Consider the following 54,678-nt stretch of genomic DNA (forward strand, 5'->3'; position numbering starts at 1 on the left):
ATTGTTATTAATAGCCAAATCCGCGGCCATAACAGCTGCATCCAATAATGACAAGAAGAATAAACAGGACAACTAATAAAGCAAAACCAGAACCAGCTCCACCATAACTAGACATACAAACACCTCTTTTCGTGGTATTTAACTAAAGGAAAAAACTTTAAATATACATGGGTTAAGGTATTATATGTAGACATAGCTCATAGCGATTGGATTTTAGTCTAAAATAGGCTACTTTGTTTAACGATAGCTAGATACCATCATTTCACATAGTAAAAACCCTTCCTTGTTAAAATGAAGGGGCTTTTTTGGCTATCAGCACCAAGGACGAGGTCTAGGAGGACAGCTTGGAGCACAAAAATGTTGATGCGTTTCCTGACATACAACGGATTCTGTATGCGGGAATGAGTGCATATATTTATAATTTTTTTGATAAACATCTGTGGTATGACTCGGATGCACCATTGGCACAAACACATCTTGACCAGTAAAAGATGTATTTTGTTTAACTGGGTCATACTGAGCAGGCATGGTTTGAGGAGACAATTGACCACATGGTTTAGTTTGAGGGTAACCACAGTTACCTTGCTGAGGATACATAGCCCCTTGATAACCACCGTAATTAGAGTGCTGATAAGGATAATTGTTTCTCATATTAAAAACCTTCTCCTTTCTGTTAGTAGACTCCTGTTACTGTAGGTGAAACAACCATAGAATGTTTGGACAAATACCTAAAAAAGACCCTAATTATTTAGGGTCTTCTTTACTAAGAGAAAAAGAAATGTGTATTCTTAGTAACGTAGCTATGAGACTAAGCAGTAGAAGTTTTTTCATGTCCGTTATTCCTGAAGATTAACATCCATCGCTGCGTTATCAATATTATTTAAAATGGTTTTGTTTTTATCGTCTAGTTCATTGCGTAAAAGTGAATTACGCGTCGCTTCGTATAAATCGTAGCTTCTTTCATCCACTGGAGAATTATGATCTTCACATATCATTTTTTCTGATTTTTTGGATTGATCTTCCATATCAGTCACCTCCTCTGTATATTATGTGAGTTGATTAGGAAAAACATAAGAACTTCATCTGACTACTGTTGAGTAAGGTTTAATCAACGGTTAGCTGTTTCTGTATATTGTGTTTACATATAACCTAATATTAGGTGGATACAACCGTTTCTTGAGCGTGCTTTTGGATGATTTCTGGAACTTCCAGCAGTGAATGAACGGTTATCAATTTACCTTTTGGCGCAATATCAATTTTAACTTGATTGTAGCTCCACTCCAGTTCAGAAGGCACGTGAATCGCATGTATTCCAGCTTCTACTGCCGGTCTTATATCGGTTTTTAATGAATTGCCAATCATCCAAGTCTTTTTGGGGTCGTACTTAATTTGGTTTAGTATTTCTTTTAACGCAGGTGTATCTTTATGTTCAGAAATGAATACTCTTTTTTCAAAGTATTTAGCTAGCTCTAGCTGCACAATTTTTCTCCCTTGATTTTCCTCGTCTCCACCTGTGTGTAAGTAGAGGTTATGACCTTGTTTTTTAAGTTCATCTAATACTTCATACATATTTGGCAGAGGCTCTATCGGCACTTCAAATACACTTTGACCAATTTTTTTGACTCTTTCGACTCTATCTTCATGGATATCTTGATGGTTTTGTTCACTAAAAAATAAATAAGTAGCTGCTAATGATTCTGGAAAGCGGGAAGAATGAAGGCCGTACTTTTCGATGCTTTTTAAATCTATCTCTAACTGCTTTTGTTTTATTTCTTCCTTAGTCAGATTCTCAAACCATTCCTGCAATTGAGCCACAAAAGCATTTATGGTATCTCTAAAATATTTATTACAGTGAACAAGCGTATCGTCTAAATTAAAAAATAAGGTTTGCTTCTGCATTTCTTTAAATCCTTTCTACAATGGATGTACAGACAGTATATATGAAAAAAACACTAACCACTTTTATTACCTACCCACACCTAAAACCAAGGTGAATTTTCCAATACCTCAGGCACAAGCAATTGATTACTACATTGAAATGAGAATATTTAGTGGAAAGATCCTTCTAGCATATAAACTAGAAAGATCTTTTATAAGATACAACGCTGCAGAATATTCCTGCTAATAAATATAACGTTCAAAATGTTCTCTATTCATATTTGTTTTGAACGTAGAGGTACTCAGTCCTGAACGATTTATTAGCGGTTGGCTGCCTTCGTTTTCTTTAGGTATATTCATTTCAACACCTTGTATAGTGAAAGGATCATACATATACGTTGTTCGTTCAGCTTCTGTATGCGACATTAACTTCACCTCTATTAACAGCCTTCATTTTTTTAAATCATGCTAACTCGTTTACAGCAGGTTCTCTAATAAAAATATCTGCGTTTCATAGGTCTTTTCGCTAAAAAAGATCCGCCGTTTTCTACTTTTTTTATTAAGTTGTAATTTCTTGTGGCTCTTCGCCTTCAAGGTCAGTAAAGAAATTTTCTAAGGTTTCCCTCGGGTCAAGAGCACGCCCATCTTCTTCGACAATACGGTTAAGCGTAGGATCATTATTGCTATCTTTATTTTTATAGTTGTTATAATCAACTCTTTCTGCAATTCCTGAATTATCAACGCCTTTAAAGTCTTTCTTTGGCATAAAAACACCTCCTAGCCCTATTGTTTGAAAATTTGAAGATAAAATAAGTGGAAGGTTAAGTTATATTTTTATTTCCCGAGAATTAAATAGATACTTGTTGCTAAGAGACATGCACAACATGCTTAATTGTTTTATGAAATGGGGAAACTAAAACGTCAAAATTTAATTTACTGAGGAGGAATATAAGTGGAAGGAAATCCAAGCACAAGACAGTTTCAGGATGATTTAAAGCAGTATCAAATGCCAGAGTCAGTAAAGCAACAAAAATCCAGCACTTATCGAGTCGGATATGAATCAAACACTGGAATTGAAAAAGTACAGAATCAGCAGGAAGAATGAGAAAATAAATAAGCTTGATCACTTTATACTTTTACATGACGAGAAGGGCATCCGATGGATCAACAAAAAATGTTAGCAAATGAATTAAGTAACATGCTTACAGAAAATAAGCTGCCGATTACCATTGAAGAAGATATCCATGAAATTTGCAGAGGTTTACAATCAGGTGAAATCAGCGTGAATGATTTGAAGGAAAAAGATCCTTTTGTTGTACATGCAGTTCAAGAAGCAATGGATAGAATAACTAAACATAGCTCTTAAAATAGCTATAAAAAGCAATCATTTTTATTAAGCCAAAGGCTAACTCTTTAAAGAGTTAGTCTTTTGTCATTCAACTGGTATGAACATGAAAAAAGAATGACAAACGAGTTATCATTCTCTCTCCTACACATGGCAAGCGTTTAGTTTTTAGTCACAAGGAAATGAAACATCTAATCCCACTTTTTACAGTGTCGATTGTTTCTAAAAACTAGTATGTCTTCCTGATAAGAAAATACACATCCATCATTTACCATGAGTACATTTCTTCCACAATAGGAAGCTTAAGAAAAACAAGGAGGTGACACAACATGGCAAACAACAAAAGCAGCAACAACAACGAATTATTAGTATACGGTGCTGAACAAGCAATCGATCAAATGAAATATGAAATCGCTAGCGAATTTGGTGTAAACCTCGGTGCTGATACAACTGCACGTGCAAATGGATCAGTAGGTGGCGAAATCACAAAACGTCTTGTGCAATTAGCTGAGCAACAACTTGGCGGCGGACGTTTCTAAGACAACTTTATAATTGATGGCTGAAGGAAGAATGGATCTCCATTCTTCCTTTTTGTACGAATAAAAAAAGAAGGAGAGATTATATGCAGCAAAATCAACCAGCTAAAGAAAATACGGGTTTTACTGAAAAACCAGCAGCTTCTGCAACAAATGCACAAAAAGTAAAACAAGAAATTCAAAGAGATGTAAATGAAGGACAAGGTGCAATGACTTCTCGAGAAGCAGGCGCAATGCGCGATTAAAAAAACACTTTAAGCAGTTTTAATCACGCACTCTTTGTACAAGAACCTATAAAAGTACCTCGATTAACCGAGGTACTTTTTTAAGTCTACTCTATTTTGACACGGGATCTGCTTTGACTTCGGGTGTTTTTCATTAGATACATGCTCTTGAAAAACAAAGGCAAACAGTGTAATTTTCAATATATAAAAGTCGAGCCTGTCTTATCCAACTGAAAAATAATTAGTTTGTATTTTGTCCCCCGCCATTCAGCCCTTCTTTTATGTACGCGTTAACCTGACTATTTGAAAGCAATCCAATATGTCCAATGCCATAAAGTTGAATATTTCTTGCTCCTTGCAGCCTAGAGAGACTATTAGCAACAATTTGATCATTTATGCTGTAGATCGATGTATAAAGAATTTTTTGATTGAGATCTGTACCTGGGAGTGCTGTCGAAGACACTAAACCATTCGCTCCTCCTAACGTCACGACATTTTCAATCTTATTCCCTCCTCCTAGATATTTAATATAGTACAGCGTGTTTGCTCCACCCATACTATGAGCAACAATATCTACCTTCTCAGCTCCCGTTTCTTTCAACACTTGATCAATGTATCGAGCAAGCTGAGGTCCATTATTCAAATTGTTGCCTGTCTTATCTATAAAATCAATAGCATAAAGATCATCGCGATCCCACCCTTGAGCAATTAAATAGTTTTTGATAGCAATAAAGTTATAAGACGCACCGCTGATTCCATGAACAAGAACAACCGGATTGTGATTCGATTCAGCTTTAACATTCGAAGGCTGAATTCCTAATGCAGATACAACCAGGGACAAAGCAAAAATTAATGCGACAAACGTTTTCTTCATTTCTTTTCTCCTCCTCAAAATATGTAAGTAACAGCATCTATAGATTATATATAAAAATCTTAATACGGTAAACTTATACTTATAAGGTATTTAAAGTTATATTTATTTGTTATATATGAGTATTTTTATGACAAAAATCATCACCTAAGCTTTTCTGTAAAAAATAAGGAGGCGGAGAAAGTTGCATTGGATTTATTTATGTTTAGCTATTCTTTTTGAAGTTGCTGGAACTACGACCATGAAGTTATCAGACGGCTTTACTAAAGTTATACCAAGTGTATTGCTTATACTTTTTTATATTTGTAGTTTGTGCTTTTTGACATTAACGTTAAAAAGTTTAGAAGTTTCAATTGCTTACGCTATTTGGTCAGGTATGGGGATTATAATTATTACGCTAATTGGATTTATGTACTTCAATGAAAGTGTAAGTCTGCTAAAGATCGTTGCTATAGCTCTCATCATTATCGGTGTAGTGACATTAAATATGACCGGGGAAAAAGAAGCTAATGCTGGTAAATCCACTTTGGAAGAACACATTAAATAAAAAGATGAAATATTTAAAACCTTTTTCTCAGGACTACAAGCTATTGCGTATTGGGCATTTATTAAAGATTTCGATTTAACATGGTGGGCTTTTAATTTGTATTTGATGATTTACCCCCTATTCTTTATAAAACTATTTATAAAAGATAACAATAATCAAAAAAAGCACTTTTCCACGTAATAAAGATATTCATGTATATATAAAAAGAACAGATCCCCTTAAGGGAATCTGTTCTTCAAGTTAATCTAATTGCATAAGTTGTTGTAATTTTTCTCTTGTACGTTGCTTGTCTACTATCTTTATCCAATTCCTATTAGCCTTTAAAAATCAGTGGGGAAACGCCCTTGCTTAAGTTCCATTTATTTAAGGTACTCAATTCAATTTCTTGATCTGCAAAGAAACAAATCCCTGTTGCATTGTCTCCAGGATAGATTCTGCTCGTCATCACTTTCTCACCTTCATTAATAAAAACTTCAATGGACGATTTATCAACAAACAGATGAAGATGTAAGTGATTAGTATTTAATCCAACAGGCGCTTTTCTGATTCCCCCATCGCCTTCACCTGATTTATCACGATTAAAAATAAACAAGCTTTCCAGCCTATCATAAGTTAAAAGAGTTTCTTGTTGAGTGTCAGGATCTGTTCTCAATTTTATTCCGAACTGTGAAGCAGCTTTTGCATTAATTTTCACTTCAAGTTCGTAACAATCACCTGAAATACCTGCAAGTTCTTGTTCTCCGTTAACTGTAATATTTTCATACTGCACGTGATGTTGACGAAGCTGTTTAAGCTCCTGAATTGGTTTACTAATTATATTCCCTTGGTTAGTAGAAAGCTCCCGCGGAATAGTCATTGCTCCCGCCCAATTATGTTTTTGTTCAGGCATGCTGCTTTCCCACATAGCCATCCACGCTACCATAATGCGTCTGCCATGTTCATCTTCTGTTGTTTGAGGAGCATAAAAATCAAATCCGTAGTCCAAAAGCTGAAAGTCTTCATGTTGAAGCAACCCTGTTTTATAGTCTAAATTTCCTTTTACATATCCAGCTTGATGCAAGTTATGATAGAGATTCCCTTCTGGTTTTACCCCTTGAGGTGACATAAGAAGCACGTCTTGTCCTTCGAGACTAAAAAGATCCGGACACTCCCACATAAAACCAAGATTCCCTTGGCTTTTTGCCATCACATTTATAAACTCCCACTTCATCAGATCTCTTGAACGATACAAAAGAACTTGGCCCTCATGATCCTTTGTACGTGATCCAAGAACGCAATAATAATAGTCGTCTTTCTTCCATACTTTTGGGTCTCTAAAATGATGAGGATGAATATCCCCTTCAGGCACTGAATTAATCACTGGGTTTTGAGGCACTTTATTAAAATGAACGCCGTCTTCGCTTACAGCAAGACATTGAACCTGTCTTAAGTCCGTATCATAGTTATCTCCTGTCCACACATTCCCTGTGTACATTGCATAAAGCTTTCCGTCTTTTTCAACTGCACTTCCTGAAAAACATCCATCTTGATCGTATTCTTCACTTGGAGCAAGAGCGATAGGAAGGTGTTCCCAGTAAGTAAGATCTTTACTTTTTATATGCCCCCAATACATTGGCCCCCACTTGGGAGAGTAAGGATGATGTTGATAAAACAAATGATACTCTCCTTTGTAAAAGCTGAATCCGTTTGGGTCATTCATCCAGTACGCTGGTGTAGATACATGATATTGCAGTCGCCAATGATTCTGATCAACAGACTCCTGCTCGTTTAACACAGATTCCATTGCCTTTGAGATTTTTTCTTGATGTTGATTTCTTAATGTTTTCAAAAAATACCCTCCTGCCTTTCTACACGTAAATAAGTTAATTGTGATAAAAAGAGATTAAAATGATGAATCGATTTCACAAACAATGGACTCATAAGGTCGTAATTTTATCTGATTTAGCTGCAGCTCTAAATGGTCATAGTTCGATAAAATAACCTTTTTCATATTAAAATCTAAGTTTAGAGTTAACTCTTTATTATCAAAGTTAGCAATCACCGCTATTTTTTTATCGTTAAACTCTCTCGTGTAGGCCATTATTTGCAGGCTATCTTTAAACATGTCTTCGTATTTACCAAAAGCAATAACATCTGAATATGGACTGCTTTTTCTTAAACTAATTAACTTTTTATAGAAATAAAATAAAGAATTACGATCCTTTAAAGCATTCTCGACGTTAATAGAAGAGTAGTTAGGATTTATCTCTAGCCAGGGTGTGCCTTGGCTAAACCCTGCATATTCAGAATGATTCCAGTGCATAGGTGTTCGAGAATTATCACGACTGCGTCTCCAAATCGCTGCTAATGCTTCCTCTTTTGAAAATCCTTCTTTTAGCGCAGAGTGATATTGATCAATTGAAGCTAAGTCATTGTAATGCTCGATTGATGGATACTCTACATTTGTCATTCCAATTTCTTGCCCTTGATAGATAAATGGCGTCCCTTTTAATAAAAAATAGACGGTAGCTAACATTTTAGCTGAAATAGGCCCTATATCTTCTGGTTTAATAAATTTGTTTAAAGAACGAGGCTGGTCATGGTTTTCTAAATAAAGCGCTCCCCACCCTGTGTTGTTATAGAACGTTTGACTATCAGAAATGGCTTTTTTGAAATCAAGTAGATTCCAATTATACGGTTCATACCATTTCCCTTCTTTTCCTACGTCTAAATCGACATGATCAAATTCAAAAAGCATACTAAAATGCCCGTCTTCTCCCGCATAAATAGGCAGTTCTTTGTGTGATACCCCAGGTGCTTCTGCCACAGTTAAGATATTATGTGAAGTAAAAGCTTCTTTACTTAGTTCACTTAAAAATTCATGAATGCCTTCTTGATTCGTTTCAATTACATTCATTCCATCATGCGAATCAGCAAAGTCCTGTCGTTTTTTTATAAACGTAATGGCGTCTACTCTAAAGCCGCTAATTCCTTTATCTAACCACCATGTGACCATTTTATAAACGGCATTTCGGAGATCACGGTTTTCCCAATTAAGATCAGGCTGTTTTTTAGAAAATGCATGAAGATAATACTGTCCAGTTTGCTCATCATACTCCCAGCACGAACCGCCAAAAATAGATTTCCAATTGTTAGGAGGAGTCCCGTCTTCTTTTCCATTTCTCCAAATATACCAATCTCTTTTAGGATGATTTACATCACTTTTTGATTCTAGGAACCATTCATGCTCATCCGAAGTATGGTTAACGACTAAGTCCATGATAATCTTTATCTCTCTTTTTTTAGCTTCATGGATTAGTAGATCCATATCTTCCATAGAGCCAAATTCTTCTGCAATGGCTTTATAATCAGAGATGTCATATCCGTTATCATCCATTGGTGATTGATAAACTGGACTTAGCCAAATAACGTCGATACCTAACTCTTTTAAGTAATCTAATTTTTGAATAACTCCTTTTAAGTCACCAATTCCGTCACCATTCGAATCATAAAAACTTTTCGGATAAATTTGATATACAACTGCTTCTTTCCACCACTGTCCCTTCGTTATTGTAGCGCTTTTTTCATTCTTTCTTTCACTTAGTTGAACCATTTCTTATCAGCTCCTATATATTTATATTAAAATTATGTACTTATTTTTCGTTTTATATGGTATCGATACCATATAAAATTTTAAAAAATATACTCTTAAAAATCTTATCTAACCTTTATTCTTTAAGATGAATTCATTGTATTACATCATGGGAACGGTTTCAATAACTTTTCTGAAAATTTTTCAAAAAAGGTGAGAACGAATAACTTCCGCTCTCACCTTCATTTGCGATTTCCTATTACGTTGAGCTTCGAACCACCAGCTCGATTGGGAGTTCAAACGTTTCCACCTTTACTTCAGAATCATTCAACATATCAATAAGAGTTTCCATTGCTTTGATCCCCATCTGATCAATAGGTTGTCGTATAGTTGTTAACTTCGGATCTAACATTTGTGCAAGAGGTTGATCATCAAAGCCAATAATCGCCAAATCATTAGGTATTTTTAGACCACACTCTTTGGCTTCAATCATCATTCCCCCGGCAATCTCATCACTTCCTGTAAATATAGCCGTAGGGCGATCCTCCATTGACAGGATTTTTTTAACTACTTGTTTTCCATCTTCAATGCTGTGTTGATTAACAAAAATCCATTTTGGATCCGGCTGAATTCCTGCCTCTTGAAGTGCTTTTTGATAACCTTGGTTACGGTCCTTGTCCTTACCTTCCTCAGCGAACAATCCACCTGTACAGTACCCGATTTTCCGGTGTCCCTTTTCAAGTAAATGCTTTACGCCTATATATGCACCCTTGTATTGATCTAATCGAACAATCGGAACACTTGCGTTGTTTACATATTCATTGCATAACAAAATAGGACCAGATTCAGTAAACGGTTCTATGACGCTCCACTCGTTTTCAATAGAGGTCATAATAATTCCGTCAACTTGCTTTGTTTTTAGTAAATTTAAAAAGGCCAATTCTTTCTCTTTATCTTCATTACTTTGAAAGATTAATACGTGATAGCCGTTTTTATAAGCAACTTGTTCAATTGAATCGACTAAATAAGAGAAAAATGGATTTACGATTCTTGGTACAATGACACCAATTGTAGTCGTTACCTGTCCTCTTAACCTTCTTGCTGAAGGGTTTGGGGTATAGTTAAGCTCTTTCATTGCTTTTAGCACCAGATTTTTTTTCTCTTCTGAAACATATGAATGATTGTTTATAACACGGGAAACGGTTGTTTTTGATAACCCCGATAATTTTGCTACGTCATATATGGTAGGCATTTGTTTATCACTCCATCACTAACTGAAATCAGTTTCATACTTATTTTACGTTAAAAAAGAGACAAAATGCAATGAATGAATTCGTTTGCATCTCTATATCATCCGTTCAATAAGAATACCCGCAAAATCGCTGTGACTCTTTAAAACAGGACATTTTTATATAGATTAATAAACCAGCACATTTAAAAGTGTTTATCTCATAAGCGAGAAACCAGTACCACAGTAAAAAAACGCACTACACTTAAAATATCCTTTATTTAAAGGGTATTTTTGTTAATTATTTTCTTATTGACATATGAAATCGGTACCATATATAATACAATCAAATAGAAAACGCTTTCTAAATAAAAGTTAGATACATAAACAGCAAAGGGGATTTAAATATGCAAAACAATAAACTTTACTGGAAGCTAAGCAGTTTCTTTTTCTTGTTCTTCTTATCTATTGCCTCTATTTTCACTTTTTTTGCTATCTGGTTGGGTCAAAGCCTTAACCTTTCCGGAGCACAAACAGGTATTGTTTTTTCTGTAAACGCTGTCTTCACTATGCTTTTCCAACCGCTTTATGGATATATCTCCGATAAATTGGGGTTACGAAAGAATTTATTATACTTCATTTCAATTTTAGTTATTTTATCTGGACCATTTCTAATTTTTATCTATCAACCTCTTTTAAACTGGAATTTTTGGATAGGAGCCCTGACAGGCGGGTCTTATCTTGCCATCACTTTTTTAGCTGGTATCTCAGCTATCGAGTCATATATTGAAAAAGTTGGCAGAAAGTATGAGTTTGAATTCGGTCGTGCAAGACTTTGGGGATCAATAGGGGCAGCCGTGGCAGCTGCTATTGGAGGACGAATGCTTAACATTAACCCTGATATCAACTTTTGGATTGCATCGGGATCAGGCATTCTCTTATTACTTGTTATTTTCCTTACAAAAGTAGAAGTATCCACTATCGAAGAAAAGAAGGCAAAGTCCCTTTCTATTCAAGATTTGGGCAGTTTATTTAAACGAAAAGATTTCTGGGTTTTTATGATTTTCATGCTCGGGACGGGCTGTATTTATAATGTTTTCGACCAGCAATTCCCTGTATATTATGCCTCTCTGTTCCCAACAGAACAATTAGGAAACCAAATATTTGGTTACTTAAATGCAGGTCAGGTCTTTTTAGAATCCGGTATGTTATTAGTTGCTCCATTCATTGTCCGTAAAGTAGGTCCTAAAGGAGGTTTAATTTTAGCGGGAATCATTATGATTTTACGCGTGATAGGTTCAGGGTTAGTATCAGATCCATACAGCATTTCATTTATTAAGCTTCTTAACGCACCAGAGTTTGCCATTATCATTGTTTCTGTGTTTAAATATCTGGCTACACATTTTGATACAAAATTCTCTTCAATTTTATATTTGGTTGGCTACCAATTTGCGATGCAGCTAGGAGCTGTTATCCTCTCCCCTATCGTAGGAAATCTATACGATTCAATTGGTTTTCGTCAAACATACTTAATCATGGGAGTTATTGTCACTATCTTTACTCTATTTGGTGCATTTCTTTTAAGAAACAAGAATCAAGCATCTAAAGATAATAATGATTCAAAACTTACTGCTTAGAATCAGAAAAAATACACTAAATATTCTTAAAAATTTAAAAAATATCTTTTAACTCGTTCCTATTAATTGTGATTCTCATAATTTTGAAAGCCTTTGCTAATTATAGCAAAGGCTTCTTTTTGGTGAGTTTCTTCTATTATAAATTATAAATTGACCTTACTACGACCAAAACGATTTAACGAATAAAGATATTGACAGGTCCATTCAATCTAAATCCAGTTATCACACTGTAGTAACTTTTATGCTACGCTAGTTACTTTCCTTTGAAACAAGTTAATGAAGGAAGAATGAATGTATAAAAAAGGAATATAAGGAAAAATTACTAGTGAATATTGGAAAAACCAGTGTCCTCTTCATTCGATGACATACAAAAATGGAGGGTTATTAAAATATGAACAGCGCATGGAATCGCCTGATAAAAAAAATCAAGAAAACCCAAAAAAATGCCCCTTCAGTATGAAGAAACTACTTCAAATGACGAGACTCTTAGTTCATCTTTGGCTGAAAATCTAACAAGAGTAAAGAACTCTTTAGGTAATAGTGGAGATTTAGTGGTTCGGGATTTTAAAATGGGAAAACCTTTTTTACGTAAAGTAGCTTCTATTTATATAAATGGATTAACGGATAAAGAAATTTTAGGAAACTCCATTATAGAAAGGCTGATGAATGATGTAGAGATGATTAAAGAGGAAAACCCTTATGAACCAAGCGAATTAGGGATGTACATAAAAGAACATATATTAACTATTACAAATGTGGGAGAGATAACGAATTTCGATAAACTTTTTTTCCATCTTTTATCCGGCGAAACAATTGTCTTAGTTGATGGATGGAATCAAGGCTTTGGCTGTGCCGCGCAAGGAGGAGATCTTAGAGCCATTTCGGAACCCGTAGCAGAATCGTCCGTTCGAGGCCCTCGAGACAGCTTTACAGAGTCCCTTATCACTAATACAGCAATGATTCGCCGTCGTATTAAGAGCCCAAACCTCTGGTTAGAAACGAAGGAAATAGGAACAATCACGCAAACAGGTGTTGGCATGATGTACGTAAAAGGCATTGTCAACGATAAGCTTCTTACAGAAATTAAAGAAAGATTAGGTAAGATGGAAGTAGATGAAGTTCAAGGCTCGAATACAATTGAAGAATGGATTTCTGATGAAACTTGGACACCTTGGCCAACTGTTTTTATCACAGAACGGCCCGATGTAGTGGCAGGAAATTTATTAGAAGGAAGAGTCGTGATTTTTGTGAATGAGACACCTACACCTCTCATTGTTCCTGCGACTTGGAATCAATTTTTTCAGACGGCAGAGGATTATTATTTACGCTGGACAATGTCTAGCTTTTTGCGCATGCTGAGAATCATTTCTTTTTTAATTACTCTTCTTGGTCCATCTTTATTTATTGCGTTTCTTTCCTTCCATCCGGAATTAATTCCAACACCGCTGCTGATTAATTTGGCAGCTCAGCGTCAAAATATTCCCTTTCCGATTATTATAGAAGCGCTATTGATGGAATTTACCTTTGAAGTGTTGCGAGAAGCTGGTGTTCGTATGCCCCGGCCTGTTGGTCAGGCTGTTTCCATCGTCGGGGCTCTTGTATTGGGAGAAGCAGCTGTTTCAGCTGGGATTGTTTCCAGCGCAATGGTCATTGTCGTGGCAGCCACGGCTATCGCCAGCTTTACCATTCCTCATTATGCCATGACGGATGCTACTCGTTTACTTCGGTTCGGGATGATGATTTTAGCTAGTTTTTTTGGATTATACGGTATTGGATTAGGAGTAATCATGTTAGTAGCTCATACATGCAGCTTGCGTTCCTTTGGTATTCCGTATTTAGCTCCTTTTGCCCCTGCCATTTTAGCTGATCAGAAAGATTCCATCTTCCGTTTCCCTTTACCTTTTATGTCTAAACGCCCCCGTTTAATTAGTCAGGTAAAAACGAAGCGAACAGACCCTAATCAAGATCGCGGGCCTTCGCCAAGAGAAGGAAAGATGAAAAATCAAGAATCAAAGAGGGATTCTGATGAGACATAAATCATTGATGCTTCTTTTGCTTTGCATATTGTTAGTCTTCTTGTCAGGATGCTGGGACCGCGAAGAGTTACAGCAGCTAAGTATCGTTTCAGGAATGGCTATTGATAAAGGCAGTGACAAAGTAAAGAACAGATATAAAGTTACGGTTCAAATTATCAATCCTTCACAAGTAGCTGGTGGACAACAAGGAGGAAAAGTTCAAGCTTCCCCTGTGACAACCTTTACTGAAACAGGAAGCACCCTTGCTGAGACTCTTCGAAAGATTTCAACAAAGTCACCTGGAGAGCTTTTCTTTCCTCACCTTCAAATCTTAGTAATCGGCGAGAAGGTAGCGAAACAAGGAATTGAAGATTTATTTGATATGATTGAACGTGATAGCCAGTTTCGGGTTCTTTTTCCAGTTTTAATTGCAAGAGGACATATTACGGCGAAAGAGACGCTAGAAGTCACAACATCATTAGAAGCCATCCCTTCTGCAAATATTGGAGATGCTTTAAAATCTTCTGAAGAGGACTGGGGAACCTATAAAAGTACGCGTGCAGATCAAGTGATTCAGGGGCTAAAAGAAGGAAGTGTAGTAGTCACAGGTATTAAGATTAATGGGGAGAAAAAGAGTGGAAATGCAACAACAAATACACAACAAGTTTCTCCAAGTGCAAACATTGAAATTAAAGGGATTGCTCTTTTTAAAAATGGAAAGTTAAAAAAATGGGTGGATGGGCCTCCTGCACGAGGAGTGACATGGATTACGAACGAAATGAAACGAACCGTGATGAATCTTAATTGCGGAAAGAAAAAGGATGCAATCGCAATTGAAATTTCGCGTTCCAAATCGTCTACCCATGTAACATTCAACCATCAGAAACCGACAATCTATATTACTGTTCACGCAGAAGGAACAGTCTTAGAAAATAATTGCTCTATAGATCTTGCCAAATCGCAAGCTCTTGGCCAACTAGATGAACAATTAGAAGAAGAGATTAAACAGGAAATACTATTGGCAATAAAAAAAGACTCAAAAGCAAAAAAGTGATATCTTCAATTTTGGTGAAACGGTTAATATAGCGAATAAGCATGTATGGAACAACATTAATCATTCATGGGAAAAAGATATTTTTCCAGAAACAGAAGTTCACGTGAATGTACAAGCTATTATTCGTCGGACAGGTATGACAACCAAGTCTTATATAAACAAATAAAATAATGATAAAGGGCAAACAAAGGAGTTGAGAGACGAATGGAGAAAGCAAAAATAAGCGTTACACAACTCTTTGCCCTTATGTTTATCTTCGACTTGGGTACTTCTCTAATTGTAAGTTATGGAATCCCCGCCGGTAAAGATGCCTGGCTTGCTATCCTTCTAGGAATGGGCGGAGGCATACTCTTATTCTTTGTTTACTATATGTTATTTCGTCAATATCCGACCATTCCCCTTACTGGATATGTTAGAAAAATATTTGGTGAATTCTTTGGCTGGGTGCTTGGATTATTATACTGTTTGTTTTTCTTGTATATTGCAGCTAGAAATGTACGTGATTTCGGGGACTTATTGACTTCGTCCACTTTACCGGAAACCCCATTACTAGCAATTAATCTCTCGCTTATTCTTGTTATGTGTTATGTCATTTATCTAGGGATAGAAGTAATAGGAAGAACAGCAGAAGTATTTATTGTCATCCTACTATTATTGGGGCTAGGAGCTAATTTTTTTGTTCTAGTATCTGGAAATGTTAGTTTAAATCATATCCGCCCCTTTCTTGAACACGGGTGGAAACCCGTGTTAACTACAGCGTTTCCTCCTGTTGTATCTTTTCCATTTGGTGAAATGCTCGTATTTACGATGCTGCTACCATATTTAAATCGTCCTAAACTAATAAAAAAGGTATGGTTATCTGCAGTACTTTCAAGTGGGTTGATCCTAAGCTGGACAGCTGCTTTAAATATGTCGGTTCTAGGTTTGGATGTAATGAAAAGATCTACATTTCCTACCTTGGCTACGATTGGAAAAGTTAATCTATTTGATTTTATTGAAAGAATGGATGCAATTGTAGTTTTCACCCTGTTAATGACCGTTTTTTTTAAAGCATCTATTTTTATGTATGCAGCTATCCTTGGAATTACTGATTTATTTAAGGTGAAGAACCGTCAGCAAATCATTCTTCCCATGGGCTTTATTTTGATTTTCCTTTCCATGACAATAGCTTCCAGTTTTTCAGAACATTTAGAAGAAGGGTTTACTATTACATTAAAATACCTTCATGTTCCTTTTTTGATTGTGATTCCTTTGTTTATGCTGGTTGTCTCCCTCATTCGGAACTATGTGAAGAAAAAAACTAGTTAGGACGGTATCGTTTCTCTCTTTTTTTAATAATCATAAAAATTTGTTGGCCAATGACAATAAGAAAAAGTCCAGCTAACATGATATATTCAGCATTACTCATGACCCAAAAAGGGTTTAGAAGGTGCAGGAATGAATCATAAAAACTAAAACCTAATAGAAAATCCATTAGCAAGAGGTTTAAAGTAGATAATAAAAAGACAATAATTAGTGCTAGAAAAATCTTCATGTTCTTCTCTCCTTTAATTTTAAGTAAATATATTATTTGTCAAAAATAAGGTTTTTAATAATAAACCTTATTGGTTGAAATTAAAGGAAAAGCGTAAGAGTATAAAATATCTTGTGTAAATGAATAAGTAAAAAAAGAAAGAATTTTTTTGGGGAAATTAAGTAACTTCAACCAGCCTAAAGAAAGTGAGTCTTCTCTGAATGAGTTTATAAAAGTTCTTGTTCAAGCTTTATTCCCTAACGAAGAGTAACTGCATCCTTCCTTGTTTCTGTATAGTCAGCGCTTTGCGACAAGATCTCATATTGATTTTAATTAAGCTCGCCCAGAACTAAAAATGACGTTTAAAGCAAACTAATGAATAATTTCTATAAGAAAAAAATTCATTTTCATATAATTCATATAAAATTATTGATTACCTCTTAATTTTCGATCCTCAATTTTTACGTTAGAACCACAAATAAACCAGCAGAAAGATTCATAATATATACATCTTTAAAGGTATATATATTATGAATCTTTTAAGGTAAAAGACTATTTTATTTGCAGCGATTTTAGTAAAGCAGCCTGTAATTCTATAAAAGAGAGCAGTATATATAGATAAACAAATTCAACTATACAAGTAATGTTTTTTATAACCCGATTCATAAATATTTTCATATCATTTATCCCCTTCATATATAATTCACCCTTCTGGAATTTGAAAAAAGTACAGCGAAGAAAGGATTTTAAGTTATTTTAAACAATGTAATAATAATCATTAATCTTGATAAAATTATTCAATTAAGTTTGTGGAAAATGAGTTCTTAGTTGACCTATAATCGTTTTGTTGCTTGTATTAATACCTTTTTTCTTCTTTTATAAAGATCATCTCGAATTTCTCGTGTAAGAACTCCATCTTCTATTTTTTCTGCAATATCCATTAATCTCTCAATATCAGAAAAAGAATACCTACGGGTACCAGAGAAGGTACGTTCAGGAAAGATAAGTTTTTGAGTTTCATAATAACGAATTTTTCTCTCAGACAATCCGGTCATTTCAGTAACAGTTTTCATAGTCATTATTTTTTTCTCTCGATATAAATAATTATTCTTCAAATATATCCTCTCCTTTATCTATTTGATTGATTTTAAAATAATAAAGAATAAGTATGTATGTATGTTATGAATAATAAATCTAATCTAATATCTAAATTTTCAAATAATTAAACCTACAATAACAACAAATTATACAAATAATCTACAACTTGGTTATAATTCCTAACACGAATATTTAATTACCAGGAGTTTTATATATTTATTATTCTTAGTTTAACAATCCAAAGTTATATATGTTCACTAGAAGTGTATAGAAGATACATCCTAAAAACCAAAAGACTACTGCTCCTGAACAGTAGTCTTTTCTGTTTATACGTAACCTTATACGGAATGATGATTTACATCACTTTTAGTAGCATGGTCGGAGGATTAGACATTAATTTATTAAGAACGTTTTTCTAATCATCTAACCTTTTACGGTCATCTGCTTGAGGAGGCTGTTCCATCCACTGATTATCAATCATATCTTTCCCAATACGGCTATAAATCCACAAGCTATCCAAGGCTGCCTTTTCACAGTGTGCTGAAATATCGGCTCTCATACTTGCAATAAGAGCTGCGTTATAATAAGTGACTGCTACACCAAAAAAGAAACCCGTTTGAAGAAGCATAAGCCGATCTGAAAAAGGAGAAATATTGGAATTTGTAACCTCTGTTTCGCATGATTTAGGCAGATGAAGATTGTCTTTGGTTAGTAGAGATGAAAACACATCAATGTGTTTGTTTTTTACTTGCAGGCTTTTTTCTAATAATGCTCGTACGTTTTGATTTTTTGAAACTTGTGAAAAGCCAAGGATCATCGCTTTGGCAATAAATGTTTTGTTTAAATTAAAATAAGCATGTCCACTTTCTATTGTATTTATCGGTCTCTGTTTACCGAACACATCCGTTACATAGTGGTAATGTTCAATCATTTCCACCTTATTAGGTGTTATATAGGTAGGCGGTTGCTGATAAAGTTTTTTTGAAATAAGAAGATCCTTAGATTTTTTATAAATCTCCATCGCATCAAGGTTGCACTGATAATAAAAATCTACAATGTCTGGGCGTATGGAAGTCGTAAAAGATAGGCTCATTTCATTATGGCCATGTGTGCTCATCATATAAAGGGATTTAAGACACAAAACGTCCGTAAATAGAGGAGGAGCTTCTAAATTTACGTCTTTTTCTGTAAATCCGTTAGGAATAGGAAACTTCTCTTTTTTAAATAATGCTTTTAACGTATCTATATGATTAAGCGAATATTGAAGAGCTTCCTGAAAAAGATTATGTATTTCTGAATCTTGGATTGTATGAAGCATATATTTATTTACACATACAGATAATGTTTCACGGATATAGTGTGTCCATAAATTTGCAATTTCAGGAGATGTCAATCGATTCTTTTTTTGCAATTTTCTGTTCCTCCGTATCAAAGCCATTTTCTCTTAGCTTACCCTCCTTTTAAGCTTTCATACTAGTTAGCTTTCATACTAGTTAGCTTTCCTCCTAATATTTCCGCTAAAAAAGAAAAAGCTACTCAAATGAGCAGCCTTTAAAAACACATACTTAAGGAAAGATATTGAATAAATCAAGATTAATTATTGTTTTGTTTATATTCTGCATCAAATGAGTTTTCACCGGCATGAACAGACAGCAAGGTATCAGCATAGCCAACCAGCCTGTTGACCAGCTCATCTGCAATTGCATAAACCAGAGGATGGATTTCTGCTCTAAATAGTGCTGGATTATCTAAAATGACTGTAGTGTTAATAAACACATCTCTATTTCCATAAAGGTTATAATGAATCATTGCCTTTCCTGCAGCTCCACCTGTTCTTGGATCTTCATAACCTGGAAGAAACACGTACCATTCTTCTGCTGTAGCAGACCGGAAATTTTTCGTAAAGGTCATTCCCCTGATTACTTTTTCAATCTGCATTTTTTGTTCCAAATGAGCTGCATCTACAATTTTCTTCTTCATAACGCACTCCTCATCACATTAGCGAAATTATTCGTCAGTAGGCGTAGCCTCTACAGCGATTTGATAAGCATCTAAAATGGAATCACGTTCCTCAGGATCGGTCAATCCAACAAGATATTGTTCACCCTTTTCATCTTCAATGCGCATCAACAGCACTTCCCCGTTCGATTGCAGCAAAGCATAAGTCTGATTTCTCATATCAAATAAAGCTTCAACTGCATATTGTTTTTCAATACCTTTTTCATCTTCAATGGTTATAAGATCTCTTTCCCTACTCCTCACTTCTCGTTCACCTCCACTAAAAATCTTCCCGGTTACTTTATCCGTTCTTCTCTGCTTCTATAATTGTATAAAATGAAATTCAATAGCCACGGCTAATATGGAGTTTGGTTATAGATATAAGTTATTTATTCGTCTATTGGAGAGTGAAACTTTAAGAAATGATTAAAAAAATGTTTTTACGATATCGTGTTGTGAATGACATTCATGGCAATAACAATTAATTTCTAAAGCATCTTCTGTGAGAGTATGTATAGTTTCTTTTCTGCACTTTTTACAGTATTCTTTTTTCTGACGTGTCTTTGACAATATAACCTCTTCCTCTCTTGCATTTTTAATTTTATGTTTAGTATAAAAATAACTATTGATACGGTATTTAAAGAGGATTGCAATAGCGATTGCAATCCTCTTCTCACATGGCAACTTTTAGATAACAAGGAAATGAAACATCTAATCCCACTTTTTACAGTGTCAGTTGTTTCTAAAAATTAGTATGTCACCCTGATAAGGAAATAAACACCCACAATTTACCATGTATATACTTCTTGGCCCCTAGGAAACTTAAGAAAAACAAGGAGGTGACACAACATGGCAAACAACAAAAGCAGCAACAACAACGAATTATTAGTATATGGTGCTGAACAAGCAATCGATCAAATGAAATATGAAATCGCTAGCGAATTTGGTGTAAACCTTGGTGCTGATACAACTGCACGTGCAAACGGATCAGTAGGTGGCGAAATCACAAAACGTCTTGTGCAATTAGCTGAGCAACAACTTGGCGGCGGACGTTTCTAAGACAACTTTATAATTGATGGCTGAAGGAAGAGTGGGTATCTACTCTTCCTTTTATTATGAACATTTTCTATTTATCGTCATAAGCAGAAATCCAAAAAAGCATGACAAAACAAAAAACTGCCAAAGAAGGCAGCTCTTTGTATAACAAGGGTATTGTGACTGATGCCCTCATAGGCATCTTGAATAGTATACGTAAAATAGTGGATTGTATTCTTCTAGATATAAAAAGGAATTTTATATCTAGAAGAATAATAAAACATGATATGGAGACGTTAAGTGTGTGCATAGTAAGAAAGGTGGCACATTATTATGAATATGTTAAGGAGGATAACAATGGGCATTTTAAGTGGAAATCCTACAGATGAACCGATGCATTACGGTGAAGTGTTTGGAACATGGTCGTTTCTTTCTGCTTCAAAAGGATTAGTAGCTGGTTATCAAACGTTTCTAAATCATGTAGGAGACAAGGATCTACATAAGTTAGTACAAGAAACGATTGAACAATGTCAGCAGGAAATGAAAGGTGTAGAAAAGCTATTAAAAGAAAATGGAGTGGCTTTACCTCCAACTCCGCCTGAACGTCCAGAAGCTTGTTTAGATGATATTCCAGTAGGTGCACGTGTTCAAGACCCCGAAGTTGCTGCGGCTATTTCACTGGATATAGCTGCTGGTCTAGTTGCTTGCAGTCAACTGATTGGCCAATCTATTCGCGAAGATATTGCAGCAATGTTTGGTCAAATTCACATGCAAAAAGTAGCTCTTGGTGGAAAGTTTTTGCGACTTAACAAAGAAAAAGGCTGGTTAGTTCCACCACCTCTTCACAAGTCCAAAAACACGGATTGTTAATCGTAAAATTCGTATAAAACGTGAAGATTTCACATTAAGTCAACCCCACAGCACGCTATAAGAAGGAACTGCTGATTCATTCCAAATCAGTAATTCTTTCTCGAATAAAGAGCACTAATGAGAGCAAACTACTCAAGATGCAGTAGAGCATTATCAATATAATAACATCTATATTTCAACGACTAGGAAAACTACTGCACAGAAGCAGTAGTTTTTTCCATTTTGATACTGTAGAGAATAGAAAAAGGTCGCGAACATAATCTACGTTTATAAGCAGTACCAAATTAATTCTAGAATACATAATAATCTTTTAAGAGAAACTACTAACAATATACCAAAAGATACTTCCAGTATAGTTAAGGAGATAAAACCAATTGAATAATAAATTTGAAAAGCGTTTTTTGAGGGTTCTCTTTATTTTAACTCTATCGGCTTTGCCTTTTTTATTAAGAAAGCCTCCTGTGAAAGACTCAATATTGACTTTTCTTCTTAATGGGTACACCAATGGGATAGTTGACAGATTTGTTATTACTCATAAGCTCATTAAATATCCGGTACGCTATTTTCGAAAAGAGTTTAAAATACATGTTTTATTTGACTTTTTGCTATATCCAACTGTCTCTGTTATCATCAACCAACTAACAAAAAACGATAAACCCTTAGTTATCCTATATAAAATTATTTTATTCATCTTTCCAATGTTTTTAATCGAACTCTGGGCAGAAAAAAAGACAAATTTAATTAGATGGAGAAGACCTTGGAAATGGTATCATACTTTACTTAGTCTTACAGTCAAATCAGTATTAAACAGGTTAATGATCGGAGCTATAAGAGCATTAGATGAAAAAGCAGAAAAGAGTTCTTGATTAATGAAATAAAAAGTATCTTTTTTCCGAATCCATAGGAGATCGTAAATGAATAATTATAAAAATGACAATACTGCAAGACGCTATATTGCTCATGTCAGTATATTTGGAACCACTCAAATCCATTTAAGAAACCCCTATATTATCGCTTGGTGGTCAGCAGCTTTTCCAGGGTTTGGGCACCTACTACTGTCTAAATACCTTCGCGGCTTTGTGTTATTTGTATGGGAAGTCGTCATAAATATTAAATCTCATGTAAATTTAGCTATGATTTATTCTTTTCAAGGAAATATTGATATGGCCAAAGACGTTCTTAATACAAGATGGCTACTTATTTATATTCCTGTTTATATTTTTGCTATATGGGATAGTTACCGAACAACTGTTGATTTAAATAAAATATACGTGTTAGCTGAACGAGAAAACCACCGGTTCAACACCTTTAGTATGGGAGCCATGGAAATAAATTATTTAGATAAACGGAATCCCATCCTGTCTGTTGTTTGGTCCTTGCTGATGCCAGGTCTAGGACAACTTTATATTCATCGCATCATTGGTGCTTTCTTTGTTATCATTTGGGCAGTTGTTTTCTTTTATTACTCTCACTTGCTTGAAGGTATTTCTCTTCTATTTTTAGGAGAAATAAAACAGGCTACTTCCGTTTTAAATAAAGAATGGCTGTTATTTTTCCCTTCCCTATATGGTTTTGCTACCTTCGACTCTTATATAAATACGGTTGAGAATAATAAACTTGCTGAAAGAGTGCAAAAAAATTTCTTCGAGAAAATATATCAACATCCAAGCTTTTGTATTTCGAAAGGAAAAAAGGTGGAGTGAAAACATGCAGGTCTTTTCTACATTTGAATACTCCAGTTACATAGAATTAGCTGTTTCAGAGCTAGAAAAAAAAGGGATAAAGAAAGAAGATATATTTATTGTCCCCCTTAATAATCGAACGGAAGATCGACGGATTTTTGATAGCCTCCATCGAGCCGATGGAGTTTCTCTTATTGATTTGGGAATGGCTCTAGCCACAGCCTTTTCAGTCATTGGTGCAAGCATTGGGTTTAAACTAAGCTGGGGGCCCATCTACTGGGGAATAATTAGTGCTTTTATCGGATTTATCTTAGGACTAGGAATTAAACTATTTATGTTTAAAGTAATCAGGAAAAATCAACGGCTTTTACGCGGCAAACATTCGGAAGTCATACTCATTGTTGATTGTCGTACGGTGGACGCCGGAGTGGTTGAACAAATTTTGTGGAAAAACCTTGCCTTAGGTGTTTCAAAAGTCAGATCTGATGGCTTATAAAAATAAGTCATCGTTGTACAATATAATGGCTATATGCAGGATGAATGAATTACTATTCAGGATTAAAGATAACTTCCTTAACACATTGAGGGAGTTTTTCTGTTTTTAAGCTGTATACTCTTTAGTTAGTATAATGTCTTTTATTAAAACCAAAAAAGCTTTTAAAAAGAGCTTTTTTGGTTCTAACATATGTTAATTAAATGCCTTTCTACCAACCTCTTTGATTTCTTAAAGTCGTAATATGAGCAACGTGATGCTTTCCATGCCAAGCGTAAGTAGCTATTAATTGTTCAATCGTCACTTCCCCGTTTTCAGGATGGTGGATCATTTTCTTCAAATCTTTTTCATCAAGTGAGTTTAACAATTTATGAAGCCGCTTATGTAGAGCTGAAAAAAGTTGAAGAGAAACTTTTATAGGTAAATCATTATCAGGAAGATTCGACCAAGCCACTTCATCATATGCTTTAATAGTAGGTGCTTGCTCTGTTAACCCTAATTTAAAACGGGTATAAGCATTCATATGGGAGTCAGCTAAATGATGGACAACTTGACTTAATGTCCAGCCGCCTTCTCGATAAGGCGTGGCTAATTGTTCTTTTGTCAGTCCTTCTACAGCATCAGCTAATTGCTTTGGGGCATCTCCAATGTCATGAATCCACCCTTGAATATCTTCTTTCTGAATATTTTCTTTTACAGTAAATTTCCCAATAGGATATTGATTGAACATATTTCTTCATCCCTTTCTGTTTTTATCAGCATCTAGTATAATTTTTATTTAAATATTCAGAACTAAATCAGACGAATAAAATACTGCAAATTAGGATTACAGCGTACACTTGTAATTAGCACATTGTATCTTTTTGCTACGTATTCATTAACTAATGATATATTTTTTATAACGGAGGGTGAATTGTTTGGAGAGAAAAAATTTAAGCGTATTTACTAAAATCTCGTTTTTAACAGCATTGGCTACGATGATGATGACGCCAGCTTCCATATACATATTATCAAAAACTTCAGACGAGAGCATGAAGCCTTTTCTCGGTTCTTTTGTATTGCTTGCATTTATTCTACCTTTATTTGGCCTTCCTTTAAGCATCGTTTCAATGTTCAGCAAAGAACATTTACCGAAAAGAATATTTGCTTTAATTATAAATTCACTGCCAGTAATTATTGTAATGTATGGTCTAACAATGGAAATTATAGATGAGTTTTTTCGAGCTGCACCTTAAATAAAGTTAAAGTCTCTCCTCTATAGCATTCATAAGAGATCTTAATCGATAATATCTCTACAAATTAGCCAGCTTTTCATTAGCTATAAACTTCATAAGTATACCTGCTCCTAAAACATTTAATACGATGCTGCTACCTAAAATAAAACCATATAGTAATCCCGTAATATGTAATGTTAAAGCTAAAATCAAAAAGACTGTTCCTGTACCTACTAAAAGTAATCCCAAGCTTCGATTGTTCATCTATTTCACCACCAAAAAAGTAAATATAGTTATATTTTAACATAATTATATTTATTTTACTGGTTAAAGAGTCTTTCTATTTATATGCTGTATACAACATATAAAGCTAGTCACTCTAGTACTGAAAAAGAAGGAGAAGCTAAGCCGCGTTAGTTTCCCCCTCTTTTTGTATCTCCAGTTTTCATTAAGAACCCTGCGGTTATAATACAGGCAGCAGATAAAAGTAACCCTGTTAATCCCTGTTTTAAAACAAACCCAAAGATTATGCTAGAAAATGATCCTAAAAAGAACATCAATTTGACTAAAACATTTCTAGTGCTCATTTATACAATCATCTCAATTCTATATACAAATAATATATGAAGCTACTGGCGTTGTTCTCTTTGCCCAGCAATCCAAGCTAACGCTAAAATAGAAACAGTTACAACTACTGCAGTCAACATAACTATATTCACCTCTTCTTCCTTAACATAAAATCTCTTACTCTATATTAAGCTTTATTATTTAAATACTGAGTAAATAAATGAACTGCGCTGTCTTGTTTTTTCTCTACTGCAACCTCTAAAGGCGTTTTACCATCATCTTTTTGTATTTCGATATCTGCACCTTTTTCTATAAGAAGTTTAATCATATTTTCATCTCCTAGCAGCGAGTCCTCATGAAGACTAGTCCATCCACCGCTTTGTTTTGCATTTACATCTGCGCCTTTTGTAAGCAACAAGTCTACAGCTTGAATTTGCTTATTTGCTACTGCTGCATGAAGAGGCATATTTTCATTCGGGTTTTTAGCTTTAGCATGAATATCCGCCCCCAATGACAACAATAACCTGGCGCTATCCACTTGCCCAAAATAACAAGCTAAATGTAAAGGCGTCCATCCATCTGAATTAAAAGCGTTAAGTAAAGATGGCTCTTTATTTAATAAATCTCTTATCTCTTCACTCTCTCCATTTACCGTAGCATTTGTTATTTGATCAATATATTCCATTTTATACCCCCCTAATATATAGAAATACATTGATTATATTTCCATTTTATCATAGGTTAGTGGATGAACACGACATACAAACTTAGGTATATAAGTAAGAAGGACGATAAGGAATACGATGATAAAATTAATTATTATAGTTCCTTTAGTTAAGAATGGAGAGTTGATATGAAAACAACTAATAGCGAAGAGTTAGACTTTCAATGGTATGGCGTAAAGGTTCTTTATAAGTACTTAATAGTGGATAAACCTAATATAGAAAAGATTGACGAAAATTATGAAGAACATCAGATATTTGAAGAAAGTATTTTATTAATTAAAGCCCGATCATTTGATCAAGCCTATGAAATTGCAGAAAAGAAAGCAAAAGAATGTGAAGACAGCTATACCAACGTTTATGATCAGACTGTGAAATTCCAATTGATTGAGAGTTTAGATGCCTTTCTCTTGTGTGAAGAAGATGAGTTACCAAGTGGTACGGAAGTATATTCACGTTTTTTACATATACCTAAAGAAGAAAATTTAGCTAATGTCTTATCTAAGCACTATCCAGAAGTTACAGAAGATGAAACAGAGCAGATACGAAAAAACTTCATTTTAAGGAATAGAGATTTTAATTGAAGCTTCACACTAGATATATGGTATACATACTCTGTAGAAACAACAAATAAAGAGCCTTAAATAAGGCTCTTTATTTGTTCTCTATTTACCTTTTGCTTTTTAAAAATAACGCCCGTGCACACTATTACTTACACTGCATCCGTCATTACATATAAATTGGATGGAATAATTTTGTTCTCTAAAATTAAGTATGGATGGCACTTCATTAAAGCAAGTTTAAGAACTTCTGGTACTCTCTCTTCATCATACGCGCATACTAAATGTAATCCGCCTTTATTTACTAATCTATCGGCTTCATTTTCAAACTCTTCTAAAATAGGTATAATTCCTTCTTGCTGTCCCCATTCTACATGAGCCCATATTTGAAAAGACGTATTGTTTTTATAAAAAGGATCTAAGTGTTTAGAAAGATGTTCAAAAATTATAGCCGGCTGAAAACTTCCACTTGAACAGTAATAATCAAAATTATTAATGGTATGTATAAATGCTAGTTGGTCTTTAGTCAGAATCCCCTCTAATTTTTTAAAAATCAGCGGAATTAGTCTTTCACTTTCGATAACTAACGTATGTCTCTCTTGTTCAATCCCCGAAACAATATAAGACACAAGATTATCTAAGTAACTTCTCATATCGTCAATATTGTAGTAAATATGAACGCTTTCATTATTCTGTATTAATTGAGCAAACTGATTTTTCAAGTGTGTACGCTCCCTTATATAAAATCAACCTAAATATTAAGACTCTTAAAATAGTAAATTGTCTATTCATTAGAACAATTCTACGCTTTGCGTTCTTGTCTGTCAAAACTAGATGTTCCCCGCTTTGTTTTGGGGTATACAGCTGGTTTTTAGAATAGTGTATCTATATTGATTGCAAACGAGATAACAGTTGTGCCAGTTATTCTGGCGTCTTGGCTAAAGGATACTGTACCCTTTTAAAATACGATTAAAACTTAACAAGAAATAATTGCAGAAGTAAGTTTTCTTACCTCTTCATTGAATAAATTCTTATGCAGCATTTCTTTATTTTGTATAGAAGACTAGTCACTATAAAACACAAAGAAAAAACGCCACTTTCTTTAATAAGTGGCGCCTTTTCTTTTAAAATATTTGAGTAAAGGCTACAATTAAAATCGTAATCCCGCTTATTAACGTTCCGCATTGACTCAATGTAAATTTCCCAATTTGCACATTTGCGGCTTTTTGCCCCACCATTACCCCTAGCCATACTGTGAGAAAACTGCCAAATGCTGATGTAAGCGAAATAGCTAAAGGTGACAATCCAAGCAAACCAGCTCCTAGACCGTTTGTAAGTGCGTTCGCTGAAAGTGCTACACCTAAAACGCTGCTTTCTATCCATCCAATAGAGCGTACTTTTACTTGCCCCCTACTATCTAATTCATGAATTCCGTTATTTCTCTGGGAGCCGACTAATAAAATAATTCGAATCCCAATTAGCGTTAATAATACGACGGCTACAATAACATCGAAAACTCCTGGTAAGATGGTTGAAATCCACTTACCAAACGTAATTCCCAACATGCTAAAGAGGAAACAAATAGCTGCTATTAGTAAATTAGAAAGCCATTTTATCCTTACCTTTCGAACTCCGTATGATATTCCTACACCAAAGTTATCTATACTTGATGACAGTGCAAAACCTAAAATGAATAACCATTCCATTTTGTATTCTCCTTTTGATGATAATGTTGAGGAAATTTGCTTACTTGTTGCATATATTGTTGATAAACCTTCAATAAAATGATTACTGCGCGTTGAAAAATACAAAGAGGTGAATCGCGATGTCTAAGATCCAACATGACCAAAGCCTTGGTTTGTTATTAAGGTCTTTATTAAAGGAAAATGCTTTATCTATGCGGAAGCTTAGTTCACTTACGGGGATTGATACGGCAACTATTTCACGGATTATAAACGGAAAGCAGCAAGCAAATCTACATCATTTAAAACAATTTGCGCGCTATTTAAATACTCCTCTTGAAGCATTGGTTGACCCTACTGGAGCTGCTTCAAACTATACAGAAAATGAAGTAGAAACAGGCATTCATTACTCCATTGATAAAATTCAAGAAATACTTAAATCTTTTAATATAGTGGATACAAACTTTACGATTGAGCGTGTAGAACAAGAACTAACAAAATATAAGCAATATGCACAGACAGACGAAGGACACAACATGATTTGTAATAACTTTCAAACCAAAATAGAGCAAGTAGGCAGTGTTGGTACTTTCATTGATCAACTAAAGCAAATGTATCTTGAATACTGTAACGAAAAAACCTCAGCTGCCAAGCGCTCTATATTAGGAAGTGCGCTATTGTATTTTATTTTGCCTACCGATATTATCCCAGACTATGTCTTTCCAATCGGCTATTTAGACGATGCAATAGCTGTACAACTAGTGATGAATCAACTTAAGGAATAAAAACTGATTTTTATCAAGCGAGCTGAACGCGGCATGCCGCTATTTATTGTGAAAACGGAATTTTTTCTGAACCATGGCGATGAGCAGGTAAATATTCTATTGCTTTCTTTAATTTAGATAATTCCTTTGGCACAATCTTTTTAATGATTTTTTCTTTTTCACATCGTTTGCATGACTCATGGTTACATCTATGTGCACACATACCTAAAGGGATTTTCTCTCCTACAAATGGATCTATATAGACTCCATTTTCAAACAGCTTACTCTTAATAAGATTTTCATTTTGCAGTCTGCAGCAATTAACACAATAGTACATTTGTTTTCCACTCTCTTTCTTATACTTGATTTTGAAACATCTTATGAGAACTCATCAACAGAAGTGCTTGTTCCTACAATAAAAATTGAAAAAATCTCAACAGGCGTTGATGAATACTCAACACATGGCACTTCCAAACATATAGTTTAATCATGACATCACTACGAGTGTCATACTTTGAGGAGGGATAATGATGAAAGCAAGAGGTATTGCTAACGCCATAATCGGTATTTGGTTTGTTATGGCCCCATGGATGCTTGGTTTTTCATACGATGCAGGAGCTACTTCAGCAAGTATTGTATTTGGAATTCTCCAAGTCATCACATCTCTTTTAGGAGCGAATAAACCAGGATGGAATTCATGGCAAAACTGGATTTCCCTTATTAGCGGATTATGGTTTGTACTGTTTCCATTTATTTATTCACTAACAGATGGCGTGCTTTGGTCTAGCATCATACTCGGGTTAATGACCGTACTATTTAGCTTATGGAGCTTGAATTCTAAAGCAAAACTAAAAGCTGTAAGTTAAAATACCAATAATATTCCACTATTTACTTAACCTGTTGAAGATGCCGCCACGCATCGATCTATGGGGGAAACGATTCTTGCAGCAGAAAAGCTCCCTACGGAAATAGGGAGCTTTTTCTACTTTTTATGTAAAGCCTACACAGATTCAGTCAACGTAATGTACTTTATAGAAAATAATAAAGGTGTCCCTAATTGCTAGAAGACACCTTTATGGACTCTTTAGAAAGCTAATCTTTGACAACCATTATTTATCTCTACTCATGCAAAATAGATACTAACGAACTTTTTCTTCACGGTCATCTCTTCTTTTAAGACCAAAAAGACCAACTAGTCCTAGTAACCCTAGTAATTCCCAAGGTGAATCATTATCATCATCCACATCAGTTGCTGTAGTGACATTTCGAGTATTTACGTCATCATTATAATTTGCTCTATCTACGTTATTGTTTTCAGCATTAACCGGCAAGATGAAAGTCATCATAGCTAAAGCTAACGTACATAATAAAACAGACCATTTTTTTCGCATAATTTCTCCTCCTTTCCTTTTGTTAATAGATAAAGTTCCCAAGGTTATTAGTTACTATTCGTTAAATAGATATATCATTTGAAACCACTCACTAATACCCAAAATAAAGAAGTTTTAAAATTAGTATGAATATATTTCTTATCTATTAAGCAAACTACTCAAGATGCAATGAATCATCACTCATGAAACCTAATTACGTCATAGAAAAAACTACCTTCTCCCTAACTCTAAGGTAGTTTTTTCTATTTTTAGGCTGTATGTGATACATAATTATAGTTAACATAATCACTCTTTGCGGAATACATCATAAAAACGAGCCCTTAATACACAAGGACTCTTTTACCTACTCATTTTCTTATTTATACACGACTTATACATTGTTGTTTATTTACTAGCAATTTGATCACTATTCAGACTAGAACTCTTACATAAAAATAGTCTTTTTATACCCAAAGCGAACTCGTGCCTTCTTTTTCAAGATGCAGCACGTTCACTTCTGTTCCTTTATCATACCCATGCTCTCCACCTGGAAGAACAATCAGCGCGTTTGCTGCAGCTAATGACGAAATAGCGCCTGACTTGTCCATGCCAACAGGCGTCACGACAAGCTTTCCATCTTCATCTGAAATTTCTCCTCGCACCATTCGCGTAAATGCATTAGGTTCTTTGAAGCGGCCGTTTAACACCGCTTTTGTTTTATGTAAATGAGGCGCCGGTGAATGTAAAAAGCTGCGAACAATCGGACGTACAAACAGTTCAAACCCGACATAGCAAGCAGAAGGATTTCCCGATAATCCAAACAGCAGCTGCCCGTTTCGTTCTGCGACTGTTGTGACACTTCCGGGTCGCATCGCAATTTTGTTAAACAGTACATTTGCACCAAGCTTTTCATAAATAGCCGGCAAATAATCATAGTCGCCAACGGATACCCCGCCGGTTGTCAGTAGAATGTCCACTTCTTTAAGCGCTTTTTCTACCGCTTCATAGCAGCTTTCAAAGTCGTCTTCGAGCTTTCCTAAGTATTTCGGAATCCCGCCGCTTCTTACGATTTGCGCGAGTGCCATATAGGAGTTGCTGTTGCGGATTTTTCCTGGTTCTAACGGTTCGTTCACATCAAGCAGTTCGCTTCCTGTTGTTAACACCCCAACAACCGGCTGCTTCACCACAGCTACATCCGCATAGCCAAACGTAGCTAAAAAAGCCGTGACGCCCGGATTGATGCGCGTTCCTTTTGAAACGAGCACGTCTCCTTTTTTCGTTTCTTCTCCTTTTAACGCAATGTGCTCCCCCTTTGAAGCTGGCCTGCTTAACGCCATATACGTTTTGCCTTCTTTTTCATACGACTTCGTTACTTCAAGCATCACAACCGCATCACATGAATGAGGCACTTGCGCTCCTGTCATAACACGCACCGCTTGAAACGGCTTTACTTCTTCTTCAAAAACAGAGCCGGCACCGATTTCACCTACCACTTCGAACTCCACGGGATGTTCACTCGATACTTCTGCGCAGTCCTGTGCTCGAACCGCAAAGCCGTCATAAAGCGATTTATTAAAATGAGGCACGTTTTGATCAGCGACAATATCTTCTCCTAAATAGCGCCCGTAGCTTTCAGTGATCGATACGCGTTCGATGCTGCCTTTTCTTTTATATGTCATGACTTTTTCAATTGCTTCAGGAATTGAAATAGGTGTTCTGCTTTCTAACATACATTCTTCACTTCCTTTACGTCTGTTCACTTTTTGCGCTATGGTGTAAAATCATAGCATATCTCACTATTTCTATCATACAACAAAATTTACTGAAAAAGGATGAAAACACCGATGTCTTCTTTTACCCATTTTAATGATCAAGGCCGTGCCAACATGGTCGATATTAGCGAAAAATCTATCACTCGCCGCGTCGCAACCGCTCGTTCAAGCATACTTGTTAACAAAGAAATTCACGAAGCGATTGTCGAACATAAAATTGGAAAAGGCGACGTCCTTGCTGTTGCACAAGTAGCAGGAATCATGGCAGCAAAACGCACGTCTGACATTATTCCGATGTGTCACCCTCTTTTATTAAAAGGCGTGAACCTTTCATTTGACTGGGATACAAGCAATAATCAGTACCGTTTATTAATAGAAGCAACGGTTAAAACGGAAGGCTCAACAGGTGTTGAAATGGAAGCTTTAACCGCTGCTTCTGCCTGTGCATTAACCGTTTATGATATGTGCAAAGCTATTGATAAAGGCATGATTATCGGCGAAACGTATCTGCTTGAAAAATCAGGCGGCAAAAACGGTGACTATAAACGCACCGAAGCGTAAAGGAGGTACACGATGAGCGTACACGAACATAAATCTAAAGCAACTCAGCCCGTTCGCTGCAAAGTCATTACGGTATCCGATACACGTACAAAAGAAACCGATAAAAGCGGCGCGCTAATGATCCAACTTCTGAAAGAACACGACATGCATGTCGCTTCCTATGAAATTGTAAAAGACGACCAAACGTCGATTCAACAAGCGATACTTGCTGGCTGCAGTGATGAGGACATTGACGTTGTTCTCACAAACGGCGGGACTGGCATTACAAAACGAGACGTCACGATTGAAGCCGTTCAAGCGCTGATTCATAAAGAAATCGTTGGGTTTGGCGAGCTGTTTCGCATGCTGAGCTACACGGAAGACATCGGCAGCGCAGCGATTATGAGCCGGGCAATTGCCGGGACGATTAACGAAAAAGCCGTTTTTTCTACACCAGGATCAAGCGGTGCTGTTCGTCTAGCGATGACCAAGCTGATTTTGCCCGAACTTCGCCACGTTGTGTGGGAATTAAACCGCCAGCGCTGACAAAATGCCTATGCACACGCATAGGCATTTTCATTAATCATAGTCTTTATGTACCCACTCATCTTCTGGAATACCTAAATCTTCTCCAGAAAAACGTTCTTCTTTAAACGGATCTCCTCTAAGATGAAAGCCGTTTTGCTCCCAAAAACCAGGATGATTTTCATCAATAGCCTCAAAGCCTCGAAGCCATTTAACACTTTTCCAAAAGTACAAATGCGGAACAACCAATCGCAGCGGATATCCATGCTTAGCTGTAAGCGGCTCTCCGTTAAAAGAATGAGCAAGAAGAATATCGTCTCTCAGTAAATCTTTTACCTCAATGTTTGACGTATAGTCATTATCTCCGTGCAGCATGATATATTTACTTTTTAACTCCACGCCAACTGCCTTCAAAAAGTCTGTAAACAGCACGCCCGTAAATTCATTATCAAGCCTTGTCCATCTCGTTACGCAGTGGATATCACACTTAACCGTTGTTTGCGGCATATTCAATATATCTTGATACGAAAGCGTTACTTCTTTGTCTACTAACCCAAACACGCGAAGCGTCCATTCCTCTAAGTTATACTCCGGCACGTCCCCTTCATGTAAAATTGGAAATCGCTCCGTTACTACCTGACCCGGAGGCACTCGTCCTTTATACTTTGGATCAATTTCTGGTGTTTTCATTCGTTTGATACGGTCTGCTTTGTTCAAAAATATCACCTCGTTGTTTTTTCTACATAAAAAGCCCTTCCTTAAATAAGTAAGGAAGAGCTTCGTTTCAGCTTCTTCCTTATCTCTAAGAGCAGCGCACTCTTAAGGATTTGGCACCATTCTGTCATAGACAGCGGTTGCCGGGTTTCACAGGGCCAGTCCCTCCACCTCTCTTGATAAGGAAACAAATTGTATTTGTTTTATGTAATAAAGTCAGTATTAAGCTTTTTGTCATAATTGTCAATATTATTTTTCTTTTCCGCACAAAAAAACTTGAAAAACAGATAGAGGTATAAGGTTTTAGTCTACTAAAATACTATGTAAAGTCTTTACCCTTCTCCATCAATCATCGTATACTTCCTAGCAAAGCGCTTGTAGTAAATTTGCTCATCTTCTTGTCCATCGTTAAAAACAAGTCGATTATGATCAATATCTTTTTCTTTTAACAAATAGCCCTTTTCATTCATCAGTTGAATATATTCATCTAAATGTCCTTTTTTCACCACGTAGTGAAGAGCATCATCTGAATCCGTAGTCTCTGCTACACCTTGACTTCCCACTTCTAATTTGAATACGGCTTTTGCTGTTTGAAGGGGACGGTAATTTCCAAACACTCTTTCCCAATTTAAGAGCAGCAGCGCTCCGAAGATTATGATACATCCTCCAGTCGCTACGGTTAGTACAAATCGTTTTGACACTACTTTCTCTCCTTTACATTCTTTTTCTTCTATTTAATACAATGGCTTGCCCTAAGCTTGTTTTTACGCCAAGTCCTAGATACACAGCAGCGCCTAAAGCAATTGAAATACAAGATGTGCTAATCGCAAGTGAAGATGCAGACAGCTTATTTTCTAAAAAATAGTGAGAAGCATAATTGCAGATAACCACAGCGGCTGACATCACACTTACTAATAAAACAGGCGTCAACGCCGCTTGTCCCAGTGATTGAATCCGGTAAGAAATGGATTTTTTAATTAAATAAAAGTTATAGATAACCGATACACCATACCCTCCGTACGTCGCGACAACCGGTCCAATTTCTTTTAAGCTTGAAACCAGCAGTACGTTTAATACTATCTTCATAACAATTCCTAAGCCCAAGCCTAAAATTAACTTCTTTTGCTGATTAATTCCTTGGAGAATTGCGGCTGTTACGGTGAAAAGAGCAAATAAAATCGCAGCAGGCGCGTACCATTGCAAAACAACTCCACCGATTTCAGGACTGTTTTTCACTCCAAAAATCATCATATATACCGGCTTACCTAATAAACAAAGGCCTACCGCAGCAGGAAGAGTAAAAAATAACAGCAGCTGCAGCGTTTTTGTAATCTTTCCTTTTACTTCTCGTAAATTCCCTTGCACAAAAGAAGATGTAATGCCCGGAATCAGCGACATGCTGAAGGCAGTTGCTAACGATACCGGCACCATCACTAAAATCTGTGCTAATCCAATGACTGAGTTGATCGTTTCAGCCTTAGCTTGTCCATATCCTATTGATTGAAAGAGCATGTTAATCGTAAACGTATCAATATTTTGATAGATCGGAATAGCTAAACCAACTAATACAAACGGAACGGCGTACGTTACAAGCTCTTTGAACATTGAAGAGAACGAAACGGATTTATTATTCTTTCCGCTGTTCGCTTCTTTCATAATCAACCGCTTGCGCTTCAAATAAACCACACCAAGAACCCCTATTCCCCCTACGCCTCCAATAAACGCTCCAAACGTACCAATTCCAACAGCTTTTGTCATCGTGCTATGAAAAAGGTGAATGACAGCATATGCTCCTGCTAAAATGAACAGCACACGTACTATTTGTTCAATAATTGTACTTAGCGCAGACGGTCCCATAGACTGGTTACCTTGAAAGTAGCCTCGTAATAGACTCATAGGCGGAATAATAATTAAAGCAAAGCTCACCATTCGGATAACATACACCACGTCTTTTTGACTATTTCCTGAGGAATCTTTTCCGTTAATGACTAGTTCAGCGAGCCACGGTGCCATTGTATAAAGCGCTAAAAAGCCTACTATGCCCGTTATCGTCATTAATAGAAGTCCTGCTTTTAATAGATCTTGTCCCGCACGGTAGTTTCCAAGACCGTTATATTTCGATACATACTTCGAAACAGCAAGCGGAAGACCCATTGTCGATAAGCTTAGCATCAAGGTATATGGACCGTATGCATACTTATAAAGCGCGTAACCTGACGTTCCGACTAGGGCTGTGAAAGGAATAATATAAATAAAACCTAAAATTTTTGTTAGCAAAGAAGACACCGTTAGTAAAAGCGTACCTCTCATCAAATTTTTTTCCATACATCAAAACTCCAGAAATAAATATTATTTTTTAACAAATACTTGATTTATTGTATCATACTTACAGTTATTATCTAGTTTTTTATAAAGACTTAGAACCCTTCCTATATTACGTTTTTTTACATAATAAAGGAATAGAAACCAATCTTTTCACCTATGATAAATGAATCTTTTTTTACTTTTCACTTTACCTGACGTTTACATTCTAAAAGACGTGTTACATTATATGTATCAGTTACCAACTCAACTAAGACTCCTTGACTATTCTGGCCTATCTGCTCTTTTAGGTAGACTGAGGTTGCCAAATCGTTATATATAGGAGGAAAAAATCATGAAAATGAAACAACGACTATCAAAAGCGGCAGCTGCTGCAACGATTACAGGAATTGCTGCGTTTGGATTTGCTCCTGTCGCTCAGCTTGATACACTAGCACACGCAGCTACATCTCAAGAAACAAGCAGCCAGAGTCAAACAGCTGTAAAAAACATTAACGAAATTTATAACGCCGCAGTAAAAGGTGAAGTGCCACGATTAACAGCAGACTTTAAAATTGGCAAAACCCTGCGTCAAGACGTTCGTGATCAGTTCGGTCCGCCGCCTGAAGGTTCATCAAATAACTTTGACTACTATCATGCGGAAATGGGCCATCCTGGATACGCATTTGGCTATGACAAAAATAACGTCATCAACGAAATTCGCTATTTTGGTACGAATGTAGAGCGTCAAACAAATTTAGGGTCCATCACGCAAGCTAACTTAAAGAAAGAATTAGGTCAGCCAAACTTTACAAGCAAAGTAAAAGGTGATGGTACGACTCAATCGAAATACACGTATCACGCCGGCGCCTATGATCTTGAATTTATTTTTGATGATAGCAAAACATTAAATCACGTAAATTTAGTTACAAAACCTTAATTCATAGAAAAAGTAGCAGACAGCCTGCTACTTTTTTTCATGAATTAAAACTAATGCTGAATCAGCTACGTGTTCATACCCAATCTCCATGTAAATCTTGTTAGACGTAGGGTTTGTCGTGTCCGTGTATAGACTTGTTGTTTGAAAACCTCTGTCTAGCATAAGCTGAGAAAGCTTGGATACACAGCTTGAGGCATAGCCTTTTTTACGTTCTTTTTGAGGTGTGTATACAAAGTTAATTGTAATGTTATGGACCGTTGGACGCGTAGCATTGGCAACCGACACATACTTGCCGTTTACTTCCCATAAAAATAGCCGTTCTGCTTTAATAAAAGCTTCTCCTGTTTTGACAGCTTGTTCTTTTGATACAGGCTCTCCAATGACGCTCATAAACTCCCAAATCCATTCTGTCACGAGCGGAAGATGCTCCAATCTTGCTTTTATCAGCACTCCGTCCGCGTCTGCAGCTTTTTTCACTTTGTCTAACCGGTAAATACGCTGATCCATTTTTAAAGAAGCTTCTTGATTTTTTAGCGCTGCTAGTTTTTGAGAAAGATATAAAACCGTTTGTTTCTCTCCAACTAAGCCCGGTACGGCGATTTCTTGTAATAGCTCTGCCGCTGCGCTTAGTTCATCCTCCGTTAGCTGCTGTATTTGAGACAGGATGATTTGCCCAGGATGGGTTTGTAGCAAAACAAGCGCGGCACGGCCGTCTTTTAAAATAACACCCATAAAATTTGGTTTGCTGTTTTCATGTAAGCTATGTAAAATGCCCAGCGCTAAGTTATGAAGGACTTCATTTTCCGCTAAAAGCGGCTCGACTTGGTTTTTAAATTCCTGTACTTCTCTGTATCTATGTAACTGGATCATTTTCTTTCTACCTCCGCAAATGCTCTTACCGGAAACGTTCCGGTTCCTTTTATTTTAGGAGGCACGGCGTAAAATAAAAAGGACTCCGTTAGTTGATCTAAGCGACATAAGTGTTCAGCAATCACAATGTCCGCTCCTAACAGCAGCGTATGAGCTGGTCTTGCTTTTCCTTTTGTATCATCAATATTCATCGAATCAATTCCAACAAGAGCGGGCTGTTGAGACACTAAATAAGCTGCCGCGCTTTCTGTTAAGTATGGATGATTTTCTAAATAATCGTCTGTATTCCAGTAGTGATCCCATCCCGTATGAATTAATACCGCTTTGCCTTTTACATCTACATGTTGAAAATGAGATTCATCAATCGCTTTTAAAGTCGGGTCAACTGAAACGACTATTCCTTCTAACCCGGCTGTTTTATCAATAGCCGTTTGAGCTAAATCCGCTCCGTCTTTGTATCTGTGAAACGGCACGTCAATATACGTACCGGTATTCGTGACCATTTCAATTTTACCGATTTGAAATTCAGTGCCTGGTTCATAAAGCTTTCTAGACTCTTTTCGGCTTAAATAGTCGCAAATGATCGGTGCCGGCAAGCCTTTATGTGTGATAACTCCGTCTTCAATGATGTGGCTTAGATCAATATACGTTCTTTTTTTCATACCTTCACCCACTTTTTCAATATTCAGTAAAAATATTCTAACATAAAAAAGCTCTTCCTAGTTTCCTAGAAAGAGCTTTTTTTAGAGAACATTATTAACTTGATAAACATACATCATACGTATGCTTTGTATAAACAAATCCTTCAAAAATAAGACGGGCTGTACGCACTACTTTGATTCCTTTAACCTGTCCATCTTTTAGATCCACACTGGTTTCCATAATTCCCATTGGATGAGCAAGTCGAACGGTATCGCCTTTTAATTGAACCATTTCTGACGGAAGCGTGCCTTTTGTATAGATAGCCGCCGTTGTACAAATTGCTCCTGTAATCGCAAGCGTTTGATGCGGTTTTTGCATCGACATCATGCGAATTAATACGTCCATTTCAGAAGCAGCTTTTTCTCTTCCAGTCCCGTCGCGGTGGTCCATTGGAGGAGCAATAATCGTCATTTTTGGAACCGCTGGTGATAGTTTAGTTGCTTTGTCTTGAGGTGCAAGCCCCGCTTTTTCCGCTGCAATGGAGCGAATTTCTTCAAATAGCTTCAGTTGTTTGTCCGTGTATTCATGGGGAAGTTCTGTTCCCTTTAGGCCAATATCTGCTGCTTTAACAAATACAAGCGGATTTCCTACATCAACAATTGATGCTTTTACTGTCCCGATGGATGTTTGCAGAAGATCGATAGCGTTCCCGGTTGGAAGAAGTTTTCCAGTAACGGCTCCTTCTCCGTTTTCAAACGAAAGATAAATGGGTGAACCCGTACCTGGCACTCCAGGAATCATACAGGATCCTTCTGTTTTCACTTTCCCGTTTTCTACTTCTACTTCCGCTACGATTACTTTTTTGGTATTTGTATTATAGATCCGCACTTTAGTCACCGGTTCCACAGCTTGTACAAGTCCTTGTTCAATTGCATAAGGTCCGACCGCTGAAGAGATATTGCCGCAGTTTCCTTTAAAATCAACGAGAGATTCGCTGATGCTAACCTGCGCAAACGTGTAATCTACGTCAGCTTTCTCTAAATCTGATTTTTTTATAATCGCGATTTTACTTGTCAGCGAATTAGCTCCGCCGAGCCCGTCAATTTGACGTTGATCCGGACTTCCCATTATATCTAGCAGAAACGGTTCCCAATCCGATTTGTTCACAGGCATTTCTTCATGATTGATAAAAACCCCTTTACTCGTTCCACCTCTCATAACCGTTACAGGAATGCGCGTCATATTAATCACCTTTCTCCCCTACTAACAAACGCCGAGGCGTTCATCAAACCATTTTATTTTTTTACTATTTAGAACCGGTTCATTTGCCATTTATCGTATAATAGAGGTGGTCATAAGTAAAATACATAAAATTTATTGTCTTTTTAAAAATTTTTTTATAATCTAAATACAAGGGGGAATCGGGATGGATCAAAAAGATTGGATATTAATTAAAACGCTTCATGAAGAAAAGAACATTACGCGAACGGCTGAAAGGCTCTACGTATCGCAGCCTTCTTTAAGCTACCGTCTTAAAAATCTTGAAGAAGAATTTGGCGTGTCGCTTTTCTTCAAAACGAAAAAAGGAATTGAGTTTACATCTGAAGGTGAGCATCTTGTTCGCTATGCGGAAAATATGTGGAAGCAGCTGCAGGAAACAAAAGACAGCATGCGTAATATGAGCGAAACCGTTACGGGAACGCTTCGCTTAGGGGTATCGAGTAACTTTGCACAGCATAAGCTTCCTAAAATTTTAAAGCAGTTCTCTCTTCACTACCCAAATGTACAGTTCAGCGTCAATACGGGCTGGAGTACGCAAGTTATGAATCTATTAGACTCTTCGCGTGTGCACGTTGGTATTTTACGAGGCAATTACCCGTGGAACGGAGAAAAATCACTGCTGACGAAAGAACGGCTCTGCTTAATTTCGAAAAAAGAGATTGCGATCGATGACTTGCCGAACCTGCCTTATATTAACTATAAAACCGATACGTCGCTAAAAGATCTCATTCAAGACTGGTGGCATGACAAGTTTTCAGAGCCTCCGTTTGTAGCAATGGAAGTTGACCGGCAAGAAACGGCCAAAGAAATGGTCAAAAACGATTTAGGCTTTGCGATTTTACCTGAAATTTGCCTTCACTCCAGCGACAACTTATATACATACGGACTTTCGTACCGAGATGAATCACCTTTGCTTCGAAACACGTGGCTCATGTATGATCCTTCTTACTTGAATCTATCGGTCGTGAAAGCGTTTATTGACTTTTTAAAGCTAAGTGAAAAATAAAGCCAAAGCTAAAAAGTTTGCGTCTTGGAAGAATCTCTCTTTTAGACCAAGCTTTTTTCTAGACTACCATTATAAATTTTTTTTATGAGCTTTCTAAAAAAACCTATATTTCCTTTATTTTTAAAAATGTACTAACATGAAAACAAGAAACATCAGCGGGAGTAAAGAGCGGCTTTAAAAATTCTTAATAATCAAACTACGGCTCATACATGGGGATGAGAGATGTTAGTCACGTTTTTTTACTCTAAAAGAAAACGCTTTCAGAGAAAAGAGGGAAAATAAAGGAGGTTGTTTGAATGCTAGCACTACTAGGTTTTACAATGATTATTGTCTTTACGTATCTCATTATGTCAAAAAGGATGTCTCCTATCGTAGCTTTAATGGTCATTCCACTTCTTTTTGCGGTGATTGGAGGGTTTGGCAAAGGCGTCGGAGACATGATGCTAGAAGGGTTAAAACAAGTAGCTCCGTCAGCTGCGATGCTGCTGTTCGCCATCTTATATTTCGGGGTTATGATTGATGCCGGACTGTTTGATCCATTAATTAAGCAGCTGTTAAAAATCGTAAAAGGCGATCCGCTTAAAATCGTCATCGGAACGGCTCTTCTATCGCTTTTAGTTGCACTAGACGGAGACGGTACAACCACTTATATGATTACGGTTTCTGCTCTTCTTCCACTTTATAAACGCCTGAATATGAGTCCGTTAGTGTTAACGACAGTTGCGATGCTTTCTCTTAGTATTATGAGCAGCATGACGCCTTGGGGAGGCCCGGCTACTCGTGCGATTGTCGCCCTTCACCTCGATGCATCTGAGTTCTTTATTCCACTTCTTCCAACGTTAATTGGCGGAGCTTTGTGGGTTGTTTTTACAGGCTATATTCTTGGAAAAAAAGAGCGCAGACGACTTGGTGCTATTGACATTGAGCAGTTTGAATTAAAAAGCTCGCTTGCGTTTGCTGAAGACGCATCTTTAACTTCTCAAGAAGATATTACACAGCCTAAAAAAATCTGGATTAACTTAGCTTTAACCATTGCACTAATGGTCGTGTTAGTTTCTGGCATTTGGTCAGTTTCTGTTTTATTTATGATTGGTTTTGCGCTTGCTCTTATGATTAACTATCCAAAACTTGAGGATCAAAAAGAACGTTTAATGGCTCATGCAGGCAACGCGTTAACTGTTGCAGCCCTTGTTTTTGCAGCCGGTATTTTTACAGGAATACTATCTGGCACTAAAATGGTTGATGAAATGGCAAGCCTGTTAATTCATTTAGTTCCTGATTCACTCGGTTCATTTTTACCGACAATCGTTGCTTTAACAAGCATGCCGTTTACATTTGTGATGAGTAACGACGCTTATTACTTCGGTGTTTTACCAATATTCGCTGAAACAGCTGCTTCTTACGGAATTGATCCGATGGAAATTGCGCGAGCTTCAGTACTCGGACAACCTGTTCATCTGTTAAGTCCGCTTGTGGCGTCTACTTTCTTACTTGTAGGTATGGTAGGTGTTGACCTTGGTGAACATCAGCGCTTTGCATTTAAATGGGCCATTTTAACATCTCTTGTTCTAATTGCCCTTGCTATTGTCACAGGCGCACTTACGCTATTTTAATAGGAATAAAAGCCGTTATGGCTCTTTATTAATAAATTGATAAATGATAGGTGGAGGTACTTCTAAAATGTATGTAATTACGTGTTATGTAGGAAAAGGTGAAATGAGAATGTACGAGTTTGATAGTAAAGAAGACGCGCTTGCTCAGCTCAAAAAGCTGAAAGGCTGCACCATTCTTTCAGAAGTTGTTTACTTTAATGATTCATCAGTTATTCCGGTAGCTATTTAATTATGCACCACTCAACCCTATAGGTACAAACTTGATAAGCTTCCTTTCGCTCAAAAGGAAGCTTCTTTTTTTATGTTCTTCTGAGACTTCGGTCCCTTCTCTCTCATCAACGTTTTGTTACGTCTGGTTCGTTTTGTTTCCTTGCTTCAATCATATGAATAATTCGATTAGTATGTGGAGTTAACGCTGTACATTTTTGATAGAAGGCGCCGTCTACAACAAGCAGCTCTTCGTCCATTCCGCAAAACTTGCAGCGAAGCTCTTGTGGTCCACTGTAGGATGTGTGATAGACATTATCGTTAAAGATGGTGTAAAAAGTATCTCTTTGCTGGGCATCGTAAAAGCCATATTGCTGGTTATCGTCGTCGCGGTAGTTAACACCATAGTTCCGTTCAAATTCTTCTTGAGTAAATCCATCCTGCAAAAGTTCATTTTGTACTAGTTCTCTTAAACAATCTTCTATTTCTTCGTAGTTAAATGAACAATTATGTGCGTAAACATCTAGTTCTTCAGTGCTGTTTTCTTTTACCATCACTTCACTGCCGCAAATCTTACAGGGGTGTTTAGGGCACTGTTGATCAAAGTAAGAGAGCGTTTGTACCTTTTCCACTGCTATTTCATCGCTCACCTTTTTAAATTTAATCATCACGTTTTCTGTTTGACTAACGTTTTCGTTATACAATATCACTTCATATTCATCTATATTCTTTCCGTTTTCTGTTCGACTCAAATGCTCCATTACTTCATATGAAGAAATAGTAAAAAACTCTTTAAAATTCACCACTAACATGCATCCTTCCAAAAAATTTACGTTCTCTATGTACCTGCTCTATACTACCATTTCTTCAAAGGCTTGCACCACTAAACGAACTTCTTTTAGGTTCGTGCATATCCCTTTCTTAACAGGCATACATAGCATTAACCCTTTTATAAGGAGACTTTTGTGAATACGTATGTAATCATCAGCATTGACGTTGTTGCCAGCGCATTTTCATTTCGGAAATATCGAAAGCAAGTCGTTGAAATATATACAATCAGTGAATTTATTCAGGCTAAAAACGGTGCGGTCGCTACAAGCTCACCTGGTTTGAAAAGTTTTTTAAAGAACCTTACGCTATCGGCCCAAACTATGAAAAAACAGAGGATGATTTTAGCGAGGATGGAGATGGCGGAGAATAAATAAAAGAAAAAACCTGTTGTGACAACAGGTTTTTCTTATTAATCATCGCTTCCTAAAATACCGAAAAAGCGAAGCAAGTTGATGAATAGATTAATAAAGTCTAAATAAAGAGATAGTGCCAGCATTGGAACAAGCTCTTCCGTGATTTCACCGTGCTTCATTTTGTTAAAATCATACAGCACGTAAAGTGAAAAAACGATGGTACCAATCACTGAGAATGCCATGAGTCCAGGCGTTGTTAAGGGACTAAACAGCGAGAAAATGCTGATGCACACTAGGGCTAACAGTGCTACTAATAAAAAGCTGCCTAAAAACCCTAGATCTTTTTTCGTTTTTGCGCCAATTACACCCATCACCGTAAAAATAACGAACGTGCTTCCAAATGCATAAAGAACGACTTGCGCTCCCGCTACTGATGCATAGTAGCTAACAATCGGAAACAGCGTGATGCCTGATATAAATGAAAAGGCATATGTAAAACCGTATCCTACGCTTTTTTTCTTGCGTAACATAAATGCCGCAACGAGCATCACAAGTTCAGCAATCGCTAAAGGAAGAAAATAAGCCGGCGGCACATATTGACCTACGTATAAGCCAACTGTTGAAATAAACAACGAAAAAATAAATGTGACTAATACTTTTTGAAACAGAGACCGCTGCTCTACTCCAATCACTTCTTGCATGTGTAAAACCTTCTTTCTAAAATCTGTTATATTTTATATAATACCTACCTTTTTAAGAAAAATAAAGATAATACTAAGGTCTTTTTTCTTATTTATATAAACAAGGAAGCATAGACGCTGCCGTCTATGCTTCCTTGTTACCTCTTTATTTCGGCAACAGAATACCATCAATAATTCCGTAGTTCTTTGCTTCTTCAGCGCTCATAAAATAATCTCGTTCCGTATCATGTGCCACTTTTTCAACCGGCTGTCCCGTTCGTTTTGATATAATTTCATTGATATGCTGCTTTAATTTTAAAATTCGCCGGGCGCTAATTTCAATTTCAGTCGCCTGCCCTCTAGCCCCTCCCAGCGGCTGATGAATCATAACTTCACTATTTGGAAGTGCATAGCGCTTTCCTTTTGTTCCCGCCAAAAGAAGCAGTGCGCCAAAAGAAGCGGCCATGCCCGTGCAAATCGTTTGAACGTCCGGCTCGATGTACTGCATCGTATCATAAATCGCAAACCCTGCTGAAGTCGAACCTCCAGGGCTGTTAATATACAGGGAAATATCTTTTTTAGGATCATCTGCCGCAAGAAACAGCAGCTGCGCAACCACACTGTTGGCAATATGATCATTGATTTCATCACCAATTAGAATAATTCGGTCTTTTAACAGCCTCGAATAAATATCATACGAACGTTCACCGCGGTTGCTTTGTTCAATTACATATGGAATTGTACTCATACATATCCTCCTTATCACACGTAATATGGCTATGCAGCCATGCAGAGAGTGCACGTCGGAGTATACGTTGGTTTTTGAATGACGCTTTTTAAAGAAGGCAACGCATGAATCAAAAGTTCTGGATCCTGCGCTTCTAGCGTCTTATAAAAAAGCTCTGACAGCTCTTTTCGTTCTTTTTCATCCCAAAAAGAATCCGTAGAAAACGGCTCACCGTCTTTTTCTAACCGCTGCTTGGCACGATGCAAATTGCTTTTTACCGCTGTTTCTGACGTTTGTAAAATCGAAGCGATTTCTTTCACCTGATAGCGGAATCCTTCTTTTAAGAAAAAGATAACCGCTTGCTTCGGCGTAAATTGACTAAGCAGCAGCTCGACCGAGTGTCCCTTACTATCAAACGTATGCTTGCCGTCTTGCTGCTCCAAACCTTTTTCTTCGGCTATTCCTTCACGCTTTCGTTTTCTCAGCAGATCAATCCAGTGGTGGTACGCAATTTTATTTAACAGCGCGGAAGACAGCTTGTGCTCTTCACCTTTATATCGCTGAGCTTTTAAATACGTTTCTTGGGCAATATCATCTCCGTCCCACACATTTTGTGCTAAAAAGCGGCAGTACTGCTGCAATTTTGGGTAATGCTCGTTCCAGCATGCATCGTTAAAGCTTTCTGTTTGTGTTTCGATTTTTTTTGAATGTGACATGATTTTCACTCCTTTTGCACTCTCTATTTAGTAAACGATTAAAGGAAGTTCAAAAGATACGGGGCATCAAACTTTTTTACATATTATACGCTTAAACAGCCGTTTTTTTGTATTATAATGAAGATACTTTTATCTGAGGAGTCTAAAATAATATGCGAAGAAGACGATTATACGGCAAGAAGAAAACGAACAAACTTCACTATAAAGACTCAACCTGTAAACACCCTCAGCCCGCTTTGCCTATGAGCTATACAAGTGAGGCTCCTTTTTACTATTATGAGGCGTCAGACGATGAAAGACAGAATGACTTTGAACTATATTCAGAGATTTGTATCATGAACCAAGAACATTTTTTCGTAAGAGGCTGTGTTGAAATTCCTGTTCTTAATGAAGAAGAATTTTTCACTTGGAACATATGGGTTTCTTTAAGCGAAGAAAATTTCCGCCGAATGATCGATTTATGGAAAAATGACCAAAGAGAAAATGAACCGCCTTATTTCGGCTGGTTTTCAGTTTCCATTCCAGGGTATCCTGAAACGTTAAATTTAAAAACAAATGTGCATACACGATCCGTTGGAACAAGACCGCTCATCGAGTTAGAACCGACGGATCATCCTTTAGCCGTCGAGCAGCGGGAAGGAATAACGCTAGAGCGAATCAAAGACATACAAAAGCAATTGACTTCATATTAAAAAACAAGACAGCCCCAGACTGTCTTGTTTTTTTACCTTTATGGCATGCGCTTTGCTCCGTAGTATTTAGGCGCCCAGTAGCTGTCTACTTTATAGTTTGTAATTTTCACGCCTTCGGATGTAGATACGTGAACGACATAGTCATTTCCAATATAAATAGATGGAATAAGTGAACTTCCTTCAAAAAAGACGAGATCTCCTGGCTTCAAGTCAGATTGTGAAATGGTTTCTCCTGCTTCCCACTGCTGACTCGCATAGCGCGGAATGTCTTTTCCGGCTGCTTCTTTGTAAATGTATTGAACAAAGCCAGCCGTATCAAAGCCTGTAGAAGGGCTTGTCCCCCCTTGTGCATAAGGTACTTCTCCTACATATTTAAGAGATTCCGTCACAAATGGATTGTCTTTTGACAGCGCTAAGTCATCGTAGCGTCTTGCTCCGGCATACTTAGACGTCCAGTAGCTGCTCGTCAGGTAATCAACCGTCACATTTTCACTGCGCTTCGCGTGAACAAACTGATTGCCGCCTGCGTAGATGCCAACGTGTGAAATCCCTTCCCGATACGTATCTTTAAAAAAGATAACGTCTCCTGGTTTTAAATCTTCGCGAGCAACTTCTTCGCCAACTTGCCACTGCTGATCGGTTGATCGCGGCAAATAGACATCGGATGCATGCTGAAATACATACGCAACAAATGCGGAGCAGTCAAAACCGTCCGTTGGCGACTCACCTCCAAATACATATGGTGTGCCGAGATGTTTTAGCGCTTCTGCAATCACTTCATTATCTTTTGCAATTTCCGGTGCTCCTGTAATGCGCTTTGCTTTGGCAAAATGTGATGACCAATAGGCGCTGCTTGAAATGTTTTTTACAACAACTTTTCCGTCTGAAGAAGATGCATAAATCATTTCATCGTCTCCGATATAAATGGCGGCTACGTTCACTTCACCGTTTTCATTGGTGTCAAAAAACAATACATCGCCTGCCTGCAGCTCACTTTTGTCAACATCTGTTCCAAGCTCTGATTGTTCTTTCACCGAACGAGGAAGCGTTGTATCAAGCGCTTGCTTGAACACATATTGAACAAATCCAGAGCTGTCAAACCCGTCGCTTAGCGTTTCGCCTCCGGACGTATAGTCGGCTCCTTCATATGTTTTGGCTTTTTCGGCAATCACGCTTTCATCTGTGGCAGCCTGTACTTGTACAGCTTTTTCAGCAGGAAAAGCGCCTTCATAAAAAGTAGTAAGACTAAGTCCTAACGCTGTGACCATAAGAGGTTTCATTACTTTCATGTTTGTTCTCCTTTGTTTTTTATTTCATCCAAAAAGTTTTATATGTAAATGGTTCCCCTGTTAAAGTATGGTGCAGATGGATGGGAATTGGCTAGTACCTTTTGGCTTAAATATGCTTACCTTCCAAAGTCCTGTAAAAAATCCATAAAAAAACTCGGCGCATTACGCCGAGCTTTTTTATTTCATGCCTACCTGGATATTTGCTGCTTTTTGTTTTTGACGTAAATGTGCAATCCACTTGTAGTAAAGTGTAATCAAAAGAACAAAAATACCAAGCGCAAAGTATAGTTTTGAATACCCTAAAGCACCTGCTGCAATTCCTAATACGAATGAACCAACCGCAATACCACTATCATAAAACGTAAAGAATGTGGCAGTTGCATATGCGCTTCGGTGAGCAGGCGCCGCTTGAATTGCAAGCGTTTGGAAGCTAGGAAGCAGCGTTCCGTAGCCTAGTCCTACTAACGCACCTGAAAACAGCAGCATCCAAGAAGAATGCGTAAGACTTAAGCTAAATAGACCAATCGCAAAGACAATACATGATGGAATAATCACAATGTTTGGGCCAGCTTTATCAAATAATCTTCCTGTAAACGGTCGTGAAATCAGCATCGCAGCTGCGAACACGACAAAGAAAAAGCTTGCTGTTTTAATCAATCCAAGCGACTGTGCGTACACAGAAATAAAAGAAATAATACTTGCATACGAAAAAGAAACAAGAATACCTACAGATGAAATCGGCATGGATTTCTTTTCAAACAAATCGCTCAGTGAAAATGATTTCTTTACTGACGGAGCAGCGTTTTCCTGAAGATTTTTGACCATCATGCCGCACAGCCAGCCAACGAGCATAATCACGCCAAACACAAGGAAAATAATGTTGTATGCCATGTACTGATGAAGCGTTAATGCTAAAAACGGCCCTGCAACAACGGCTAAGTTCATTGACATTCCAAAGTAGCCAAGTCCTTCTCCTCGTCGTTTAGCGGGAACTAAATCCGCTGCAATCGCTCCGGTGACGGTTGTCGCTAAGCTGAATGAAATTCCTTGGAAGAAGCGCAGTAATAAAAGCACGTTAAAATGGTGGATAAGCATATACAAGAAGGAAGAAAGCGCAAAAATGAGGGTACTAAATACGAGCGTTTTTTTCTTTCCAATGTTTTCAATGACTTTCCCTGAAAATGGTCTCACAATAATCGCAGATAATAAAAAGATAGTAACAACAAGCCCTGCCTGCGTACTCGTGCCGTCTAAGGCGTCTAATACATAAATCGGCAGCAGCGTCAGCAATGCATAAAACACGACAAAAATAAAAAAGTTGGTAATCGCAATGCTGATAAAGCTTTTAGTCCAGATTGGCTCCTGCTGGTTCGTCATTCATTTCACCCTTTTCTGTAGATTTACAAATTTTCTTTAATAATGAAATAAGCTGATCCTGTTCGCTTTCGGATAAAGCAATCAGCAAATTTTCTTCTAAACATTGAATCTTTTGCTGAATTTCCGGAAGCCTTTCCTTCGCTTGAGGAGATAAATAAACGATGCGCTCTCGTTTATCACTGCCTGCTTTTCGGATAATCCATCCGCTTTTTTCAAGCCTTGTTAACGTTCGCGTAACCGTTGGCGCTTCGACATTTAAATACTGCCAAATCTCCGTTTGCGTCATCGAGCCAAATCGCTTTAAACAAAATAAAATCGAATACTGTGAGCTGTATAGCCCGTACGCTTTTAGCACTTCGTTTACTTCTTTAATAGACAATCTCGACTTTTGATGAAGCTCATGAAACACCAAGTTATTCACTTTTCTCACCTCACCTTTTAATTTATTTACCTAGGTAACTAATTGTTCTTTTATTAGTATATGTGCTGTTAGTTGATGTGTAAAGGCAGCTAAAAAGATCGAAAATCAGCTGTTTTCTCTTATTTTCTACTAATGATTTACGCTTTCACTTCTGTTTTCTTATTCTTTCGCATCACGAAACTTTTTGTATATATTTATATGCACCTGCAAACTCTTTTAAAGAAGACGAAACAATATGCGGGAGGCTGGTATATGTTTTCACTGCGCGGCGATGCTCATAAAGTCTACCTTAAACTAAAAAAAGCGGCTCATCAAAATCAAAACGCAGAAGATATTGATGAATTAGCGGAAATGGAAGAGATTCGGCAGCTTTACCTTATGCTAGACAGCGTTACTTTACGAAAAGTGTATTACCGAATGACCAAAGAAAAAAACGGCTCCGGCGTCATCCCTATACTTGTTTCTGCCTTGCCTTGGCTCTTTTTTTTATTTTCACAGCGGCTGCAGCAATTTTTATTTAAAGACGGCAGCTGGCTTTGGATTATTTTTGTGGTGCTGTATGTTTTTATTCTCATTCCAAGCGTGTTTCTTCATTTCCGTGAACAATCGTGGGCTTCTGTTCATATTGAAATTATTCAAGACATTTTAAAAGACCGTGAAAAAGAGCCGAAACCCCTTTGAGGTCCGGCTGTTTTTTATTCACTTAGCTTATTCATGGCCTTCGGAATGAAGTGATAGAATAAAAATTCACCTAAGAGAAGCAGCAAATAAATCATGATGAATTGAAAAACAATAAATACATGATGCGTATGTGTCCAAGCAAGCATATGCATCGTAGAATAAGCCAATGCAGCAATTAACAGTAAAAAACATATTGCGTATAGAAGACGCTTACCCCAAGAAGTAGCTTTTATTTTCTTTTTAATAAGCCTGCGGTGCTGAATTCCCTGTAAGCATACGTAACTAATTAGCACAAATGTAAGCGTCTCTCGCCTTACGAAAAAAAGAACGAGTCCAATTCCTACAATCATCCACGTTAGCTTGGCGTGATGCTTGTCTAGAAAGAAAAGCATAGGATCCTCCTTCGAAATTAACATGCTATTAGTTTAGCACATAAAGGAAATTATGGTAAAAAATGAATTTGTTAAACATTTCAGTATAGAAATGCAGGATAGACAACTATTCAATAAAAAAAGAACCTTATTATCCAATAAGGTCCTCTTTACTCATTATGAAATAGCTTGTCTGCTTTCTACGTCGCGACCTAACTTTCTTTTGATACGCTGCAGCGCGTTGTCAATTGACTTGACGTGCGTATTTAATTCTTTCGAAATTTCAGCGTATGAATGGCCGTCCATATACAGCGTCAATGCTTTTCTTTCCAATTCACTAAGTGTTTCCGCAATTTTTAACTCGCGGTCTTCCACTTTTTCTTGATGAATCAGCACCGCTTCCGGATTAGCAATTTGATCGCCAGGAATCATATCCATCAGCGTATAGTTTGATTCTTCATCATACAGAGGCTTGTCCAATGAAATGTACGAATTTAACGGACCGTGCTTTTGACGAGTAGCCGTTTTAATCGCCGTAATGATTTGTCTTGTGATACATAACTCCGCAAACCCTTTAAAAGATGTTAGCTTGTCTTCGTTAAAGTCGCGAATTGCTTTGTACAGTCCAATCATTCCTTCTTGGACGATATCTTCTTTCTCAGCACCAATCAAAAAGTATTTTCTTGCTTTTCCCCTTACAAGATTTTGATACTTGTTGATTAAATACTCTAATGATTTTTCGTCTCCACTATGAACCATTTCAACCAAAACATGATCTTCTAACATAGCATAATTTTGAACTTTTTCAATTACGATGCCTACGCTCACTCATATCCCCCCGTTACACTTAGTTGAGTTTTGATGTGTTCTAAACTGATGCATGATCTACTTGTTACGACGCTACTGCAATACGGTCCAGAAACGTAAAAAGCGTACAGAGTAAACTGTCGCTTTCCTCTCTCACTTTATGCTCCCCTGCATCTTTCTATAATCTATTATAAAGAAGTATAACCGATAAAAATCAAAAAGGTTGTCGAAATATGAAAGTGTTTGCAAAAAAAATCAATTTTTATAGAAAATTCACACAAATCACTTTATTATTTCATATAGTGACAGCAATCTGTCAAAAAAGCAATAAAAAAATAATTCCATATGAAATAAACTTACTCAAGCAGAGTAAGTCGAAGTTGCAGATGATACTGCGCATATAGGATTAGTTGCCTTCCGGCTTATCAGCATTTTTTGTTCCCTTGCTTTTATAAGGCTTTGCATTTTTCTTCTTTTTTGCACTCGCCTGCCAGCGGTTCCACCCTTTTTTGCCGGTGCCTCGCCCCGTGCCGCCTTTACCTTTTGCTTTACTCATACGTATTCCTCCGTTACCTGCGTGTTTGCTACAATAAAAAAAGACCCCGTCCAAAGTCGGAGTCTTTTTTGGATTGCATAAAATTATGCTTTTACAACGTTAGCAGCTTGTGCACCGCGTTGACCTTGCTCGATGTCGAAAGTCACTTTTTGACCTTCGTCTAAAGATTTGAATCCGTCGCCTTGAATTGCGCTGAAATGTACGAATACATCTTCTCCGCCTTCAATTTCGATGAAACCGAAACCTTTTTCTGCATTAAACCATTTTACTGTACCTTCAGTCATACTATTTCCTCCAGTGGTGGAATTACTCCACACATATATTACTACCCTTGCTCAATCGTACTATTTCCAGATAAAAATTTCTAATGAAGAATATTTCTCTTCTTTCAATTTCATACCGAACAAAAATAATTAACCTTAGTGTAACATATCAATTTAGAAATAGCAAGTTCCTGTTCTAAGACAGGCTTTATCCTAATTATGTATCTGTTAAAAACCTCTGTATAAGCTTTGAGGCTACCAGCATTTCTGGATTGTGATACGGCATAAAGTTTTTTCATTCAGCAATATGTATCATCTGCAAAAAAATAAATATTTCATATCCTGCTTTCTAAGAAACCATGACACTTATAAATGGACATGGACATTTTTTATTAATTTATTTTTCACTCTCTTTTCTCCCATGCAATAAAATAACCATTAATTACAAAAAAAGATAATAATAGTATATAATGATACGTGATTTATAGCTAAGGAGGAACAACATGATTCGTGAACGATCACTTTTGATAAAAGGACTCATCTTTTTACTAGCTGTTTTTATTTTAAACATCCCTTTCCCTAACTCAACGCCGTTCAGTCATTCTGTCTTTTCTTTTTTAGGTCTTCCCATCTATGGAAATGAAGAAACAATGATGGGAATTCAATACGCTAGCAATGCGTGGGGAATTATACTTTTACTTGGTCTTTTTGCACTTTACAAAAGTTTAAATCGTCATCGTTTAAAACTAACAATTTTAGCTGCGTTTATTGTCATATCAGGTCCTGGTCATATGGTTGAAGCGATGCAAAAGACCGTATTACCAGGTATGTATGCCATTTCTTACGATGCGGAAAACAGCAGCTGTACATTTGAGAGAAATAAAAAAGAAACCGTATTAACGGGCACCTGTGACCTTTCATTTGAAAATCACAGCTCAAAACCCATTACGTTTGAAGTAGCACTAGATGAGCGTTCCTATTTTAAAGAAGATACCCCTTTTTTACTGATGATGAATAAGCCTAGGCTTCATACTGTTACGTTGGAACCAAAGGCGTATCAAACTGTCGAAATCACTTCATCTGTCAAAGTAGCAGACTTTCCTTCTAAAATCTTTATGAGTGAAGTAAACGGCTTTCACGTAAACATTTATCAACACGGAAAAAAGCGTTATTTATGAGCATTGAAAAAAGCCCTTATAGGGCTTTTTAAATGAGTGAATTACCAGCCAAAGCCTCCGCCGTAGCAGCTGCAGCCGATGATTACTAATAAAATAAATAATACAACTAATAAAGCAAAACCAGATCCATGACCATATCCAGCATTTCCAGACATACAAACACTTCCTTTTCTTTAGTTACTCTTCCCTCAAGAAAAATGCTGTTTGCATTTCGCTTGAGTTGGATTATCTTATGCCTGAACACGCCGATTTGACTCAGGTTTTTTCTTTTTTCTTTTTCCTTCTTGCCATGCACTTCATTAATAAAAGAAGAAAATAGCCTAAGAAAAGCGCTGGCTTCGCCTCTTATTCTCTGCCCAAAAGAGATTGAGACATAACGAAATCAATTCAATTTAAAGAGGAATAAATGGGATAAATGAGCTTAACTGCTTTTTACACCGCTGTTAATTTCCGTGCAAGACTTCGCTTTCCGCGGGCGGCCGGTGAGCCTCCTCGTCGCTGACGCTCCTGTAGGGTCTCACCTAATCCGCTTTTCCCGCGGGAGTCTTCGCCTTGCCCTCCAATCAACAGCTAGAAGTAATTACATATAGTAAACCTACGTTCACCATAGTAATAAAAAAATCCGAACGAATTCCATTCATCGTTCGGATCTTGGATCTTCCTTTCAAACCAAAATAATTTTCAGCCTCTCTTACAAAACCATTTATTTCACTAGCTTACGTCTTTCAGAAGATAGCATTTCCGCGCGTTTACCGATACCTAGTACATAATAGCTCAGCACGACAATAGCTAAAAATATAATCCCGACAATCAGCGATATGCGCGTTTCATCATTAAACCACATGCCTACA

General features: G+C 36.9%; 72 protein-coding genes, 1 pseudogene and 1 riboswitch (1 of these 74 only partly in view). Of the genes and pseudogenes, 30 read left to right on the forward strand and 43 right to left on the reverse strand.

The window, feature by feature from the left end; translation table 11 throughout:
- Positions 1–7: 7 nt before the first annotated feature.
- The 6 genes from N178_RS26080 to N178_RS16475 form a co-directional block, all read right to left on the reverse strand.
- Positions 8–115: a YjcZ family sporulation protein gene (locus N178_RS26080; RefSeq protein WP_016766356.1), complete on the reverse strand. Its 108-nt coding sequence runs from the start codon at positions 113–115 to the stop codon at positions 8–10.
- Positions 116–312: 197 nt separating this feature from the next.
- Positions 313–651 (reverse strand): CotD family spore coat protein, encoded by a 339-nt coding sequence (locus N178_RS25535; RefSeq protein WP_052942412.1) that lies wholly within the window; start codon positions 649–651, stop codon positions 313–315.
- 185 nt (positions 652–836) lie between these two features.
- Positions 837–1,025: a hypothetical protein gene (locus N178_RS16460; protein ID WP_045293573.1), complete on the reverse strand. Its 189-nt coding sequence runs from the start codon at positions 1,023–1,025 to the stop codon at positions 837–839.
- Between the two features lie 130 nt (positions 1,026–1,155).
- Positions 1,156–1,899, reverse strand: a complete 744-nt coding sequence (locus tag N178_RS16465; protein ID WP_045293574.1) for an HAD family hydrolase — start codon at positions 1,897–1,899, stop codon at positions 1,156–1,158.
- A 222-nt stretch (positions 1,900–2,121) separates the two neighbouring features.
- Complete coding sequence (locus tag N178_RS16470) at positions 2,122–2,304, reverse strand: hypothetical protein (RefSeq protein WP_045293576.1); 183 nt, start codon at positions 2,302–2,304, stop codon at positions 2,122–2,124.
- Positions 2,305–2,437: 133 nt separating this feature from the next.
- Entirely contained in the window at positions 2,438–2,644 is a 207-nt protein-coding gene (locus tag N178_RS16475; RefSeq protein ID WP_013058443.1) for a hypothetical protein, read from the reverse strand.
- A gap of 186 nt (positions 2,645–2,830) precedes the next feature.
- Here N178_RS16475 and N178_RS27120 point away from each other — a divergent pair, with 186 nt between their 5' ends.
- The 4 genes from N178_RS27120 (at position 2,831) to N178_RS27125 (ending at position 4,004) form a co-directional block, all read left to right on the forward strand.
- The gene (locus tag N178_RS27120; protein ID WP_169746679.1) at positions 2,831–2,983 is read left to right on the forward strand and encodes a hypothetical protein; all 153 of its coding nucleotides are present in this window, start codon (positions 2,831–2,833) and stop codon (positions 2,981–2,983) included.
- Positions 2,984–3,037: 54 nt separating this feature from the next.
- Entirely contained in the window at positions 3,038–3,244 is a 207-nt protein-coding gene (locus N178_RS16480) for a hypothetical protein (protein ID WP_045293578.1), read from the forward strand.
- Between the two features lie 308 nt (positions 3,245–3,552).
- Positions 3,553–3,762 carry an alpha/beta-type small acid-soluble spore protein gene (locus tag N178_RS16485; RefSeq protein ID WP_013058452.1) on the forward strand — a complete coding sequence of 70 codons (210 nt, stop codon included), beginning with the start codon at positions 3,553–3,555 and terminating at the stop codon, positions 3,760–3,762.
- Positions 3,763–3,845: 83 nt separating this feature from the next.
- Positions 3,846–4,004, forward strand: coding sequence for a hypothetical protein (locus N178_RS27125; protein WP_169746680.1), 159 nt, complete (start codon positions 3,846–3,848; stop codon positions 4,002–4,004).
- A 220-nt stretch (positions 4,005–4,224) separates the two neighbouring features.
- Here the strand turns inward: N178_RS27125 and N178_RS16490 are convergent, their stop codons facing one another.
- On the reverse strand, positions 4,225–4,857 hold the full coding sequence (locus N178_RS16490; RefSeq protein WP_045293580.1) for an esterase/lipase family protein: 633 nt from the start codon (positions 4,855–4,857) through the stop codon (positions 4,225–4,227).
- A gap of 181 nt (positions 4,858–5,038) precedes the next feature.
- On the opposite strand from N178_RS16490, the gene N178_RS16495 reads away from it, so the two are divergent.
- Both N178_RS16495 and N178_RS26775 read left to right on the forward strand, forming a co-directional pair.
- Positions 5,039–5,401 carry a DMT family transporter gene (locus tag N178_RS16495; RefSeq protein ID WP_045293582.1) on the forward strand — a complete coding sequence of 121 codons (363 nt, stop codon included), beginning with the start codon at positions 5,039–5,041 and terminating at the stop codon, positions 5,399–5,401.
- Positions 5,402–5,419: 18 nt separating this feature from the next.
- A pseudogene (locus N178_RS26775) lies at positions 5,420–5,581 on the forward strand (DUF5360 family protein); the annotation flags it as partial.
- 133 nt (positions 5,582–5,714) lie between these two features.
- Here the strand turns inward: N178_RS26775 and N178_RS16500 are convergent.
- From N178_RS16500 to N178_RS16510, 3 genes are all read right to left on the reverse strand, one after another.
- On the reverse strand, positions 5,715–7,229 hold the full coding sequence (locus tag N178_RS16500; RefSeq protein WP_080890208.1) for a glycoside hydrolase family 32 protein: 1,515 nt from the start codon (positions 7,227–7,229) through the stop codon (positions 5,715–5,717).
- A gap of 54 nt (positions 7,230–7,283) precedes the next feature.
- A complete protein-coding gene (locus N178_RS16505; protein ID WP_045293583.1) occupies positions 7,284–8,993 on the reverse strand; it encodes an alpha-glucosidase in 1,710 nt (569 codons plus the stop codon).
- A gap of 238 nt (positions 8,994–9,231) precedes the next feature.
- Positions 9,232–10,224 carry a LacI family DNA-binding transcriptional regulator gene (locus tag N178_RS16510; protein WP_045293585.1) on the reverse strand — a complete coding sequence of 331 codons (993 nt, stop codon included), beginning with the start codon at positions 10,222–10,224 and terminating at the stop codon, positions 9,232–9,234.
- A 383-nt stretch (positions 10,225–10,607) separates the two neighbouring features.
- Between N178_RS16510 and N178_RS16515 the strand changes: the two genes are divergently transcribed.
- The 5 genes from N178_RS16515 (at position 10,608) to N178_RS16530 (ending at position 16,214) form a co-directional block, all read left to right on the forward strand.
- Positions 10,608–11,837: an MFS transporter gene (locus N178_RS16515; protein WP_045293587.1), complete on the forward strand. Its 1,230-nt coding sequence runs from the start codon at positions 10,608–10,610 to the stop codon at positions 11,835–11,837.
- Between the two features lie 569 nt (positions 11,838–12,406).
- Complete coding sequence (locus N178_RS16520) at positions 12,407–13,873, forward strand: spore germination protein (RefSeq protein ID WP_237758498.1); 1,467 nt, start codon at positions 12,407–12,409, stop codon at positions 13,871–13,873.
- The gene (locus tag N178_RS16525; RefSeq protein WP_045293589.1) at positions 13,863–14,906 is read left to right on the forward strand and encodes a Ger(x)C family spore germination protein; all 1,044 of its coding nucleotides are present in this window, start codon (positions 13,863–13,865) and stop codon (positions 14,904–14,906) included. The genes N178_RS16520 and N178_RS16525 overlap by 11 nt, the downstream gene beginning before the upstream one ends.
- A gap of 28 nt (positions 14,907–14,934) precedes the next feature.
- The gene (locus tag N178_RS28040; RefSeq protein ID WP_420329705.1) at positions 14,935–15,072 is read left to right on the forward strand and encodes a Ger(x)C family spore germination C-terminal domain-containing protein; all 138 of its coding nucleotides are present in this window, start codon (positions 14,935–14,937) and stop codon (positions 15,070–15,072) included.
- A 38-nt stretch (positions 15,073–15,110) separates the two neighbouring features.
- Positions 15,111–16,214, forward strand: a complete 1,104-nt coding sequence (locus N178_RS16530; RefSeq protein WP_045293591.1) for a GerAB/ArcD/ProY family transporter — start codon at positions 15,111–15,113, stop codon at positions 16,212–16,214.
- Here N178_RS16530 and N178_RS16535 read toward each other — a convergent pair.
- From N178_RS16535 to N178_RS16555, 5 genes are all read right to left on the reverse strand, one after another.
- Positions 16,207–16,440, reverse strand: a complete 234-nt coding sequence (locus N178_RS16535) for a YczF family membrane protein (protein ID WP_045293594.1) — start codon at positions 16,438–16,440, stop codon at positions 16,207–16,209. The genes N178_RS16530 and N178_RS16535 overlap by 8 nt on opposite strands.
- 812 nt (positions 16,441–17,252) lie before the next feature.
- The gene (locus tag N178_RS16540) at positions 17,253–17,534 is read right to left on the reverse strand and encodes a MerR family transcriptional regulator (RefSeq protein ID WP_088567414.1); all 282 of its coding nucleotides are present in this window, start codon (positions 17,532–17,534) and stop codon (positions 17,253–17,255) included.
- Positions 17,535–17,932: 398 nt separating this feature from the next.
- Entirely contained in the window at positions 17,933–18,928 is a 996-nt protein-coding gene (locus tag N178_RS16545) for a DUF3231 family protein (RefSeq protein ID WP_237758500.1), read from the reverse strand.
- Between the two features lie 182 nt (positions 18,929–19,110).
- Positions 19,111–19,497 carry a hypothetical protein gene (locus tag N178_RS16550; RefSeq protein WP_045293597.1) on the reverse strand — a complete coding sequence of 129 codons (387 nt, stop codon included), beginning with the start codon at positions 19,495–19,497 and terminating at the stop codon, positions 19,111–19,113.
- A gap of 27 nt (positions 19,498–19,524) precedes the next feature.
- Positions 19,525–19,779: a DUF1292 domain-containing protein gene (locus N178_RS16555; RefSeq protein ID WP_045293599.1), complete on the reverse strand. Its 255-nt coding sequence runs from the start codon at positions 19,777–19,779 to the stop codon at positions 19,525–19,527.
- Between the two features lie 585 nt (positions 19,780–20,364).
- On the opposite strand from N178_RS16555, the gene N178_RS16560 reads away from it, so the two are divergent.
- The 5 genes from N178_RS16560 to N178_RS16580 all read left to right on the forward strand — a co-directional run bounded on the left by N178_RS16560 (position 20,365) and on the right by N178_RS16580 (position 23,598).
- The gene (locus N178_RS16560; RefSeq protein ID WP_013058452.1) at positions 20,365–20,574 is read left to right on the forward strand and encodes an alpha/beta-type small acid-soluble spore protein; all 210 of its coding nucleotides are present in this window, start codon (positions 20,365–20,367) and stop codon (positions 20,572–20,574) included.
- A gap of 333 nt (positions 20,575–20,907) precedes the next feature.
- Complete coding sequence (locus tag N178_RS16565) at positions 20,908–21,420, forward strand: DUF3231 family protein (protein WP_013058453.1); 513 nt, start codon at positions 20,908–20,910, stop codon at positions 21,418–21,420.
- 374 nt (positions 21,421–21,794) lie between these two features.
- A complete protein-coding gene (locus N178_RS16570; RefSeq protein ID WP_045293600.1) occupies positions 21,795–22,286 on the forward strand; it encodes a CBO0543 family protein in 492 nt (163 codons plus the stop codon).
- Positions 22,287–22,334: 48 nt separating this feature from the next.
- The gene (locus tag N178_RS16575; RefSeq protein WP_045293602.1) at positions 22,335–23,123 is read left to right on the forward strand and encodes a hypothetical protein; all 789 of its coding nucleotides are present in this window, start codon (positions 22,335–22,337) and stop codon (positions 23,121–23,123) included.
- A gap of 4 nt (positions 23,124–23,127) precedes the next feature.
- Entirely contained in the window at positions 23,128–23,598 is a 471-nt protein-coding gene (locus tag N178_RS16580; protein ID WP_045293603.1) for a hypothetical protein, read from the forward strand.
- 208 nt (positions 23,599–23,806) lie between these two features.
- On the opposite strand, the gene N178_RS16585 is transcribed toward N178_RS16580, so the two are convergent.
- The gene (locus N178_RS16585) at positions 23,807–24,325 is read right to left on the reverse strand and encodes a YfiT family bacillithiol transferase (RefSeq protein ID WP_045293605.1); all 519 of its coding nucleotides are present in this window, start codon (positions 24,323–24,325) and stop codon (positions 23,807–23,809) included.
- Positions 24,326–24,512: 187 nt separating this feature from the next.
- On the opposite strand from N178_RS16585, the gene N178_RS16590 reads away from it, so the two are divergent.
- Complete coding sequence (locus N178_RS16590) at positions 24,513–24,830, forward strand: hypothetical protein (RefSeq protein WP_045293606.1); 318 nt, start codon at positions 24,513–24,515, stop codon at positions 24,828–24,830.
- A 57-nt stretch (positions 24,831–24,887) separates the two neighbouring features.
- On the opposite strand, the gene N178_RS16595 is transcribed toward N178_RS16590, so the two are convergent.
- Positions 24,888–25,073, reverse strand: a complete 186-nt coding sequence (locus N178_RS16595) for a hypothetical protein (protein ID WP_045293608.1) — start codon at positions 25,071–25,073, stop codon at positions 24,888–24,890.
- Between the two features lie 490 nt (positions 25,074–25,563).
- Positions 25,564–26,061, reverse strand: coding sequence for an ankyrin repeat domain-containing protein (locus N178_RS16600; RefSeq protein ID WP_045293609.1), 498 nt, complete (start codon positions 26,059–26,061; stop codon positions 25,564–25,566).
- A gap of 168 nt (positions 26,062–26,229) precedes the next feature.
- On the opposite strand from N178_RS16600, the gene N178_RS16605 reads away from it, so the two are divergent.
- Positions 26,230–26,682, forward strand: a complete 453-nt coding sequence (locus N178_RS16605; RefSeq protein WP_052942413.1) for a DUF4288 domain-containing protein — start codon at positions 26,230–26,232, stop codon at positions 26,680–26,682.
- A gap of 128 nt (positions 26,683–26,810) precedes the next feature.
- On the opposite strand, the gene N178_RS16610 is transcribed toward N178_RS16605, so the two are convergent.
- Together N178_RS16610 and N178_RS16615 are read right to left on the reverse strand one after the other, a co-directional pair.
- Positions 26,811–27,380, reverse strand: coding sequence for an MEDS domain-containing protein (locus N178_RS16610; RefSeq protein ID WP_045293612.1), 570 nt, complete (start codon positions 27,378–27,380; stop codon positions 26,811–26,813).
- Between the two features lie 402 nt (positions 27,381–27,782).
- Positions 27,783–28,421, reverse strand: coding sequence for a manganese efflux pump (locus N178_RS16615; protein ID WP_337588888.1), 639 nt, complete (start codon positions 28,419–28,421; stop codon positions 27,783–27,785).
- Positions 28,422–28,483: 62 nt separating this feature from the next.
- Between N178_RS16615 and N178_RS16620 the strand changes: the two genes are divergently transcribed.
- On the forward strand, positions 28,484–29,125 hold the full coding sequence (locus tag N178_RS16620; protein ID WP_045293617.1) for a DUF1232 domain-containing protein: 642 nt from the start codon (positions 28,484–28,486) through the stop codon (positions 29,123–29,125).
- 43 nt (positions 29,126–29,168) lie between these two features.
- Here N178_RS16620 and N178_RS16625 read toward each other — a convergent pair whose 3' ends face one another.
- Entirely contained in the window at positions 29,169–29,441 is a 273-nt protein-coding gene (locus N178_RS16625) for a DUF3973 domain-containing protein (protein ID WP_045293619.1), read from the reverse strand.
- Positions 29,442–29,631: 190 nt separating this feature from the next.
- Here N178_RS16625 and N178_RS16630 point away from each other — a divergent pair, with 190 nt between their 5' ends.
- On the forward strand, positions 29,632–29,970 hold the full coding sequence (locus tag N178_RS16630; protein ID WP_052942414.1) for an SPW repeat domain-containing protein: 339 nt from the start codon (positions 29,632–29,634) through the stop codon (positions 29,968–29,970).
- 273 nt (positions 29,971–30,243) lie between these two features.
- Here N178_RS16630 and N178_RS16635 read toward each other — a convergent pair whose 3' ends face one another.
- Both N178_RS16635 and N178_RS16640 read right to left on the reverse strand, forming a co-directional pair.
- Positions 30,244–30,495, reverse strand: coding sequence for a WGxxGxxG family protein (locus N178_RS16635; RefSeq protein ID WP_045293621.1), 252 nt, complete (start codon positions 30,493–30,495; stop codon positions 30,244–30,246).
- A gap of 443 nt (positions 30,496–30,938) precedes the next feature.
- Positions 30,939–32,204 (reverse strand): molybdopterin molybdotransferase MoeA, encoded by a 1,266-nt coding sequence (locus tag N178_RS16640; RefSeq protein ID WP_045293623.1) that lies wholly within the window; start codon positions 32,202–32,204, stop codon positions 30,939–30,941.
- Positions 32,205–32,318: 114 nt separating this feature from the next.
- On the opposite strand from N178_RS16640, the gene moaC reads away from it, so the two are divergent.
- Entirely contained in the window at positions 32,319–32,807 is a 489-nt protein-coding gene (gene moaC / locus N178_RS16645; RefSeq protein ID WP_045293624.1) for a cyclic pyranopterin monophosphate synthase MoaC, read from the forward strand.
- 12 nt (positions 32,808–32,819) lie between these two features.
- Positions 32,820–33,332 (forward strand): MogA/MoaB family molybdenum cofactor biosynthesis protein, encoded by a 513-nt coding sequence (locus N178_RS16650; RefSeq protein WP_045293626.1) that lies wholly within the window; start codon positions 32,820–32,822, stop codon positions 33,330–33,332.
- 33 nt (positions 33,333–33,365) lie between these two features.
- Here N178_RS16650 and N178_RS16655 read toward each other — a convergent pair whose 3' ends face one another.
- The 3 genes from N178_RS16655 to N178_RS16665 all read right to left on the reverse strand — a co-directional run bounded on the left by N178_RS16655 (position 33,366) and on the right by N178_RS16665 (position 36,350).
- On the reverse strand, positions 33,366–34,028 hold the full coding sequence (locus N178_RS16655; RefSeq protein ID WP_045293628.1) for a sulfite oxidase-like oxidoreductase: 663 nt from the start codon (positions 34,026–34,028) through the stop codon (positions 33,366–33,368).
- Positions 34,029–34,104: 76 nt separating this feature from the next.
- A riboswitch (SAM riboswitch) is annotated at positions 34,105–34,211 on the reverse strand.
- Positions 34,212–34,357: 146 nt separating this feature from the next.
- Positions 34,358–34,726 carry a hypothetical protein gene (locus N178_RS16660; protein ID WP_045293629.1) on the reverse strand — a complete coding sequence of 123 codons (369 nt, stop codon included), beginning with the start codon at positions 34,724–34,726 and terminating at the stop codon, positions 34,358–34,360.
- Positions 34,727–34,739: 13 nt separating this feature from the next.
- Positions 34,740–36,350, reverse strand: a complete 1,611-nt coding sequence (locus tag N178_RS16665) for a putative polysaccharide biosynthesis protein (RefSeq protein WP_045293631.1) — start codon at positions 36,348–36,350, stop codon at positions 34,740–34,742.
- A 331-nt stretch (positions 36,351–36,681) separates the two neighbouring features.
- Between N178_RS16665 and N178_RS16670 the strand changes: the two genes are divergently transcribed.
- Positions 36,682–37,266, forward strand: a complete 585-nt coding sequence (locus N178_RS16670) for a YjgB family protein (RefSeq protein ID WP_045293633.1) — start codon at positions 36,682–36,684, stop codon at positions 37,264–37,266.
- A gap of 27 nt (positions 37,267–37,293) precedes the next feature.
- On the opposite strand, the gene N178_RS16675 is transcribed toward N178_RS16670, so the two are convergent.
- The 3 genes from N178_RS16675 to N178_RS16685 form a co-directional block, all read right to left on the reverse strand.
- Complete coding sequence (locus N178_RS16675) at positions 37,294–38,136, reverse strand: GNAT family N-acetyltransferase (protein ID WP_045293635.1); 843 nt, start codon at positions 38,134–38,136, stop codon at positions 37,294–37,296.
- On the reverse strand, positions 38,133–38,798 hold the full coding sequence (locus N178_RS16680; RefSeq protein WP_045293637.1) for a cyclase family protein: 666 nt from the start codon (positions 38,796–38,798) through the stop codon (positions 38,133–38,135). Before N178_RS16680 ends, N178_RS16675 begins: the two co-directional genes overlap by 4 nt.
- A gap of 94 nt (positions 38,799–38,892) precedes the next feature.
- A complete protein-coding gene (locus tag N178_RS16685; protein ID WP_045293639.1) occupies positions 38,893–40,020 on the reverse strand; it encodes a 2-methylaconitate cis-trans isomerase PrpF family protein in 1,128 nt (375 codons plus the stop codon).
- Between the two features lie 184 nt (positions 40,021–40,204).
- On the opposite strand from N178_RS16685, the gene N178_RS16690 reads away from it, so the two are divergent.
- The 3 genes from N178_RS16690 (at position 40,205) to N178_RS27130 (ending at position 42,907) form a co-directional block, all read left to right on the forward strand.
- Positions 40,205–41,065, forward strand: a complete 861-nt coding sequence (locus N178_RS16690) for a LysR family transcriptional regulator (protein WP_025750019.1) — start codon at positions 40,205–40,207, stop codon at positions 41,063–41,065.
- 296 nt (positions 41,066–41,361) lie between these two features.
- Positions 41,362–42,678 carry a CitMHS family transporter gene (locus N178_RS16695; protein WP_045293641.1) on the forward strand — a complete coding sequence of 439 codons (1,317 nt, stop codon included), beginning with the start codon at positions 41,362–41,364 and terminating at the stop codon, positions 42,676–42,678.
- A 67-nt stretch (positions 42,679–42,745) separates the two neighbouring features.
- Positions 42,746–42,907 (forward strand): hypothetical protein, encoded by a 162-nt coding sequence (locus N178_RS27130; protein ID WP_169746681.1) that lies wholly within the window; start codon positions 42,746–42,748, stop codon positions 42,905–42,907.
- A 106-nt stretch (positions 42,908–43,013) separates the two neighbouring features.
- Here the strand turns inward: N178_RS27130 and N178_RS16700 are convergent, their stop codons facing one another.
- Positions 43,014–43,697 (reverse strand): hypothetical protein, encoded by a 684-nt coding sequence (locus N178_RS16700; protein ID WP_237758503.1) that lies wholly within the window; start codon positions 43,695–43,697, stop codon positions 43,014–43,016.
- 153 nt (positions 43,698–43,850) lie between these two features.
- Between N178_RS16700 and N178_RS16705 the strand changes: the two genes are divergently transcribed.
- Positions 43,851–44,090, forward strand: coding sequence for a hypothetical protein (locus tag N178_RS16705; protein ID WP_237758504.1), 240 nt, complete (start codon positions 43,851–43,853; stop codon positions 44,088–44,090).
- A 35-nt stretch (positions 44,091–44,125) separates the two neighbouring features.
- Here the strand turns inward: N178_RS16705 and N178_RS16710 are convergent, their stop codons facing one another.
- The 3 genes from N178_RS16710 to N178_RS16720 all read right to left on the reverse strand — a co-directional run bounded on the left by N178_RS16710 (position 44,126) and on the right by N178_RS16720 (position 46,192).
- Positions 44,126–44,770, reverse strand: coding sequence for a Bax inhibitor-1/YccA family protein (locus N178_RS16710; RefSeq protein WP_045293644.1), 645 nt, complete (start codon positions 44,768–44,770; stop codon positions 44,126–44,128).
- Positions 44,771–44,915: 145 nt separating this feature from the next.
- Positions 44,916–45,497 carry an ATP-dependent Clp endopeptidase proteolytic subunit ClpP gene (clpP, locus tag N178_RS16715; protein WP_045293646.1) on the reverse strand — a complete coding sequence of 194 codons (582 nt, stop codon included), beginning with the start codon at positions 45,495–45,497 and terminating at the stop codon, positions 44,916–44,918.
- 29 nt (positions 45,498–45,526) lie between these two features.
- On the reverse strand, positions 45,527–46,192 hold the full coding sequence (locus N178_RS16720) for a sigma-70 family RNA polymerase sigma factor (protein WP_045293648.1): 666 nt from the start codon (positions 46,190–46,192) through the stop codon (positions 45,527–45,529).
- Between the two features lie 152 nt (positions 46,193–46,344).
- Between N178_RS16720 and N178_RS16725 the strand changes: the two genes are divergently transcribed.
- Positions 46,345–46,884: a DUF2199 domain-containing protein gene (locus N178_RS16725; RefSeq protein WP_045293651.1), complete on the forward strand. Its 540-nt coding sequence runs from the start codon at positions 46,345–46,347 to the stop codon at positions 46,882–46,884.
- A 38-nt stretch (positions 46,885–46,922) separates the two neighbouring features.
- Here the strand turns inward: N178_RS16725 and N178_RS16730 are convergent, their stop codons facing one another.
- From N178_RS16730 to N178_RS16740, 3 genes are all read right to left on the reverse strand, one after another.
- Complete coding sequence (locus N178_RS16730) at positions 46,923–48,173, reverse strand: C40 family peptidase (protein WP_045293653.1); 1,251 nt, start codon at positions 48,171–48,173, stop codon at positions 46,923–46,925.
- Positions 48,174–48,350: 177 nt separating this feature from the next.
- A complete protein-coding gene (locus tag N178_RS16735; RefSeq protein ID WP_045293655.1) occupies positions 48,351–49,550 on the reverse strand; it encodes an MFS transporter in 1,200 nt (399 codons plus the stop codon).
- Positions 49,519–49,971 carry a MarR family winged helix-turn-helix transcriptional regulator gene (locus tag N178_RS16740; protein ID WP_045293656.1) on the reverse strand — a complete coding sequence of 151 codons (453 nt, stop codon included), beginning with the start codon at positions 49,969–49,971 and terminating at the stop codon, positions 49,519–49,521. Before N178_RS16740 ends, N178_RS16735 begins: the two co-directional genes overlap by 32 nt.
- Before the next feature lie 252 nt (positions 49,972–50,223).
- Here N178_RS16740 and N178_RS16745 point away from each other — a divergent pair, with 252 nt between their 5' ends.
- Complete coding sequence (locus tag N178_RS16745) at positions 50,224–50,652, forward strand: hypothetical protein (protein ID WP_045293658.1); 429 nt, start codon at positions 50,224–50,226, stop codon at positions 50,650–50,652.
- 14 nt (positions 50,653–50,666) lie between these two features.
- On the opposite strand, the gene N178_RS16750 is transcribed toward N178_RS16745, so the two are convergent.
- From N178_RS16750 to N178_RS16760, 4 genes are all read right to left on the reverse strand, one after another.
- Complete coding sequence (locus N178_RS16750; RefSeq protein ID WP_045293659.1) at positions 50,667–51,044, reverse strand: hypothetical protein; 378 nt, start codon at positions 51,042–51,044, stop codon at positions 50,667–50,669.
- A 156-nt stretch (positions 51,045–51,200) separates the two neighbouring features.
- On the reverse strand, positions 51,201–51,851 hold the full coding sequence (gene sigH, locus N178_RS16755) for an RNA polymerase sporulation sigma factor SigH (RefSeq protein ID WP_013058500.1): 651 nt from the start codon (positions 51,849–51,851) through the stop codon (positions 51,201–51,203).
- Between the two features lie 385 nt (positions 51,852–52,236).
- Entirely contained in the window at positions 52,237–52,392 is a 156-nt protein-coding gene (locus N178_RS26095) for a DUF3934 family protein (RefSeq protein WP_162837669.1), read from the reverse strand.
- A gap of 77 nt (positions 52,393–52,469) precedes the next feature.
- Positions 52,470–52,670, reverse strand: a complete 201-nt coding sequence (locus N178_RS16760) for a cold-shock protein (RefSeq protein ID WP_013058502.1) — start codon at positions 52,668–52,670, stop codon at positions 52,470–52,472.
- A 482-nt stretch (positions 52,671–53,152) separates the two neighbouring features.
- On the opposite strand from N178_RS16760, the gene N178_RS16765 reads away from it, so the two are divergent.
- The gene (locus N178_RS16765) at positions 53,153–53,827 is read left to right on the forward strand and encodes a hypothetical protein (RefSeq protein WP_045293661.1); all 675 of its coding nucleotides are present in this window, start codon (positions 53,153–53,155) and stop codon (positions 53,825–53,827) included.
- Positions 53,828–53,868: 41 nt separating this feature from the next.
- Here N178_RS16765 and N178_RS26100 read toward each other — a convergent pair whose 3' ends face one another.
- From N178_RS26100 to N178_RS16770, 3 genes are all read right to left on the reverse strand, one after another.
- Positions 53,869–53,982, reverse strand: a complete 114-nt coding sequence (locus N178_RS26100; RefSeq protein WP_013058504.1) for a YjcZ family sporulation protein — start codon at positions 53,980–53,982, stop codon at positions 53,869–53,871.
- 277 nt (positions 53,983–54,259) lie between these two features.
- Positions 54,260–54,394, reverse strand: a complete 135-nt coding sequence (locus N178_RS27875; protein WP_272946339.1) for a hypothetical protein — start codon at positions 54,392–54,394, stop codon at positions 54,260–54,262.
- A 136-nt stretch (positions 54,395–54,530) separates the two neighbouring features.
- On the reverse strand, positions 54,531–54,678 hold the 3' end of the coding sequence (locus tag N178_RS16770; protein ID WP_045293663.1) for an amino acid permease. It continues 1,241 nt past the right edge of the window; only the last 148 of its 1,389 coding nucleotides appear in the window; its start codon lies off the right edge, out of view; it ends in the stop codon at positions 54,531–54,533.

Source organism: Priestia aryabhattai B8W22, from assembly GCF_000956595.1.
In the GTDB taxonomy this organism is placed as follows: Bacteria; Bacillota; Bacilli; order Bacillales; family Bacillaceae_H; genus Priestia; species Priestia aryabhattai.

What these genes read in the sequence shown, in the direction of transcription:
- N178_RS26080 (WP_016766356.1), bottom strand. Translation starts at nt 115, where the DNA reads ATGTCTAGTTATGGTGGAGCTGGTTCTGGTTTTGCTTTATTAGTTGTC.
- N178_RS25535 (WP_052942412.1), bottom strand. Translation starts at nt 651, where the DNA reads ATGAGAAACAATTATCCTTATCAGCACTCTAATTACGGTGGTTATCAA.
- N178_RS16460 (WP_045293573.1), bottom strand. Translation starts at nt 1,025, where the DNA reads ATGGAAGATCAATCCAAAAAATCAGAAAAAATGATATGTGAAGATCAT.
- N178_RS16465 (WP_045293574.1), bottom strand. Translation starts at nt 1,899, where the DNA reads ATGCAGAAGCAAACCTTATTTTTTAATTTAGACGATACGCTTGTTCAC.
- N178_RS16470 (WP_045293576.1), bottom strand. Translation starts at nt 2,304, where the DNA reads ATGTCGCATACAGAAGCTGAACGAACAACGTATATGTATGATCCTTTC.
- N178_RS16475 (WP_013058443.1), bottom strand. Translation starts at nt 2,644, where the DNA reads ATGCCAAAGAAAGACTTTAAAGGCGTTGATAATTCAGGAATTGCAGAA.
- N178_RS16480 (WP_045293578.1), top strand. Translation starts at nt 3,038, where the DNA reads ATGGATCAACAAAAAATGTTAGCAAATGAATTAAGTAACATGCTTACA.
- N178_RS16485 (WP_013058452.1), top strand. Translation starts at nt 3,553, where the DNA reads ATGGCAAACAACAAAAGCAGCAACAACAACGAATTATTAGTATACGGT.
- N178_RS27125 (WP_169746680.1), top strand. Translation starts at nt 3,846, where the DNA reads ATGCAGCAAAATCAACCAGCTAAAGAAAATACGGGTTTTACTGAAAAA.
- N178_RS16490 (WP_045293580.1), bottom strand. Translation starts at nt 4,857, where the DNA reads ATGAAGAAAACGTTTGTCGCATTAATTTTTGCTTTGTCCCTGGTTGTA.
- N178_RS16505 (WP_045293583.1), bottom strand. Translation starts at nt 8,993, where the DNA reads ATGGTTCAACTAAGTGAAAGAAAGAATGAAAAAAGCGCTACAATAACG.
- N178_RS16510 (WP_045293585.1), bottom strand. Translation starts at nt 10,224, where the DNA reads ATGCCTACCATATATGACGTAGCAAAATTATCGGGGTTATCAAAAACA.
- N178_RS16515 (WP_045293587.1), top strand. Translation starts at nt 10,608, where the DNA reads ATGCAAAACAATAAACTTTACTGGAAGCTAAGCAGTTTCTTTTTCTTG.
- N178_RS16520 (WP_237758498.1), top strand. Translation starts at nt 12,407, where the DNA reads ATGGGAAAACCTTTTTTACGTAAAGTAGCTTCTATTTATATAAATGGA.
- N178_RS16525 (WP_045293589.1), top strand. Translation starts at nt 13,863, where the DNA reads ATGAGACATAAATCATTGATGCTTCTTTTGCTTTGCATATTGTTAGTC.
- N178_RS16530 (WP_045293591.1), top strand. Translation starts at nt 15,111, where the DNA reads ATGGAGAAAGCAAAAATAAGCGTTACACAACTCTTTGCCCTTATGTTT.
- N178_RS16535 (WP_045293594.1), bottom strand. Translation starts at nt 16,440, where the DNA reads ATGAAGATTTTTCTAGCACTAATTATTGTCTTTTTATTATCTACTTTA.
- N178_RS16550 (WP_045293597.1), bottom strand. Translation starts at nt 19,497, where the DNA reads ATGAAGAAGAAAATTGTAGATGCAGCTCATTTGGAACAAAAAATGCAG.
- N178_RS16560 (WP_013058452.1), top strand. Translation starts at nt 20,365, where the DNA reads ATGGCAAACAACAAAAGCAGCAACAACAACGAATTATTAGTATATGGT.
- N178_RS16565 (WP_013058453.1), top strand. Translation starts at nt 20,908, where the DNA reads ATGGGCATTTTAAGTGGAAATCCTACAGATGAACCGATGCATTACGGT.
- N178_RS16575 (WP_045293602.1), top strand. Translation starts at nt 22,335, where the DNA reads ATGAATAATTATAAAAATGACAATACTGCAAGACGCTATATTGCTCAT.
- N178_RS16580 (WP_045293603.1), top strand. Translation starts at nt 23,128, where the DNA reads ATGCAGGTCTTTTCTACATTTGAATACTCCAGTTACATAGAATTAGCT.
- N178_RS16585 (WP_045293605.1), bottom strand. Translation starts at nt 24,325, where the DNA reads ATGTTCAATCAATATCCTATTGGGAAATTTACTGTAAAAGAAAATATT.
- N178_RS16595 (WP_045293608.1), bottom strand. Translation starts at nt 25,073, where the DNA reads ATGAACAATCGAAGCTTGGGATTACTTTTAGTAGGTACAGGAACAGTC.
- N178_RS16600 (WP_045293609.1), bottom strand. Translation starts at nt 26,061, where the DNA reads ATGGAATATATTGATCAAATAACAAATGCTACGGTAAATGGAGAGAGT.
- N178_RS16605 (WP_052942413.1), top strand. Translation starts at nt 26,230, where the DNA reads ATGAAAACAACTAATAGCGAAGAGTTAGACTTTCAATGGTATGGCGTA.
- N178_RS16620 (WP_045293617.1), top strand. Translation starts at nt 28,484, where the DNA reads ATGTCTAAGATCCAACATGACCAAAGCCTTGGTTTGTTATTAAGGTCT.
- N178_RS16625 (WP_045293619.1), bottom strand. Translation starts at nt 29,441, where the DNA reads ATGTACTATTGTGTTAATTGCTGCAGACTGCAAAATGAAAATCTTATT.
- N178_RS16630 (WP_052942414.1), top strand. Translation starts at nt 29,632, where the DNA reads ATGATGAAAGCAAGAGGTATTGCTAACGCCATAATCGGTATTTGGTTT.
- N178_RS16635 (WP_045293621.1), bottom strand. Translation starts at nt 30,495, where the DNA reads ATGCGAAAAAAATGGTCTGTTTTATTATGTACGTTAGCTTTAGCTATG.
- N178_RS16640 (WP_045293623.1), bottom strand. Translation starts at nt 32,204, where the DNA reads ATGTTAGAAAGCAGAACACCTATTTCAATTCCTGAAGCAATTGAAAAA.
- moaC (WP_045293624.1), top strand. Translation starts at nt 32,319, where the DNA reads ATGTCTTCTTTTACCCATTTTAATGATCAAGGCCGTGCCAACATGGTC.
- N178_RS16650 (WP_045293626.1), top strand. Translation starts at nt 32,820, where the DNA reads ATGAGCGTACACGAACATAAATCTAAAGCAACTCAGCCCGTTCGCTGC.
- N178_RS16665 (WP_045293631.1), bottom strand. Translation starts at nt 36,350, where the DNA reads ATGGAAAAAAATTTGATGAGAGGTACGCTTTTACTAACGGTGTCTTCT.
- N178_RS16670 (WP_045293633.1), top strand. Translation starts at nt 36,682, where the DNA reads ATGAAAATGAAACAACGACTATCAAAAGCGGCAGCTGCTGCAACGATT.
- N178_RS16675 (WP_045293635.1), bottom strand. Translation starts at nt 38,136, where the DNA reads ATGATCCAGTTACATAGATACAGAGAAGTACAGGAATTTAAAAACCAA.
- N178_RS16680 (WP_045293637.1), bottom strand. Translation starts at nt 38,798, where the DNA reads ATGAAAAAAAGAACGTATATTGATCTAAGCCACATCATTGAAGACGGA.
- N178_RS16685 (WP_045293639.1), bottom strand. Translation starts at nt 40,020, where the DNA reads ATGACGCGCATTCCTGTAACGGTTATGAGAGGTGGAACGAGTAAAGGG.
- N178_RS16690 (WP_025750019.1), top strand. Translation starts at nt 40,205, where the DNA reads ATGGATCAAAAAGATTGGATATTAATTAAAACGCTTCATGAAGAAAAG.
- N178_RS16695 (WP_045293641.1), top strand. Translation starts at nt 41,362, where the DNA reads ATGCTAGCACTACTAGGTTTTACAATGATTATTGTCTTTACGTATCTC.
- N178_RS27130 (WP_169746681.1), top strand. Translation starts at nt 42,746, where the DNA reads ATGTATGTAATTACGTGTTATGTAGGAAAAGGTGAAATGAGAATGTAC.
- N178_RS16700 (WP_237758503.1), bottom strand. Translation starts at nt 43,697, where the DNA reads ATGTTAGTGGTGAATTTTAAAGAGTTTTTTACTATTTCTTCATATGAA.
- N178_RS16710 (WP_045293644.1), bottom strand. Translation starts at nt 44,770, where the DNA reads ATGCAAGAAGTGATTGGAGTAGAGCAGCGGTCTCTGTTTCAAAAAGTA.
- clpP (WP_045293646.1), bottom strand. Translation starts at nt 45,497, where the DNA reads ATGAGTACAATTCCATATGTAATTGAACAAAGCAACCGCGGTGAACGT.
- N178_RS16720 (WP_045293648.1), bottom strand. Translation starts at nt 46,192, where the DNA reads ATGTCACATTCAAAAAAAATCGAAACACAAACAGAAAGCTTTAACGAT.
- N178_RS16725 (WP_045293651.1), top strand. Translation starts at nt 46,345, where the DNA reads ATGCGAAGAAGACGATTATACGGCAAGAAGAAAACGAACAAACTTCAC.
- N178_RS16730 (WP_045293653.1), bottom strand. Translation starts at nt 48,173, where the DNA reads ATGAAAGTAATGAAACCTCTTATGGTCACAGCGTTAGGACTTAGTCTT.
- N178_RS16735 (WP_045293655.1), bottom strand. Translation starts at nt 49,550, where the DNA reads ATGACGAACCAGCAGGAGCCAATCTGGACTAAAAGCTTTATCAGCATT.
- N178_RS16745 (WP_045293658.1), top strand. Translation starts at nt 50,224, where the DNA reads ATGTTTTCACTGCGCGGCGATGCTCATAAAGTCTACCTTAAACTAAAA.
- N178_RS16750 (WP_045293659.1), bottom strand. Translation starts at nt 51,044, where the DNA reads ATGCTTTTCTTTCTAGACAAGCATCACGCCAAGCTAACGTGGATGATT.
- N178_RS16760 (WP_013058502.1), bottom strand. Translation starts at nt 52,670, where the DNA reads ATGACTGAAGGTACAGTAAAATGGTTTAATGCAGAAAAAGGTTTCGGT.
- N178_RS16765 (WP_045293661.1), top strand. Translation starts at nt 53,153, where the DNA reads ATGATTCGTGAACGATCACTTTTGATAAAAGGACTCATCTTTTTACTA.
- N178_RS26100 (WP_013058504.1), bottom strand. Translation starts at nt 53,982, where the DNA reads ATGTCTGGAAATGCTGGATATGGTCATGGATCTGGTTTTGCTTTATTA.